The sequence below is a fragment of the Quyinboa sediminis genome (genome assembly GCF_042219855.1).
In the GTDB taxonomy this organism is placed as follows: Bacteria; Bacteroidota; Bacteroidia; order Bacteroidales; family UBA5342; genus JBHJHP01.
This window is the reverse complement of record NZ_JBHJHP010000010.1, coordinates 57672-115342: the sequence shown is the minus strand read 5'-3', so window position 1 is coordinate 115342 and position 57671 is coordinate 57672. Positions and strand designations below refer to the sequence as shown.

The following is a 57671-nucleotide window of genomic DNA, read 5'->3' as shown; positions in this document are numbered from 1 at the left end:
GAAAAACAAAGTTTCCGGGGCATTGAAGATTCTGTGAAGATATTCAGACACCAGGGTGGACTCTTTGAGGGAATGGAATATATTCTTTCAAAACATTTTGGATTCATAAAATTTGTTCCCACTTATGCATATTATAACGGGTATTTTGAGAATCCTCCTCCTGAATTCGAGTTGATCGGCTTTAAAAAAGGAGAACTCTCCAAAGGTTATACACCTGACTTTAGTGACTTCTTTAATCTCCAACCGGGAGATATGCTGTATTACAAAGATTCCGTACCGCATTTTGATTTATATTTTCATATTGATTCTATAATCAATACGTTCAAATCCACTGATTCTGTTCATTATACGGTCCAACGTAAAATTTATAACAGGGAAAGAAATGATTTCAGTTTATCTGAGCGAGATTACTTCTTCACACGTGCTAAAGACGGTAAAATTATTAGTGCATCAACCAGCTCGTTTTGTATAGTCCCAAAGTACTATGAGAATTCTTCTGAAATCATTAGAACTTATTCTTACGCGTTAAGTATAACAAATGATGATACAGCTACTTTTACCAAGTTTTATTTCCCCGGCAGAATAATTGATAATACAAATTGTTTACTTTCTGAAATGTCAGATTACAGCGATTTACAAATTGTATCTTCTGCCACAGGCGTTGTATATGAAGAAGAATTTACCTATTCAACTGTTACGTTTTCGTATTTAATTGGCTCCATAATTAAAGGCAACAAAAGTGGGATAACACAAATTCCATTAACCACCGAAGTAATACCGGTAAAAAGTTATGTAAAGCTTTATCCTAACCCGACATCAGACGTCATTACCATCGTAAGTAACAATGTAACTGAGGATATATTCTTTGAATTAACGGATTTAAACGGAATACAAATAATTGAAAAAGAACTAAAATCAGATTCTGAAAGAATTGAACTAAACGATCTTAAACCGGGTATATATATCTATACCCTTCGCAGTTCAAATGCCATTTATAAAACCGACAAACTGATCAAAAGGTAAATTCAAAATGAAAAGATGTTTACTGTTGGTACATTTTATACTTATAAGCCTGTACACATTTTCTCAGGACTGGCAACCATTTGTTTTGAACCAAAACTCATATTATAAACAGGTTTTTGAAGATACTGTTATTCTGGAAAACTTTTTGATGGATTCTATACTGGATATACCTCACATGGGAATGCAGTTTTACTTCTTTAATGCAAAATCCGAACTGGATGATGCATGCTTCAAACAGGTTAAATCAGATTGGGTTATTCAACATCACAATCATCCAAATAAGTTTGACAGTGCATGGGTAGCAAACGGTGAATTTAATTTCTATAGTTACAACATTGAAACTGATAAATATGGTAGTTTACATTTTGAACCTTACAGTAAAGTCGGAGAAAGCTGGGGAAACGGAGAACATATTATAACCTGCATTAAAAAAGAAAAACAAAGTTTCCGGGGCATTGAAGATTCTGTGAAGGTTTTCAGACACCAGGGTGGACTCTTTGAGGGAATGGAATATATTCTTTCAAAACATTTTGGATTCATTAAATTTGTTCCCACCTATGCATATTATAACGGGTATTTTGAGAATCCTCCTCCTGAATTCGAGTTGATCGGTTTTAAAAAAGGAGAACTCTCCAAAGGTTATACACCTGACTTTAGTGACTTCTTTAATCTCCAACCGGGAGATATGCTGTATTACAAAGATACTATTCCAGGACCTGGCTATCATTCAAGCTATTACATAGATTCGATTATAAGTTCCTACAAAACAACCGATTCAGTTCATTATGAATTCCAGAGGAAAACCTTTTATTTGGATGGCACCGTCAAATATTCAGGAAAGGAAGCTTTTTACATTAAAGCGCGTGAAGGAAAAATTATTAATGCACCAACCAGCTCGTTTTGTTTTGCGAAAAGTTTTGTTGATGCTGGCCTGGAATATTCTGAATTAGTCACAACTTATCCTTTTGCTTTAAGCTTGAACAATAAAGACACAATTTTATATACTAAATTCTCTTTTAATGACAACGTACTAATTGCTTCAGACTGCACCCTTTCAGGGGGAAGTAGTGATTATGGTTACAGACAAATTTATTCATCAGCGACAGGTTTAGTCTATGAAGAGGAGATTACTTTCTGGGGAAGTCATTTTACTTATTTAATTGGCTCCATAATTAAAGGCAACAAAAGTGGGATAACAAAAATTCCGGTTGCTAATGATGTACAACATGTGAAAAGTTCAGTGAAGATCTATCCTAATCCGGCATCAGATATGATAACGATTAAATTACCTGATTATGATAATACCCGTCTGTTTGAATTGTTTGATGTAAATGGGAAAAATGTAATACAAGTTGAACTTAGTAATCAGAATACTGATATAGACCTGAATAATTTAAACCATGGCATTTACTTCTACAGAATTCTGAACAATCGTTCCGTATATAAAACTGATAAATTGATTCTTGTAAAATAATGCACGTTTTATAGCATATGTTATTCTGCTCATAAATTTTCAGCACCTTTTGAAACATTGGATTACCATCTGCAATAAGAGGAAAACTAATAGTTGATATTCAGGTTATTTATATAATAATCCATTAAAATACCTGTATTTTAGTATAAATCACTCATAAAGATACCTGCCATCGTTTTGTTATATGATGAATTTGTCAAACTAATTAGGTTTTCAATCTTAACTTTTTTCTATTTTTGTGACCCTATTTATATAAGAGATAAAAACATCAGAAAATGAGTATTGACAGCAAATACAATCCGTTGAACGTTGAAGACAAGTGGTACAGTTACTGGATGGAACAGGGCTTTTTTAAGTCATTACCGGATGAAAGAGAACCTTACACTATTGTAATACCCCCGCCAAACGTCACCGGAGTGCTGCATATGGGGCACATGCTGAACAATACCATTCAGGATATCCTGATCCGGAGGGCCAGAATGCTGGGTAAAAATGCCTGCTGGGTTCCGGGAACCGACCATGCATCCATTGCCACCGAAGCTAAAGTTGTGGCTAAATTAAAGTCGGAAGGCATAAAAAAAACCGATCTTACACGTGATGCTTTTCTGGATCATGCATGGGAATGGACGCACAAGCACGGTGGGATCATTCTTGAACAGCTTAAAAAACTGGGCGCTTCCTGCGACTGGGACCGCACCTGCTTCACCATGGATGAGACCAGAAGTAAGGCGGTGATCAAAGTCTTTGTGGATCTTTACAACAAAGGCCTGATCTACAGGGGCGTAAGAATGGTCAACTGGGATCCGGCTGCGCAAACGGCTGTTTCTGATGAGGAAGTGATCTATAAAGAAGAAAAATCGAAACTTTATTATGTGCGCTATAAAATTGAAGGAACTGAAGACGAATGGGTAACCGTTGCCACTACACGCCCTGAAACGATTCTGGGCGACACAGCTGTTTGTGTAAACCCGAATGATGAACGATTTACACATCTTAAAGGAAAGCGTGTGCTTGTACCGCTGGTTAATCGTTCTGTTCCCGTAATTATGGACGATTACGTGGATATGGAATTCGGTACAGGATGTTTGAAAATTACACCGGCTCATGACGAAAACGACTATGAAATTGGGATGCGTCATAATCTTGAGGTAGTCGACACCTTTAACGATGATGGTACCTTAAGCGAAGCCGCACAATTATTTATTGGTGAGGACCGCTTCGACGTACGCAAAAAGATTGTTCCTGAACTTGAAAAAGCAGGAAACCTGGTTAAAATTGAAGACTATAATAATAAGGTAGGGTTTTCGGAACGCACCAGTGTAGCCATTGAACCTAAACTGTCAGCGCAGTGGTTCCTGAAAATGGAAGAACTGGCAAAGCCGGCACTTGAAGCTGTAGAAAATGATGAAGTGGAATTTCATCCAAAAAAATTCAAAAACCTGTACAGACACTGGATGAGCAATGTAAAGGACTGGTGTATTTCACGTCAGTTGTGGTGGGGCCATCGTATCCCGGTGTATTACCTGGAAGATGGAAGTTTTGTCGTAGCAGAATCGGATGAAATGGCACTGAACCTGGCCAAAGAAAAAACCGGTAATAAAGAACTGACTATGGATGAGCTTCGTCAGGAGGAAGATGTTCTGGATACCTGGGCATCGAGCTGGTTATGGCCAATCTCTGTTTTCGATGGTTTTGATTCGGAAAATAAAGAAATAGACTACTACTACCCGACCAACGATTTGGTAACCGGCCATGACATCATATTTTTCTGGGTAGCCCGAATGATTATCGCCGGATATGAATTCCGCGGTACCTTCCCGTTTAAGAATGTATACTTTACCGGTATGGTTCGGGATAAACAGGGCCGTAAGATGTCGAAACAACTGGGAAATTCTCCCGATCCTCTGGAACTGATAAAGCAATTCGGAGCCGATGGTGTACGCGTTGGCATGCTCTTATGTTCTCCGGCAGGTGGGGATTTATTGTTTGACGAAAGCCTGACCGAACAGGGCAGAAACTTCGCTAATAAAATATGGAACGCATTTCGCCTGGTTAAAAGCTGGGAAGTTAGTGAAACAGCACAGCAACCGGAAGCACCACGTGCTGCATTATCCTGGTTCAACCAAAAGCTAAACGAGGTTTTGGCACAGGTAGATGACCATTTCAGTAAATTCAGAATTTCCGATGCGCTGATGTCAAGCTATACCCTGTTCAGGGATGATTTTTCCGGTTGGTTGCTTGAAGCTGTTAAACCCGATTATCAGATGCCTGTTGACGCGGTTACCTATAATGAGGTTATAGAATTATTTGAAAAACTGCTGAAGCTGTTGCATCCGTTTATGCCCTTTATTACTGAGGAATTATACCAGGAACTAAAGCCACGGTCAGAAGGTGAAAGCATTATGATCAGCCATTTATCTGGAAAAGAATCCTATGATGGCTCTGTCTTAGATAAATTTGAAGAAGCCAAAGAGATCGTAACTGGAATAAGAAAAGTCAGGAAAGATAAGAATGTAGCCTTTAGAGATGCGCTGCAGCTTCAGATTGTAGCGGATGAGGCAGTTTATTTCTCAGATTACATTCCGGTTATTAAAAAACTGACCAATACTGAATCTGTAACATTTGTTGACAAGGCTGAGAATTCGGCTGTATCATTTATGGTAAAAACCACCGAATATGCAGTTCCGATGGGAGACCGTATTAACATTGAAGAAGAAATTGAAAAGCTTGAAAAAGAACTGGAGTACACACAGGGATTTCTAACCAGTGTGAATAAAAAGCTGAGCAACGAAAGATTCGTGAATAATGCTCCCGAAAACGTCATTGATATGGAACGAAAGAAACAAGCAGATGCAGAAATTAAAATAAAAAGTCTGCAGGAGAGTATTGAAAAACTTAAAAGCTGATCTCTCAATAGCATTATAAGATAAAAACCGGACACAGAGCCGGTTTTTTTTGCTTATTTATAATGATTATTTTTTATGGTTTTTTTTTGTTTACCTCTAAATATTTATGTCAAAAATTGCATATCCCATTAGCGTAGAAAATACGCTATCCCTAAAACCTCCACAACCTGACACAACAGAAATAACATACTTATTTAATGCAATTTAAACGCCAATAATAATCATAATAATACTTCTTTATCTTATATTTTTTTTCCTGACAGTGAAAATAAGCGTAAAAAATACAATTATTTCTCAGTGTCAAAATGTGCAAGTGAAGTGCCAATTTATATATTGCGAATAAACCTGAAATAGTTTAATTTTAGTTAATTTTTGAAAACAAGATTTAATGCCACAACATTAAATTGCAAAGAATCCGCTAATCATAGGCATTAGAGGAAGATTTGCAGCAACAGAATCAATACAGAAAAAGGCGTTTTTCTGCACTGTAAAGTTTGTACTGAAGAATTTTTCTTTCATAAACACATCTAACATTATAGATATGTTTAACCTGAAACTGATATTATTTGGTATTGTGATTAAAATCTCAAAATTGAGCCTTTCAGATAAAACGGAGCTGAATTGGTATTTATTCGTTTAAAATATCATTCTCCCGGTTCTGCCAAAACCATATTCTGAAACACAACACATCAATTTGATATTTCCACTTTACTTCATAGTTTTCATTTCAGTTCATCTTCAGTCAGAAGGATTTTAAGTTTGGGATGAATACAGAATAAAATCAACCACAAATAAGTTAACTAATAGTTATAATATGAAAATACGTTTCAGAACTGATTTATCAGACAGACAATTTCATTGTATCACAACATTAATTATAAACGCTAACAGAGCATTCAAAATAATTTAAATTCATTTTTATGTTACTTAGAAGAAAGTTAAATATTCTATCATGGTTTGGAATAATCATGGTTCTGGTTTTATCCTCCTGTAAGGACAGAATGGCAGAGCATTACGAAGATCCGCCATGGTTAGTGGGAAGTGCTACTGATTACCTAAAGGATCAGGGAAACTACACCATTTTTCTGGATGCACTCGAAAAAACGGATTTTAGTACTGTTGTAAGCGGAAGAGGACTGGTGACTGTTATGGCTCCTGATGATGAAGCCTTCACTGCCTACCTTAACAGCAAAGGCTATGGCTCCATCGATGATATGCCACAAGCTGAACTGAACAAGCTTATAGGCTACCATTTGGTGGATTATAAATACAACAAGGAGTTATTTGCCAATTTTCAACCCGGTGGGCGCGAAAGTTACAATCCTGCAGAAAAAGGATTGTTTTATAAACAACGTACAAAAGCAACCAACCCCATTACCAGGGAACATGGATTTGAACCCAACGGGACACCACGGGAATATTCTGTGTTCCACAGAAACCTTTATTTACCGGTATTCTCAAGTTATATGTTTGATTCCAGGGAAATTGAAGCTAAGTACAATTACGAGTTTTTATACCCTAACAGTACCTGGACAGGCGATAATGGCGGTTTTAATATTGCCGGAGCAACCGTTGACCAGTATGAAATTGCAACTGACAACGGATTTTTATATTTAATTGACCGTGTACTTGATCCTCTCGAAACAGTATATGAGAGTCTTAAATCAGAAGGGAATTACTCCAATTTTCTGACCCTTTATGACCAGTTTTCTTATTATGAATATGATGCCGATATTTCAGATAACTACGGTAACGGGGATTCATTATTTATCCACATGCATACCGAGTTACCTGCCATAGCTTCAGAGTGGCCGGTACAGGATGCCAATGCGTGGTCGGTTTTAACCCGTTTTGCCAACAGTGTTTTTGTACCGGATAACAATGCTCTGGATGCCTTCTTCCAGGAAACATGGGAACCATATTACGACTCCTTTGCAGATGTAAATCCACTGGCTGTTTTATACCTGCTCTATAACCATACGTTTTCTGGAGACCTTGCTTTTCCTGAGAATATTAAAAAAGACGAAATCACAACTTTCTACGGTACTCCTGTAGCTTTTGACCCGGATGCAGATGTATCTAAAAGCCAGATCTGCGCCAATGGTGTATATTACGGTCTGAACACAGTTCTCACGCCACCCATGTTTACGAGTATTACAGGCCCGGCTTTCAGAGATCCGAAATACAGAATGTTCCTGCATATGATTGCTTACAGTGATGTGGCACTGCCATTAACAAGTACGGCAATTAACTATACCATTTTTTTTCCATCGGATGAGAAAATAGTAAACGCAGGAATTGACGGATTAGACATCAGGTATTATGATCCCACTCCGGGAAAATTCGGCGATGAAGCGGTTCAGGTAAATGATCAGACCTGGGGAAATATGTCATCTTCATATATGGCCTATTATGTTGACAGTCATGTAGCAACTGATGTGCTGACGAATGTGGACGGCATTGATGTATACAAAAGCAGAAACAGCTATTCATACTTATTCGTGAAAGGAGATTCAATTGCTTCCAATAAAATGTATAACGAAGGCAGTAAATTTGCTTCCATACAACCGATAGAGGGTGACTGGTCAAACGGATCCTGTTATAACGTGGACTCCGTTTTACTCACAGAAACAGGTGAATTTAAATACCTGATTGGTCTGGCAGATGAAATCCCTTACTTATCGGCCTATAAAGAATTCGCGAATCAACTGACACTGGCAGGGCTGCTGCCAATTAATGCACCGCTACCGGACTTAAGAGACAAGTATATGTTATTTGTTCCATCGGATGAAGCCATACTGAATGCACCGGCAGGAACAATTCCAACGGATCCGGATTCTCTGGCTAACTTCCTGATGTACTACTTTATTCCTGTACCGTACAATGAAATTTCTGATTATGCCTTCCCCGGAGCAGGTATACAAGGTGATTTTGTTACTTACCAGGGACTGATTAAAACAAGTCCTACGGATACAGTTCCTGCATCAAAGGTAACTTTATCTGACTTGGGCAGCAGTTTAAGGCTGACAACTCCCGGCGGGCAAACAGCCAATGTTACCAGTAACATTCCAAAGGTATATGGTGATTGTGCCGTATATACAATCGATGCTTTAATTCAACCCTGATAATTGAATAGACATAAAATTATAAATGGAAAATAAAAAAGCATACCAGGTAAGTATTAATTTTAATCAAAGTCTAAAGCTGAGAACCAGTCTGATTAACAAGGCAGGTCAAGAATATAAAATACTATTCTAATGAAAATAAAGTACAAAATATTGGCTGTTTTACTTTTCAGTGTTTCGCTTATTCACGCGCAGGATAAAGTACTGACGGGAAAAGTAACTGATGCAAAAGGAGAACCACTTATGGGTTGTAATATCCATGTGGAAAACGAATTACACAGATCTTTATCGGGTACCATCGCAGACATGGACGGTAACTACCGGTTATCGGTTCCTGATAAACCAAATCTGTCAGTCGTTTTTTCTTTTATTGGTTTCGAAAGTAAAGTCATTGCTTATACAGGACAGGCAGTTGCCAACGTTGTTCTGGGAGAATCAAATGTGGAACTGGAAGGTGTAACGATAACATCCGAAAGGGTTGAACGCAACTCCCTGGGTCTGAATAACAGGGAACTGGTTACCTCAACACAAACCATAAATATGGAAGAACTGGAATCCACGCCTTCCGCATCCATTGAAGATCAGCTTCAGGGACGCATGGCTAACGTGGATATTGTTACCAGTGGTGATCCGGGAGCAAGAAGTTCAATCCGTATCAGGGGAACATCATCCCTGAATGCATCGTCGGAACCTTTAATTGTAATTGACGGTGTGCCCTACCCTACAACTATTAATGATGATTTTAACTTCGCAACGGCAAACGATGAAGATTTGGGTGCTCTGGTAAATATTTCGCCAGCGGACATTGAATCGATCGAAGTATTGAAAGATGCTGCCGCTACCGCGATTTGGGGTTCCAGAGGAGCCAACGGGGTTTTAATCTTCAAGACAAAAAAAGGGACACGTGGTAAAACCAGATTCTCATTCAACTCCAAATTCGATATTAAAAAGGAACCCAACACCATTCCGATGTTGGATGCTGATGGATTTATAACCCTGCTGAACGAGATGAACTGGAACACCTTCCTTGACGAAGGAGAAAGCAGAAGTGATGTTTTAACCAACTTAAGTGACCGCAAGGAGATCAATTTTGATCCAAACTGGATCTATTATGATGAATATAACCAGGAAACCGACTGGCTTAGTGAAGTAACACGAACCGGTTTTACCACGGATAACAGCTTTTCGATGAGTGGTGGTGGTGATAAGGCAACGTATCGCATTTCGCTAGGTTATTTAAATGAAACCGGTACAACTATCGGAACCGGACTGGAACGTTTCAATTCATTAGTGGGTTTGGATTATCGTTTTTCTGACAAATTCAGATTAACAGCTGACTTTTCCTATTCTCAGGCGGGTATTGATAGTTACTGGGGCGGTTCAAACCCGCGTTCTGAGGCGCTTAAAAAGTTGCCGAATATGAGTCCGTATATCATTGGTGATGATGGTAAACGTACCGATGAATATTTCACTCCTGTTGAAAATGTCCAGGGCTCCTGGGCATCAAACAATATGTACAATCCGGTAGCCATGGTCAATGAAGCAACCAACCATTCCACAAAACGGAACGGACGGGTTGTATTTGGTGCTGTATACAATATTTTAAAAGGGCTGGAATACAGAAGTATTCTGGGTATGGACATGAGAACCACCAAAAACAAACGGTTCCTTCCCAATATTGTAACCGGTGTTAACCTTACCAATTCCAACAGTAACGAAGGTAGTGACTATTTATCTGATAATATGTACATTCAGACAGAGAATAAGCTGATTTACCGTAAAACATTTTCTGAGCAACATAAAATTATTCTTACCGGTATTTTCCAGACCTATGAAGGCCGGTCAGCAGGATATTCCAGTGCAACCAGTGGTTCACCATCCATCTTCCTTGCTGATCCGACGTCAGGTTCTAATGTATCTACAATGGGATCAGGAAATTCTGTGGTCAGAAACCTGGGATTTATTTCAAATGCCCACTATACATTTAAGGATAAGTACATGATTTCTGCCGGTTTCAGAAGAGAAGCCAACTCAAGTATGGGTGCAGAAAACCGATGGGGATCTTTCCCGACAGTCGGTTTGGCATGGCATTTTGGTGATGAAAATTTCATGCGTGCCATAGACTGGTTCAATATTGGTAAACTTCGTCTTAGCTGGGGCCAGAGTGGTAACGCACCAAGTGGATCTTCACCTTATATCGGTACATTCCGTGGTCTTAATGAGCGCTATGTATCTATGACAGCCGTTGAGCCACAAAGGCAACAGCTGGATAATCTGAAATGGGAAACCGTAGCACAGACCAACATCGGTATGGATATTGAACTTATCAGGAACAGATTACGGATTACTACAGATTTCTACGACAAGATGACAACGGACCTGTTGCAACGGGACGTAAATATACCATCCACTACTGGTTACTCGCAGGTTAAATGGTATAATTCCGGTTCTATGTCCAACAGGGGATTTGAATTAATCGTTGGATATGATATTATAAAAAGTCAAAACTGGAGTTTTAATACCGATATTAACTTCTCTAAAAACATTAATAAAGTAATTGATCTTCCGGACAACAAGGAATTCGAGAGTTTTGAGCTGGCGAACGGGAATTATGCCCATAAAATTATTGAAGGCAATCCGCTTGGATCATTTTATGGTTTCCGCTGCCTGGGTGTATACCAGAATGAAGAAGAAACCCTGGCACGCGATCCGGAAGGAAACGTAATTTATGACATCAACGGAGAACCGGTTTATATGCAGAACGGACTAACTGCAAATTACAGGGTATATCCGGGTGATGCCAAATATGAGGATATCAATGGTGATGGTGTGATTGACAAATACGACATTGTATACCTGGGAAATGCCATGCCTCTGTTTACAGGTGGTGCGTCATTCAGATTGAGGTATAAAAACCTGACCTTATCTTCATTCTTCCATGGACGTTTTAACTACAAAATTGTGAACCGGACTCAAATGAATCTGGAAAGTATGATCGGACCCAATAACCAGAGTACGGCAGTAATGAGCAGATGGACAAAAGAAGGTAATGATACAAATATTCCAAGAGCTTTATGGGGTAAAGGAAATAACTACCTTGGATCAGACAGGTTTGTAGAGGACGGAACTTTTGTGCGTTTAAAAACACTATCTCTGAAATACTCTTTCCCGAAAAAACTCATCAGGGACAGAGGTATTGACAGACTGGATTTATGGGTAACAGGATATGACCTGTTTACCTGGACAAATTATACAGGACAGGATCCTGAAGTTGGATTGTCCAGCAATATATATCTTTTAAGTGAAGATAGATCCAATACGCCTAAAGCGCGCAGGTTTGCAGTTGGTATAACAATGAACTTTTAATCGATGATGAAAATGAAGACTAACATAAAAATATTACTGTTAACCGCTTTGATTGGTTTTAGCTCTTGTAACCAATGGCTGGATGTTATTCCGGAGAATGAACAGGTGGCAGATGAATACTGGAAAAATAAAGAGCAGGTAGAAGCAATTATCGCAGCCATCTACATCAAGTACAGAACTACCGTTAAGGATCAGATTGTATGGGGTGAAGACCGGGCCAATTCCATCGCCCCGAATATTGTTGGTGGAGATGAACTGGACATCATGCGATGGAACATCCTGCCTGATAATGAATATTGCAGATGGGGTAAATGGTATCAGATTATCAACCTGTGTAATATGGTGATCCGTTATGCACCGGGAGTTGCAGATCCTTCATTTCCTGAAGAAGCCAAAAATGCAACTGTTGCTGAGGCAACATACCTGCGTGCTTTGGCCTACTTTTTCCTTGTGCGGAATTTCAGAGATGTACCTCTCATTCTTGAACCTTATATGAATGATTCCCAGAATTATGAAATTCCCAAGTCACCGGAATCAGAAATATGGGCGCAGATTAAAGCCGATTTACTGTTTGCTGAACAGAATATCAAGGATTCCTATTCTGCTTCTGAACCATGGATGAACAAAGGAAGAGCTACCAGGCTGGCTGTCAAAGCCACCATGGCTGATGTGTATTTATGGACAGAAGAATACGATAAAGCCATCATAGCCTGTAACGATATTATAGGTTCAGGTAAAGTAGGGCTGATACAGGGTCTGACCGGTGAGAACGAAAATAACTGGTTCACGCTTTTCAATCCGGGCAACTCAAATGAAAGCATCTTCGAGCTGCAGTGGGATAATTCTCAGGGACAATCCAACAGCAGCCTGTATAATATGTTTAACGGGACATCATATGATTACCAGATATCCATGACCTTATACATGAAGTATTTAAGGTCATACAATGACATCAGAGGCTTGAATGCAACTTACACGACGATGCCGGCACTTAAGGTCTGGAAATATATCGGTTCAAATGCAGGTAATCATTTACTGGCTACAGAAGTTGGTGCTGAAAGAACTTCCGGCGAGCAGGACCAGAACTGGATCATGTACCGCTTTGCCGATGTTTTATTAATGAAGACAGAAGCTCTTGTAATGAAAGAACCGGGAAATCAAACCAACTATGCAGAAGCTGTTGATATCGTAAACTCAATCAGAGAAAGAGCACAGGTGACTAATCTGATCACTGATATTCCGCAAACCGAACAGGAAATGCTGGAACTGGTGATGGATGAAAGATCCCTCGAGCTGGCTATTGAAGGTAAACGATGGTATGATTTACTCAGGGTAGGGAAACGCAATAATTATCAGTATCTCAATTATATGATAGATGAGGTATTAAAAAATATTACCCCTGAAAAGGCGTTAATCGTTCAATCAATACTAAGGAACAAGGACAGTCATTATTTACCAATTCATTTCGATGAACTGACAAATAACAAAAATCTGATTCAGAATCCTTATTATGAGAGTCTCAAATAATTAATTAAACGATTTGATTTCATCATGAAAATAGCTATAAAAAAAATGAACATGCAAAAAATATTATCCATATTCTTATTAGGCTTTGTTCTTTTCGCATGTAAAGATCCATACGAAGGGACTACTTATGTTGCCTATGATGAACTGCCCGTTGCCAGTTATTTGAACTCGCGCTCCGAAGATTTCTCATTATGGGTTGAACTGCTCCACTATACAGGTCTGTACAGCACGTTTAATCTGTACACCGATTATACGGCTTTTGTTCCTAATAATGCCGCAATGGAAAAATTTATGAAAGAACAAGGTTACAACTCGGTTACGGATATTGATAAGGAGTATGCTACTTTCCTTGTTAAGTATCACACCTTACATAATAAAGTGCTTAAACAGGAAGAATTTTCAAGTGGTGTAATGAACTGGCCCACAGCAATTGACGAGTATTTATCCATATCGTTTGGCGAAGGTGGATTAACTGCCATTTACATCAACAACACCAGTAAAATTGTTGAACTGAATATTGAAGTGACCAATGGCGTGGTTCATGTATTGGATGAGGTTCTGATTCCGGTTGTTGAGACCATATGGGACCGGATCGACTCCGATCGTTTTTCCATTATGAAAGATGCTGTTACAGCAACCGGTTATGATGCACTGCTGAATAAAGTGCAGGATACAGCGCTTGATCTGAGCAGTGGTAACGAAATTATCAGAAGGTATTATTTCACATTGTTTGCTGTTCCTGACAGTATCTACAGTATAGATGGGATCCGGTCACTTGATGATCTGAAAAGTAAAATTGGTGTTGAGCAGTCAGATTATACAAATGCCGATAATCTGCTCAACCAGTACGTTGCCTATCACATTGTTTCTCAGAGACAATCATATGATGTACTGGCTACATTTCAGGATGGTGTAGATTCAAAAAATATCAATACTCTGGCTAATAAGGAACTCATTAACATCTCAAAATCAGATAACGGAATCTGGATCAACTATGATGAAACGGTTGAGACAGGCACCAGATTTATTCCATTCAGAAACGATATTACCTGCAAAAATGGGGTATTACACGAGGTTGACACATGGATGCCTGTTGCCACCCCTCCTACGACTGTCATAGACTGGGATTTGTCCAATTATGCTGATCTGGCAGCCATCTGCGACTATTTCCAGAGTCCAAACGGTAGAGGCGGTAGCGGAACCTATGAAAAAGTGGTTCCAGAAGATGAAGTTGCTGCGTACTACTGGGAAGCCATTCCACTGACGAAACCAGATGTGATTACGTATGTCAATAACAGAAACAATGATGGTGCGTATTATGACTGTAAGTTTTTCGACCATCTTGAAATCTCGACCGGTGCAGGAGGATGGGTTGAAATTAAAACCCCTGTTATTGTAAAAGGTACATATAAGATGACCTTATATTATGTAAGCTATTTATCTGTTAACAGTGCAGGCGAAATGCAGTGTTACATGGACAATGATACAAAACTGGGCTCGTCTTTCTTCGTGTCCAATGCTACTGCGACCAGATATTCAAACAAAGTCCTGGTGAGTTCAATCACGTTTGATGAAACAGATGAACATACCTTAAGAATTGTAGGAATTGATGGTAAAAAACTGGAACTTGATTATATCAAATTTGAGCCAATAAATTAAAAATTATAGTTATGAAACGTTTAACATATATTTTAGGTCTGGCTATTCTGTTATTTGCGGCCTGCAAAGACAACTGGAAAGAGCATTATGATGAAGGGAATTCCACCGTTTCATCGCAAAGTGTGTTGGAGTATCTGAAATCCAATCATGACTATGACAAATTTGTTGCTGCACTTGAAGCAACAGGAGTAGCAGAAGAACTGCAGAGGGACCAGAACTTAACGGTCTGGGCGGTAAATAACGAAGCGATGGATCAGTTGGCGGAGTTAGAGAAAATGTTTACCGATACTTTTATCATGCAGTATCAGATCAATAACCTGTCATTTGGATATTCCAAGTTATATGATGGATTAAGACTGCGTTCTCTGAACGGTAAATATATTTCTGTCTCCCTTGGCACCGATGATGCCTACGTAGCTGATGCAAAAATCCTTAAAACAGATCAGTTTTGTAAAAATGGTGTCGTACATGAAATCAATCACCTGATGGAACCGGTTATAGGTATTTATGATTACCTGCTGGCACTCGGTGATAATTATTCTACCATTGTCGATACGATATTCAATTCAAATGACACCGTATTTGACGTAGAAAACAGTGTGCCGATTGGTGTGGATATCACAGGGAATACCATTTACGATTCGGTTTTTGTCATTGAAAACCCATTGCTTGCTCAGGCTGATTTTAAATCGGAATTTTCCCAGCTCACCATGTTTTTACCAGACAACTCCGTTATTGACGATTGTCTTGAAAATTATAAGGACCAGCTGCTTTCAATTGGTATGCCATGTACATTAAAAGACACCATCCTTGCTTTCAACTGGATTAAAGGTGCACTTTTCTATGACGGCATAATGAGAAATATTGATCCCAATACCGACCTGGTTTCTGCAGTAACAATGCCGGAACCTGATGGCAGAAACATTGTTTGGAGAACCTCGGTTCAGCAACTGGATATGGATCCGAAAATGATGAGTAACGGTATCATCTATAATGTAACCAAAATGAAGATCCCGAATAACATTTTTATTACCAGGATAAAATCGTTGGTTCAGTATATACAGTATGTACCGGAAGAAGAAAAACCCAATTATATCCAGTATTTTAATGAAACAAGTCATACCATAGTACAAGGTGACAGTTTTGATTTTACATCATATGGCTACCCGAAAGGCTACTATTTTTATCTGAAAGCTCTGGGAGACATTAACGATAGTTTACCATTGGCTGTGGAGTTTTCGCCTTTAAAAATTGAGACCCTTCCCGATAATACTACAGTAGCTTCAGAGATGTTGATACCGGCAGGAGAATATAAGTTTTATTTTGGGTTCAGAAGTAAAAACCATGCTTATGTCAATTTCTATTTCAACGGAGAACTGGTTGGCGAAGAAGTGAAAGTAAATCAGTCCAGTCCATGGAACTATGACCGTGTTACTGAAACAGTGGTATCAAAATATGATGGTCTGGGAGGTCTTGTAAACATTGTAAATGTGGCTGGCGAAGGTCTGCAACATGTTAAAATAAAAGTTGAATTCAGCCGATTGGGAGGTGGAAGTACAGAAGAACTCCAGTTATATCACTGGGCTCTCAAACCAACTGAAAACAACTATTAAAAAGCTGTTTCTAATGAAATTAAATTGTTTTCAAATTAATATAAAGGCAGATCCCGTTTCCGGCAGGAAGCGTAAATCAATACATCTAAAAAATAATATCCTAATGAAACGATTTCAGTTTTTTCAGGACAAGTTCCCCGTCCGAGCCGGTTTAATTCCGTCGGGCATCCAAACATTAAAATATAATTCACGGATGAAAAAATGTATTAATCTCTTCCTTGTGATATGTGCGCTCTTGACAACAGTATCCGCATCAGCACAAGAGCCGTTAAAAATTACAGGAAAAATATTAAGTCCATATAATAATGAACCGGTTAAGGGCGCTGTTATTACGAGTTCAGTTGCAACTGAGTCTGCCACAACCGACAGCCTGGGACAGTTTTCACTGGAAGTAAGTTCCCTTGACGGTACAATTGAAGTATGGGGACAGGGTTATTTTCAGCAAAAGCTTCCCATACTGGGCAAAAGCACTTTCGAAGTAACCATGATTCCGTCTGATAAATTTGACTATAATCAGGATAAGGTATTACCTTTCCACCAGGCAGATTATAATATCGTTACGGGTAATAGTCAGAATATAAATGAAAAAAATATAGATCAGGGTGCAGCAACAATTGATGATGCACTTTTGGGAAATATTTCCGGACTTTATATGATCAACAAAAGTGGTATGCCGGGTGAAGGATCGTATTTAAACCTGAGGGGTATTCAATCGGTTCTTGGCAATAACGCTCCGCTGATTATTTTAAATGGGGTTCCTTATCTGCCCGACATGAATGAATCTCCTATTATCGGTGGATATTCAAAAGGTATTTTCAACGCAATCAGTGTAAACGACATTGAAAATATTACTTTACTCAAAGGCCAGGAGGCTTCACTTTATGGTTCGATAGGTTCAAATGGTGTGCTGCTGATAGAAACAAAAAAAGCAACCGACCTTGAAACAGCAGTTGAATACTCGGGCCAGTACGGCATGGCATTTAACAATTCCACGCTTCCCGTACTTAATGTTTCGGATTTTAAAGCATACATCGGTGATGTCGGTATTACCCAATATGCCGATATGGGAGAATTTCTGACCGATTTTCCGTTTCTGAGAGATGATCCTGATTACTATTATCAGTTTTTGTACAACAATAATACCAACTGGCAGCAGGAGATTTACAGACCTGCATTTGTTACCGATAATAATATAAGGATTAAAGGTGGAGATGCGGTTGCTAAATATGATCTTTCTGTTGGTTATTTCGATCAGCAGGGAACCGTTGATAACTCCAGTCTGGCAAGGTATAATACCCGTTTAAATGCAAACATTAACTTAGGGCAGAATATTGATCTGTTTTCATCTGTTGGTTTTGCTTTTTTAACCAGCTCATTATATGAACAGGGTATGCTGAATGCCACCAACCCATTATTGACTGCGCTGTATAAAGCCCCCATCTTAAATCCCCACAGAAAAGATGCATTTAATAATACTTTGCCCGGATACGATGCTGTACGCCAGTTTGGAGTAAGTAACCCTCTTGCCGTGGTAAACCAGCTGACTATCGGATCAGATGTTTACGATTTCAGTTTTAACACCGGCATAAACTACCGGGTAACACCAAAGCTGACATTTACAGGAACCTTCGGCCTGTATTACAACTACAGCAGGGAAAATGCTTTCATTTCAGGAAAAGATAACCTGGCCATTCTTCCACTCCAGGACGGATTTGCATTGAACACTGCCCGTGCAGGTGTAGGAGAAGCAGTAAATTACTATACCAATGTGAATGGAGTATATAAAACGCTGATCGGTAAAAATCCGTTTAATGTGTCTCTGGGTTTCCAGTCCCTTATAACACGCCATGAATATGATGCAGGAAAAGGAACAAATACAGCTTCGGACTTTTACAGAACACTGGATTATGTAACCCAGGATAAAGACTTCTGGGGGTATATTGAAGAATGGAACTGGATGAACTTTTACGGACATGCCGATTATACTCTTAATAATCTGCTGACTCTGTCGGCCAATGCATCTTACGATGCAGCATCGTCAACAGGTAAAGAGGCCACACGCTGGGGCATTTTCCCATCCGGTGGTGCTACCTTATACCTGAAAAACACATCATTTTTAACAGATGTTGATCCCATTAACAAACTTAATCTTAGAGGTGAATATGGTATCAGTGGAAACAGCCGCTTCTCCACCAGAATCAGTAAATACTATTACCTGAGTACACCTTTCCGTAACCTGTCGGGTATTGTTCGTGGTAATATGCCTAACACCCTGCTGAAATGGGAAACAAGTAAAACATTTGATGCCGGACTGGATATGGGGCTGTTTAAAAACCGTATTCAGGCTGAGTTGAGCTATTACAGTATCATAACCTCTGATGTTATTATGCCAAGTAAAACACAACCGGAATTCGGTATAGAAGAAATCATCTATAATCAGGGTGAGATAAGCAACAAGGGATTTGAGTTATCGCTGATGTTTGATGTGTTCAGCAGCAGAAACTTTGGGTTTACGCTGGGAGGTAATGCATGTCTGAATAAAAATGTGCTGGAAAGCTTAGGAAGTTCAAATGAGATTATTCATGAATTAAGCGATGGATCTGCGGTTATTTCACGCGTTGGTGAATCGGTATACAGTTTTTACGGGTATGAAACAGAAGGCGTTTTTGCCTCACAACAGGATGCCGATAATGCCGGGTTAACTGATTATAAAGGTGATCCGTTCAATGCCGGTGATATTATCTTTAAAGATTCCTACGGAAACGATAACATTATTGATGCACGTGACAGAACAATAATCGGCAATGCCAATCCGGATGTTTTTGGTGCACTGTTTGCCAATTTAAGGTACAAACAATTTGATCTTTCTGCATCATTCAGTTACAGCTATGGTAACGACATGTATAATGCTGTCAGAAGATCTCTGGAAGCTGTTGACAGTTACAACAACCAATCAGCTGCAGTGGTGAGAAGATGGCAAACAGAAGGTCAGGTAACGGATATTCCTAAAGTAGCCTACAATGACCCGATGAAAAACAATCGTTTCTCAGACAGATGGATAGAGGATGCATCTTACATTAAACTCAGAAGCATCACTTTATCTTACACACTTAAACCTGATTCGTATGATTTTATAAAGAGCGGAATTGTATATGTTTCAGCTGAAAACCTTTATACATTTACAAACTATCTGGGCTTGGATCCGGTAACATCTTACTCTTACGATCCAATGATGCAGGGATTTGATTATGCCAAAACACCTGCCCCTGCTTCAGTTAAACTTGGTCTAAAACTACAATTCTAATGGAGGATACAATGATGAAGAAGATTAAATATGCAATAGTTTTAATATCAGGCTTGGTTCTTTTACAAAGCTGTTCAGATTTTTTCAATACAAACCCGGACGATTTACTTTTAGGAGAGGATTACATTTCGAGTAATGATGAACTCTACTCCGGTTATATGGGTGTTGCGGCTAAGGTAGCCGGTGTTGCAGACAAAGCGGTAATCCTTTCTGAACTTCGGGGAGATTTACTGGAACCAACGGAAAATGCCCCCCAGGGTTTATGGGAGATTTATAACTATACCAACGATAACAACAACGAATTTACCAATCCCAGTGATTTTTACGATGTGGTGGTAAACGCCAACGATTTTATCAGGAATGCGATTATTTACAAGAAGAATAATCCCAAAGCTGTTACGGATGATGTGTTTGACGGTTTTATAAGCGCTACAATACGGTATAAGGTCTGGGCTTATCTTATGATCGGAAAACTTTATGGAAAGGCTATTTATTTTGATGATCCTATGGTGGAGTATCAGCCTGACCACAACTATCCTACCCTGGATTTCGATCAGTTAATCGATCAGTTAATCCTGTTAATGAGAGAAGGGATAAGCATAAGTAATGATACCATTGACTATCAGATTAACGGAATGATTCCATTTCAGTTCTCTGATGTAATTTCATCGGAAACAACAGACCAGTCCTGGGATATAATCAACCCTTTCCCGGAGTGTCTGAACATTGAACTTGACCTGTGGGATGAAAATTATGACCAGGTTATTGATGAAGCAATATGGTTTCTCTATGCTGACGGATCGAGAAAAAAATGGAAGATTACATTTGACGAACATGATAACGAATGGATATCTGACATCTTCACAACGATCAACAGCGGACTGTTAACTGATGTAAGAATCAACTGTACCTTGTACAATTACGAAAATGGTCAGGTTAACGACCTGTTACGTTACTTTTCCAACAGGGAACCTAATTATTACTATCTGAGGCCTACAAAGGCTATTATGGACCGGTTTGATAACCAGTATCAAAAAGATGGTATAACAAAAGGTGATAAGTACCGTGGTGACGGGAGATCGTATGATGAAATCGATGGACAACGGGTATACCGTAAATTGACCCACTATTTTGAAGATGATCCAAACCAGGTATATAAAACAGTGGACAACATTTACATGTACAGGGCTCCGGATATTCACTTTTTCCTGATGGAAGCTTTAAATCAAAAGCACATGTTCCGTGAAGCAGAAGCGCTTTTAAACGGTGGTATGTTCAGTGATTACTATTCAAAATTTGAAGAATCAGAATGGCGGTATCCGTTTACCGATCCGTTGATATATGATGCGTTTACAAACGATAAATATCCGAATGCCGGTGTCAGAGACCGTGTAGCGCTTGCTTACGTATTTCCATCTGCAGATTCTATAGCACAGCCGGACACATACTGCTACCAGCTTGATTCCCTGATACTGGATGAAACCTGTATGGAAAGTAATGGTGAAGCCCGCTCCTATTTTGCTATGATTCGTATGGCAAAACGCTGGAACGATCCATCCATTTTAGCATCAAGGGTCAGTGCAAAATATCCCGACGGGAAAAAGGAAGAAGTATATCAATACCTGATGACGCCTGAGAATTGGTTCATTAAGTACGATCTGGCAAATGAATAATCCAAAACAGGAGAGCAGACACAAACTTCTCTCCTGTTTTTTTATACGATATTACAAATGATCAAATGGCAGGAGTGATTCAAACGAAAACAAGCTGACACAACTGCCTGGACAAACCTGAAAATTTATACGGATGAAACAGATACTATTAATTGCAACACTTTTTATAACCATAACAATTAATGCACAGCAGCTGGCTTTTCCGGGTGCAGAAGGTTTTGGGAGATATGCAATAGGAGGAAGAACAGGAACAGTATATCATGTTACAAATCTGAATGACAGCGGTTCAGGATCATTCCGCGATGCAGTAAGTCAACCAAACCGCATCGTTGTATTTGATGTTGGCGGCATTATCAGACTTGAAAGTGTTGTGGTGGTCAGCCGTAACGTTACCGTGGCAGGGCAAACGGCACCGGGTGATGGAATTACACTGTTTGGCAACAGACTGGCATTTAACAGTAATTCCGGGAATAACATCATCAGATACCTCAGGGTACGCCTGGCGCGGGCTGCCGGAAGTGGCGTAGATGCCATGTCTATTTCCGATAATGCGGACAATATGATGTTCGATCATGTGTCCGTTACATGGGGAGCTGATGGAACCTTTGATATTAACAGTGGCGATGCTGAAAACATCACCATTCAGGACTGTATTATAGGACAGGGTGCTGACTGGCATGGCCATTCAACCGGAGGTCTCATTCAATGTGGCCCGATTTCCATTATTCGAACACTCTGGATTGATAACAATACCCGTAATCCGAAAATCAGGTTTGAACACGAAATTATTAACAATGTCCTGTACAACTGGGGTTCACGTGGCTTGATAATGGGTGATACCGAAAATGCAGATTCTCACTGTAATCTTCTTGGAAATTATTTTATTGCCGGCCCTTCCAGCAGTTCCGACAGTTATGTCTCAGGAACAACTTCCTTTTATCATGTTTATCAGTCTGACAACTGGCTCGATACCGATAAGGATGGAACACTTGATGGTACACTTCTGGGGAGCGGAGACTATAAAACAGCAACAGTTGAAACAACTCCGTATAACCATCCAGGAGTTAATACCTTACTCTCAGCGCAGGATGCCGTAGCACACATTATTGAAAATGCCGGTCCCTATATTGCCCGGGATGCGGTAGATGAACTGCTCATTAGCCAGCTTTCTTCCTATGGAACATCCGGAGCTATTGTAATGGATGAAAACAGCAACGGCATTCCCAATGGTGGTCTTGGTTATGTTTTTAACGGGCCTAAACCCCTTGATTCCGATAAAGATGGTATGCCTGATGACTGGGAAGAGGCAAACAGTTTAAATAAAAACAGTAACGATGCCATGACAATTGCGGCAAACGGATATGCCAATATAGAAAACTACATCAATTCCATCAGCGGGCCGGTTATGCCATTTTTGAAATATCCTACAAATGTGTATGTCACAAATACAACCCAGGATGCTGTTTCTCTAAAATGGATCAATAACGATGAAGCTGATCAGATATATATCGAATATGGTACATCAGCCGGTAATTTCAGTAAATCAGTTTATGTTACAGGAGATCAGACTACGGTTACCATACCGAATCTGACAAGCAGCACGACCTATTTCTTCAGGTTAAAAGCGACTACTGCTTCAGCGAGTTCAAGCTATTCAGATGTTATATCGGCAAAAACCGATGATGCACCAATGCCACCGGTTGCCTGCTCCTCTCCTTCACCCGGTAATAGTTCAACGCTTTCTTTAATTAACGATGTATACCTAACCTGGGAGAATACAACCAACAGCCTGGGAGGCACACTTTACTATGACGTTTATTTTGGCACAAGCAGTGAGAATATGAGTCTTGTAGCAGAAAACCTCACAGATAAATCATGGTTTGCCGGTTCGCTCGATGCAGCTAATACATATTACTGGAGAGTGAAAGCTACCAACGATTTAGGAAGCGAAGAAGGTCTGACCTGGTCGTTTACCACAGCAGCCGGAAGTCTGCAAAAGGTTCTGTACATTCCTTTTGATGAAACAAGTGGTACAACAGCAGCAAATGAAGCAGGCACAGAGAATGCAGTGGCAAAAAATATCACACCGGTATGGTTGTCCGGAAAAGTTAATAATTGTGTTTACCTGAACCCTACAACGACGCAAACCGGTATGGTTGTCCCCTATTACCCTGAACTTTATTTGAATAATACCTCCTTTACCATCACATTCTGGATGAAAGCCGATGTGAATGCAAACGGAGAGGATGTATATGTGCTGCACAAGGGAACACACAATACGGATAATGGCGGAACCGGAAAATGGATCGGGATACAATTGAAAAAAGGAGATCGTTTTACCTTCGGAATAGATGATAATTCCACTAAAACGGTGATTGACCTGACCAGTAATCCAAATCAGTATTTTAATAACCAATGGCATTTTATCACCTTTATACGTGATGTGGAGCAGGATCAGTTAAAAGTTTACATTGATGGTAATTTTGTGAAATCCACCACCGATGGCACCGGCAATATTGGCGAGACCGGAGATCTGGCTATCGGAAATAACAATACTGCTTATGATACACCGTATAAAGGCTCACTGGATGAGCTGAACATTTTTAATGCCGCACTTACTTCTGCTGAGATACAGTATGTATATAACTCTTCTGTAAGTGCCATTAATGAACTTGAAACAAAAGGTCTTGAAGTTTACCCGGTACCGTTTAGTACTGAACTCAACATTACAAATCCTGAACAGAATGCACAGCCGTTAAATGTTCAGATTTATAATGTATCAGGTCAACTGGTGCTTTCGGATATAACTTCAGGTTCCGTCCTGAAAATAACCGGTGCAGGCAATTTAAAGGCCGGCATTTATACCTGCAGAATTCAGGGCAGACAAAACAGGTATATTCAGAAGGTAATTAAGTTATAAATTTACAGTAGACAGATGAAAGAACCCCTGAATTCAATTCCGGGGTTCTTTATTTTATAAATGTGATTGACTAAGAAAAGTAAATAAGTTATTTTTGTGAATAGCAGTTGTGATCTGCTGATTTAACTTAAAACTTAACAATATGCCTTTTCTGGTTACCGAAATAAATCCTGTTTTTTCTAACATCGTTTTACTTTCAATGGTCATTATTGCAGCAGGATTTATCTTTAACCTTTTAAAACAACCTTCCATTATTTCATATATCCTGGTTGGTATTCTTGTTGGGCCTCATGTGTTTGGTCTGATCACAAATGAGGCTCTGATTTCTGATTTCGGGTCTTTAGGTCTGGTTCTCCTCCTCTTTTTCCTGGGCATGGAACTTTCGCTGGATTCACTGATAAAGAACTGGAAACTGGCTTTAATAGGTACCTTGTTTCAGATTATATTCAGTATTCTGGCCATAGCCGCTATCAGCTCCATATTTGACTGGAATTTCAATAAGATCATAATTTTTGGATTTCTGATCAGTTTAAGCAGCACGGCTGTCATCATTAAGGTTCTTGAAAGCAGAAAAGAAATTGAAACGAAGGTAGGCCAACAGGTCATAGCCATCCTGCTGGCACAGGATATCTTAATCGTTCCCATGATGTTAAGCATTAACTATATGGGAGGCGACAAACCCGAGATGCAGGAGATTATTCTGCAGGCAGTTGGTTCAGTATTCATTATAGGTATTCTGGCCTGGATATTTTACAAAAAACACATTAAACTCCCCTTTGAAAAACTCATTCTGAGAGATCATGAACTACAGGTTTTTATCGCCTTTTTTATCTGCTTCGGATTTTCAATACTGACTGCCATATTTCATCTCTCTGCCGCTCTGGGCGCTTTTGTGGCAGGAATAATAGTGGCCTCTTCCCGATCCACGCACTGGGTGCATTCAAGTCTGCATGCATTTCACATCATTTTTGTAGCCATGTTTTTTGTATCCATAGGTCTGATGCTGGACATCTCCTTCTTTCTGGATAATTACATGCGGGTGATAATTCTTGTGGTTACTGTACTGGTTATCAACAATATTATTAACGGAGTGGTGTTTAAAATATTTAAAGCACCCTTGTGCAACAGCATTTATGCCGGTTCCCTTCTGGCTCAGATCGGAGAGTTCAGTTTTATTATCGGTGCTACAGCACACCTCAACGGCATTTTAAATAACGAAGAATACCAGATTATTATAAGTGCTATAACGCTTTCCCTTATCGTCAGTCCGTTCTGGATTTCTCTGATTCACCGTTTATTCCGGAAAAGACTAAGTGCCTGCAACTTCTGATGGCGTTGAAGCCGGTATTGAAAAACTTCGTTGTAAACGTTTACATTTTTTTTCACTTTATCCCTTTCAGATTCTGCAAGTCTGCTATTTTTTTTATATTTTAGTGCTGATATTACTATGTTAAACTCATAAAAATTTATAATGGTATGAAGAGAATCTTTACACTTTTAATTGCTTTTACACTTTTAGTAGCCTTTGCAAATGCGCAAAAGAATGTAGTGTATTGTACAACTTTAAGATCTAATCCTGCTGCAAACATGTGGCCTGAGAATAATGATGTAATTATTCAAATGCTGAACGCAGATCCAAATTTCAATGTTACTGTAAAAGTTTTGGAAGCAGGAGGTATTGACCCGGACACACAAAGTCCTGTTGACCTTTCAGGTTATGATGTTATTATTTTACATGATGGTTTAGGTTCAAGTGATGAATTCTGGAAGCCTACTGGTGCTGCGGCTTTAGCAACATTACCAGCTCCTACTTTATATGATAAAATATATGCGTTTCAAGCGGGTAAAGCATTCACAACCAGCGATGGAGCTTCAACAAATGCAGAAAATGTTTATAACCTGACAATTGTTGATGGCACAAGTGATTTATTTAAAGGGATAGATGTATCATCAGGTGTTATTACTGCAATGAAAGGTGGTGTAGCAGATGATGGTAGTACAGGCGTTAGAGGTCTGCAGTATAATACAGGAAATGTAGTACCTGATAATACATTGCTTGCATATCCTGAAGGAGCTTCTGATGTGGCCATATCTTTTTCCGATTTTGCTGCAGGCTCAACAATTGATGATGCAACACTTCAAAACCGTGTAATTATATTGGGATATAATGTTGGTGTAACAAGAAACACTGACTATGCAGATAAATGTGCGATGACAGCAGAAGGATTGACAATTTGGAGAAATGCAATTTATATGTTAGCAGAGTTGGCTGTACCGGAAACGCTGGCTGATTTTAGCTTTTTAGCAACCAGTATTGAAAAAACTCAGATTGAGAGTGCTTCTGCTTATGCTGTAAGCGGTGGTATAAGAGTACCGGCAGAATCAAATGCCAGTATATATTCCATTTCAGGAAAAGTTGTGGCTAAAGGTGTTACCAGTGATTTCGTAGAATGTCCTAAAGGCATCTATATCGTTGAAATTGGTGGAACAACAGCTAAAGTAATGGTAACTAAATAATTTTAGAAGTCATAATTCAGAAAAGCGGTGGATACTCTCTACCGCTTTTTTTATGTCGTTTTTTCATCACCGGGATTAATTAGCCAATCGCCTGTCTTCATTTAATGTCCTTATATTAAACATCATAAGTCTGATCGTTTTCAATGTCCCCCATTTTCAAAAAGGGGGTGTCATGATAGGTACATCATGACAGGGGAGTTTTTTAACTTATAAACTGTTATATTCAAACGATATCTTTACATCGACCTGACCCTTAAGCTATAACTGAATAAGATATTTTAAATCATTATTGTCCGGCTATAAATCTATATGACTTATAGATTCTTCGCTTCATTTTACTACGCTCAGAATGACAGTCTTTTAGGTTCACATCCTCCAGCCCAACAACCAGTAAATGCCTGTAATTCCAGGTGTAACGAGGAATCTCTGAAGCTTTAACCGGAAAACTGATTATAATACTGGCATTAAGAAACACACCTTATAGCCTTGGTGTCGAGCTTTGTGTCCTTTGTGGTGAAGTTAAGGTCCAGGAACTGTTTCCAAACAAGAAACGCCACCTTAAACGGCAGCGTTTCTATACTATTTTGATCTTACTACTAATATTTTAATATCCGAATACATCTTCAAGTGTCAGTGTTTTGACCGGTGCAATGGATTTGAGCTTATCGTTTGTTACAACTTTCTGATCACCAATAATAACATAGGTATATTGTTTATCTTTTATGTGGGTATCAAAGAAATTCTGTACATCATCCAGTGTCATTGTCTGTGCAGCTTCGTAATAATCTTTACGAATATCGTGATCTATGCCTTTTTTCTCATTGGCAAGCCAGGTCCAGAAGATCCTTTGTTTGGTAATCCTGTCAGTCTGGATATTCTTTACAATGTTATTGCAGGCAATATGAAACGGGTTTTCTGAAACAACCATCGTCTCAAGAAGCCCATCCATTGCAGATACAGCATCCAGCATTTTATCAGCCTGGGTATAAATAACACCCTGGATAAAGAAATTTTCATCTTTCTCTTTCGGGGTCATATATCCAGCCCAGGCAGAGTAGGCCAGAGCTTTAGCTTCTCTTATTTCCTGGAAAACAATTGAACTCATATTACCACCATAATATTCATTGAAAATATGGGCATCAATCATCACTTTTTCCTGGTAGGGCACATCTTTTGCGAGGTAAAGTACATCGACCTGTGATTTTGGATAATTGAGAAACAGCACATTCTTTTTGCTGAAATCTTCTGTTGCAAATTTTTTCTCAGCCGGACAATCAGACAAATCACCTTCAACACGGTGGTGCTTTTTAATAATGTTGGCAACTTCGGGTGCCGTTTTGGGACCATAATAGAACACCCTGTGTTTGAAACTGTTGAATCTTGACAGTGCATCCGTTAAATCTTTGGGATTCATTGAATTTAAATCCGATTCAGACAATATATCTGTCATTGGTGAAACGGAACCATACTTGGCATAATTTAACATGGCCGTTCTGATTGCCGCAGGACTCTTTTTCTGATCATTCCTGCTTTTCAGAATTCTGTCCACCAGATTTTCGTAAGCTGCGGAATCAGGTTTGGCACTTGCCAGTAAATGTTCAATCAGCTCAAGGCCCTGCAACATCTTCTCACTTAGACCCGATATTTTAACAATTGATCGGTTATCACCAACACTTGAGTCAAAGGTGATTCCCATTTTATAAAATTCCTTGCTGATATCTTCAGCCGTATAATGATCTGTTCCGAGGTAGGACAGATAACTCATCGCCAGCGCGAGTTTTTGGTCATTCCTGTCACCCATATCCCAGATGAAGTTTAATTCAAACAGATCGTTGGTATTGTTTTTAATGTAATCCAGTTCCAGTCCGGGTTCCAGTTCTTTCTGTTCAATCAGTTCATCAAAATTCACAAAAACAGGTTCAATAGAATCAGATTTCTCACTCAGAAAATGCTTCAGATAGTCGGATTGTATATCCCTGTTGATTTCCACAGAGGTAATTTCCGGCTTTTCCACTTTTACCAGATCACCGGGTTCACCGGTGCGTTTGTATACCACCACATAATTATCTTTGTAGTGCTCATTCGCAAAAGCAACCAGTTCATCCTTTGTGATTTTTGCCACTTCATTGTAAAAGTCAAACAGTTCGGCCAGGTTCATTTGATATATAAAGGCATCAAGCAGCAAACTGACACGTTGATTGCTTTCGGTCCGTTTGATCATATCGACTTTAAAGTTATTGTTGACCGCGTCCATCAGCCAATCCTCAAACTCACCTTTTTTAACTTTTTCAATTTCACCCTGAATCAGATCTTTGACTTCTTCCAGTGTCTGCCCCTGTTTCGGGATTCCATAAAACATGTGCATGCCGTAATCGCTCTGGAAACTCGGGCCACAACCTGCATTCAATACTTTCTGCTTCTGAACCAGATCAAGATCGATCAACCCTGCCACACTGTTGTTCAGGATCATATCAATCATATAAACGTATTTTTTATCTTCCGATTTTTCTCCGTTGAACCGGTAGGCAAACATCACATTCTCAGCTTCCGGTCCATAAACTTCTTTCTCAACCACATGTGTAATCGGTTCTTCTTTGGGATGTTTAATCTCAGGTAACGGTTTTGATTTGAATTTTCCAAAAGTAGAATCCACGAGTTGAATGGTTTTTTCGTAATCAAGGTCCCCGCTAAGAATTACAGCCATGTTATTGGGCACATACCAGGTATGAAAAAATTCCATGATGTTCTTTTGTGATGGATTTTTCAGATCTTTTGGATAACCGATGATGTCTCTTCCCAGCGGATGATTCGGAAACAGGTTTGCCATAAGAACCGATCTCTCCCGCGACATATCCCTGTCCTGGCTCATATTGAACTCTTCATACACTGTTTCCAGCTCAGTATGGAATAAGCGCAGCACGGGATCAGTAAAGCGCTCCTGCTCCATTTCCAGCCAGCGTTTAAGTTCATTCGACGGAATTTCATTAACATAAGTCGTAGTTTCGTACGAGGTGAATGCATTGGTTCCGGTTGCTCCGATGGCCGAGGTCATCCGGTCGTATTCATTTGGTATTGCATATCTGGAGGCAATCTGCGACAAACGGTCTATCTCGCTGTAAATTGCTTTCTTTTCTTCATCTGTCTGTGCTTCCTTATGCTTTTCAAAAAGATCCGAAATACTGTCCAGATAGACTTTTTCTGCTTTCCAGTTTGAGGTACCGAATTTTGCCGTTCCCTTAAATAACAGATGTTCAAAATAATGTGCAAGTCCTGTGGTTTCTTCAGGATCATTTAATGAACCGGATCTGACGGAAATATACGTCATAATACGGGGCTCATCCTTGTTGACTGAGAGATAAACCTTCAGCCCGTTATCCAGCGTATAAACGCGTGTATCAGTAGGATCGTTGGTTACTTTTTCATAGGAATATCCATTTTCGTCAACCATCTCACGAACAACATATTTATTCTCGTTGCACGAATAAAAGATTACGGTGGTTAAAATGGCGGTTAATAGAATTAATCTTTTCATTATATACCTGTTTAAATGTGTAAATACAAAAATACAGAAATGTTTACATTGTTCGATTGACGCACTTCAATAGTACGCGAACAACAGATTTTTATCGGTAAACAGCGAAATTTTGGGGTTAACCGAATTATAAACTATTCAACAGTAAGTTCAAGTTCTGCAGCTTCAATCTCTTCCCTGCTGCCAAAGTCTACTACCCCCAGGGCAGAATAGGACCCGGCGTTAAGTGTATCAGGTAGTGCAAAGAATACTTCACGTTCGGAATCCGGTAACATGGTAAAGGCCTTCACACCAATGCGTTCTACGGTACCGGTACTGTAACTTGTCAACTCAATATATGATGCGCAATTCAGAATGGCTTCACCGGTATTATCCACGGTCATCAGTATACCCTTTTCACCTTTATTATTTGTTTGCTTAGCGAATCCGGTAATCTCGGCACGTTTCAGATTCACGGCAGGAGGCGTCTGAAAAATATATACCACAAGCTGGAAAGTCTCCATGATTCCGAAGCCCATCTGATTTCCTTCTTCGCCCGGCTGCCTTTCTTTTGCCAGACGGACCACAACAGAACCCCATTTTACCTGATTGGCTTCCGGTACATTAGCCAGTGTAACGGCAATGTTTATCTCCTGTGTTTCACCCGGGCCCAGTTCAAAGAAATTAGGCGTGGCTGTAATATTATTGTTTAAGGAATGAACCGACTCTCCGTGCTGCATCATTCGTGTTTTGCCCTTATTCCCTTCCGGTTCGAAATCGGCAAATGTAATGGTGTATGCCTGTTTGGAAGATGTACTGTTGGTTACCCTGAGTACCTGCGTCTCTGATGATCCGGGACTTGCACTGAAAAAAAGTCTTGAAGGTGCAACTGTAGCACCCTGCCCGAAAGCGTTTAACATACTAAGGGTAAAAAATAAAAATGCCGGGGAAATAACGTTCTTAAACTTCATAGTCATCAAAATTTCTTAATGTTCATTCTACGTTCCTGTTCGGAGATTAAAAAGTTTACAAAAACCGATTTATTTATATCATTAATTTCTACTTCAATATCATTTTCCTGCACCGAGAAACCTGCTCCGAAAACAGCACTGTTTATGGACACTGTGAATTTCCCTCCCGGCACTTCAATTTTAAAAAAGCCATTCTGATCTGTAAGAGTGGAATACTCGTTTCCAAACATATCTGTTGCCACGATCCGAATGTTCGACAGCTCCACATCTTTTTCAGAAAAGCGAGTATATTTTGCTTTCTGCACCTGGAGCGTTCCCATTATCTTGCCTCCGGACGTGAATGGTAAATATACAATTTCATCCTTAAAAAGCGCCACGGTTTTCACACTGTTGTTATAAAAGCCATCGCCCTTGGTGAGCTTTTGGACGACTATGGTATAATTTCCCTTTGTAATATTTTCAAGCAATCCTTCCCCTCCTGCACCGGTCAGTATCTTATATCCATCCATTGAACTAAACATACCCTTATCTTCCGCAGGAATCAGCGATACCAGTACATTCGTCAACCCCTTTTCGTTTTTCTCTTTTATACCGTTGCCGTTTTCATCATAAAAGGCGATGCATTGCACATCGAAAAACCGCTTTCCTGACACCGGAATTCCGAGCTCTTTTCGCACGCCAAATCCTAACTCAAGATTTTTAGATGATGTTCTTGAATACGAGTCAGGCTGGTTAATAAATTGCTGCTGGCGACTGAAATAGGATATATTACTGTAAAAGCTGAACCGGAATCCGGTCTTGGAATACCAGAATAACTCCGGCCGGGTATTGAAGATATGTTGCTCTCGTACGAGTCTGTAATTGTAATTACCGCTGAATCTGGCCAGGAGTCTGTTTTTGGCCATCCACAAATCATAATACCCATTCAGAAAGATGGTCTGGGGGTTCTCTCTGGATTGTGCATATTCACTGAATTCATAATAGTAGAACGGGCCGTAATGATAACGCAAGTTCACCAGGAGGTTACTTCTGTACCGGTATGATGTTTTTAAACGAGCGCTGAAAAATGACCCGAAGCCGATGAGCTCCGGAAACTGGTTTACATCTGTATTAAGTGATGCCGAAATACGTGAGTTATCTTCAAACCTGCGGTAATACGAAACACCAACTCCTTCGTTTACCATCTGGAGACTGTTGTAAAAACGCTCCCTGGCATAAAGTGATCCGGAAAATGTATTCATTCGTTGCGAAGCAGAAAGTTTATATTCCGCCTGGTTGGTTCGCGAACGGAGTCCCTGCTGAACAAGATTGCCAAATACATCATATATATCCGGACGGGAAGAAAAATGGCTCACCAGAAGACGGGACTGCAGACCGCTTTGATGATAGAATCCGGTGATACCAGAAAGCTGTGTAATACCAGGTGACGGTTCGTAAGTTGGTGTGCCATATCGTCCTGTTGCAGAAAAGGTAAACCTGTTGAAACGCCCGCCATAACTTAAACGTGTACCATAACCGTTCCGGGTAAATCTTCCCGGGGCATTAAAAAGATAGGTTCTCATATTGTACCCCATCATCAGGCGTACCATGTGGTTATTATTTATCCTCCATGATGACTCCGGAATTACGGTGATATTTTGCTGATTATTGTAGCTGTTTTCTTCGTAGAAGGAATAAACGGCGGCATTCAGGTCGCGTGGTGCATAATTGTATTTGTAGTACAAACTTCCACCCCAGCGTTCGATTTCAAACATATCCGGACTGGCAACAATTCCACCTCCTGCTTCATGTCCCTTTGCCCTGTAACCTCCCCTGACACCTTTACCGGAGACGGAAGCACCTTCATGGTTCAATACCAGGTTACCAAGTTCGGCATAGTACTTTGGCGCATTGTACCCTACAAAAAAGTAATCACCAAGAAATGCATCTGCATTGAGCACGTTGGAATTAAAGTTGGTCTGGTAAAAATAACTTAGTTCATTAACTTCATTTATGGTTTTATTTCCATATGCCTGAAAACTGAGGTATGTGGACTGTTCCAGGATATTATAGGCATCAAGCTGAACAACCAGCGGCAGACTTGCTGAACCATACCTGTTCTCCTGGTAATAGTCTGAAACCTTATTTAAGGTAATATTTTCCTTGTCAACGGCGTATAAATGATCATCACCTTTATTGTGCGCCTCAGCCCTGATATTGTAAATCTCTCTGTTTGGTTTCTTTCGTAAGGTATTGTAGGTGTTTTCACCCTCGAATTTTCTGTTTATGACCGCATGAAAATTCAGCACTGTATCTTTTCCGCTTTTAAGGCTGAAATCCTCCGGCCTGAAAATGTTATAATCATCATCATACAAGGTAAGCTTGTCCCTGAAAGCATTCAGATCGAATAACAAATCTTCAGTTGCATTTCCCTGGTTGATCACATAAAATTTCAGATCCGCGGTATCTCTGCCATGCAGAAAATAAATCTGGTTTGATTCCGGTTGAATATGCCAGTTACTCAGCCGTTCTACTGTCAGAATCCAGTTATCATTATTTACCAGAAAGCCATCGCTGAACAGTTCAGCCCCTAAAACAGCATAGTCACCACCCTGAATATTTTTATCCGGAATCATATAAACCGGTACAAATACAGAATCATTCGGTGCCAGAATAAAAGTCCTGCTTTGCATACCCAGCAATTTCCATTTTGGCGGGACCTTAAAATTAAGCAGAAAAGGGTAAGTGTTTGTCGTATTGTTTACAATCTTAATTCTGTTCCGGGCAATTTCTGAAACCGACTCCGTGGTATTTTTATTGAGAAACTGCATTACAATACCCTGTTGAGCGCTCAACACCTGAAAACCTGTAATCAAGAGTAATATTTGCAGCAGGTATTTTTTCATTTATAGGTCTTCACTGATTGTAAACACAATTTCCATCCGGTATAATCCGGGCCTGACATAATTCACCGGATCCAGACCAGGTGTTATTCTGAAATCTACAAAGAATTCATAACACGATGGCAGTGTCAGGTAATTTCCTGCAGTATTCGTCCCTGAATTAGGACATGGTACATCGATATCCGTTACCGCTGAACCAATTAAATACTGATCATTATCTGTTATTGAAAAAAAATCAGAGATCAAAGGGGTTGATGAGGAATTTCTGACGCGAAGCTCCAGTATATCAAGTGCCGGTATAACGCCGCCGGAACTGTAAGCCTCAACAACCGACCAGTCAGATGTGGTTGATTTTACACTTAAATCCCATCTGCGATCACTGGACACATTCAGCTTTAATGAATTAAACCGGGTAATACCGGTTTTATAATCACCAATTGATGTAAAAATAAAATCCACCTCAGGTGATGTCTTCAATTCAAAAGACACCTGTGCAGACAGTGGTGGCAACCAGTATGTACAGTTTAAAACAACAAGTAATATTAACCTGATACATCTCGTCATAATCCTAAAAAAGGTTGTCAATTGGTGTTTGACAACCTTTTCAATGCTAAAGTAGTATTTTTTTTATAAATCTTCAACCAAAGAATACACCACTTCGATGTAATAGTAACCGGCCTGCGCATAATCAACTGCGTTACCCAAAGTTACATCGTCAAGTGCAATTGTAGAATTCGGGAAAGTAGCCGGTACATTAGGCTTCAGTCTGTACGAAATTCTGAACTTGTGTGTATTGGGATTACCATCAGCTGTACCTGGAGCACCATTCTCATCCACACCTGCAAGCGTGTTGTCACCTCCCATAAGGAACTGCGTATTTGCATCCGGAGTAGCATCGTCCATACCTGAATTGGTCAAACCTTTTAATGAAACCAGGTTGTTATCCAGACCAACGCCACCTGTAATAGCTGAGTTATCATACGAAGAATTGATCTCCAGAATTTCAGCCGGTAAAACAGCAGCACCATTGGTTGAATAAGCCTCTACCTGAGTCCATGTATCAGAAGCGGCATACACATACATATCCCATGCAACGGTTGCATCAACCTCAAGCTGGGTTGCATTGTACTTCACAATACCCTGCTTATATTCTGCTATGCTGCTAAAACTAAAGTCAACCTGTGGATTAGTTGTCATAGTCAGGTTTAGGATTCCCTGTAAATCCATGGTAATATAAGCATACTCTTCGTCAGACAATTGAGCATATCCTGATAACACACCCAGGCCTGCGATAAACATTACTAAAGTAAATAATCTCTTTTTCATCTCATGAATTGTTTTTAGTTATTCTGAGACAAATTTACATTTATTTTACATTTAATACAAATTAACTTATTATTTTTTTAACTCTGAATAAATATAACTAGCATACACTCCTAAAATATTTTACATAAAATACTCTAATACAACTCTTTACGGAATACCAATTTATTTACACATTAAGATTAATTTATAATAAATCTTAAAAAGACAATTAAAAATACGGGGTTTCAGTTTCTGAGATGTAAACAAACAGTTTGATCCGATTTCCCGTTAATCATTTTTATAATTACATATCCTTCAAATACTTATTCAGAGCCATCAGGGCATTGGTGGCAGTCCGTTCTATGTTAACCTGGCGGGTGTAATGCAGTGAGAGTTTCTTTGCAAAGCAATCGCCTTTTATGCACCATCCCAGCCAGATGGTACCAACCGGTTTTTCAGGCGTACCACCATCGGGACCGGCAATACCACTGGTTGCTATCCCTATCTCAGTTTTTAATCGCCTGCTCACACCGAGTGCCATTGCTATGACCACCTCTTCCGATACAGCACCATATTGTTCAAGCAACTCTTCCGGAACATCCAGCAAATCGATTTTCACAGCATTATCATAAGCAACCACCGAACCTTTAAAATACTTTGAACTTCCGGGCACGGATGTTATCTTATGCGCTATAAGACCGCCGGTGCAACTTTCGGCCGTGGCTACAGTCAGGTTCTTATCCGATATCAGTCCGGCCAGAATCCATTCAGGCAATATTTCATCCTCTGATACCAATATACTGCGCACCTCATGCTTCAACCTGTTTAAATAGGTATCATAAGCCGGACCTGCATTTTTTCCGGTCAGTCGCAATTTAATATATCCGGGAGATGGCAAATAAGCCAGACGAATGCTCTCAGGCAGAGCATTTTCAAATTCAGCCAGGTTTTCAGCCAGCTCGGCTTCCGTGATTCCTGAAACCACAATGGTCTTGTATTTATTCAGGTTCTGAAGTTTAAACTTATCAATTAACTGCGGCACAACATCCTGAGTCATGGCATGCTTCATCTCATAGGGAACACCTGGCATGGACACCACCACTTTACCATGTTCTTCAAACCAGAGTATCGGAGCCGTACCAAGGCTGTTCATAATGATCCTGGCTTTTTCAGGCACTTCTGCCTGCGAACGGTTATGCGCATTGATATGTCCGATCCGTGGCAAAATGATGCGTTCAACGTTCTTTAAAACTTCATCGTTAAATATAAATCCGGAATTGAAGTAGGATGCCAGAACTTTTACGGTAATATCATCTTTCGTTGGGCCCAGTCCTCCTGTAATTAATACAATATCGGAATGCAGCAGGGCAAAATCAAGTGCTGTGGTAATTGCATTCCTGTCATCTTTAACACTTTGTTTTCCTGCAACCTCAAACCCTTCTCTTGAAAGGTATTCTCCCATCCATGCAGAATTTGTATCTATCACCTGACCTATCAGTAACTCATCGCCAATGGTAATTATATGTACCTTTATCATGTTCTAATTATAAACCTGTTATGCCAAATTCCAGCTTCAGTAATGACTGAAAATCCTTTATCACTTTAAAAATCTCTTTTAATGTAATCTGCTCCACCTGAGTCAGCCTAGATGGTTCAATAAAGTTGCTTGGTTCCAGATAATCATGAATGATATTTTTTGCCTGAGCTTTCAGGCGCAGGCCCATCAGATAGTAATAAGCCTGGTTAAACTCCTTATAATTATCAGGATTGAGAACACCTTTTTCTTTTAAAGCCAGCAGTCGTTCACCAGTATTGGTTTTATTTATGCCATTTCTCAAACACAACATCCTTGCCAGGTCTACAATTGGTGTCATGGCTTTTTTAAGATCCACCACCCTGCGCTCCTTATCTTCAAATGTTCGTATAGTATTAAAAACCGTTATGGGTGGTTCGTATAGCAAGGCGTTACTGGCCATGCTTAGATAAAACTTTGAGCTGGCTTTTTCGAGTAATGCATCTACATGCGAGAATAAACCGGTCAACAATTCCGGTTCACCATGAATAAAACGGCAGTCGAAAAATGTTGTTACATTGATGGCAGACTGCTTTCCGGCCTGATTAATCCAGGATTCGTAGTTTCTTTTCCAGTGAGACAGCGAATGAGTCCAATCCGGATTCTGTGCCATATATCCTCCCTTACAAAAGCTGAAGCCAATCCGGTCGAGCCTCTCGGACACAAGGGTGGCAAAATGCAGAAAATATTCCCGTACCTCTTCGCGATGTTCATTGGCTTTGTCTTCGTATATAATGGCATTATCCTGATCTGTTAGCAGGGTTTGTTCCTTTCGTCCTTCACTTCCCAGTACAAAGAATGCAAATTTTGCAGGTGGCTCAGGAACAACTTTCAGCACACCTTCGATGACACGGTGCAGTATAGAATCTGAAATGGTGGTTACGATCTGGTTTACTACAGACGCATTTACACCTCTGCCTAAAAGCTGATTCACAATTTCAGGTACCTGATCCCATTTTTCTTTCAGATCCTTAACAGACCACGCAGATTTAACAGACTGAATAAACAATAAAGGTGATTGTGCATGCTCAGAGAGCAGTCTATGACGATCAAGCACCCCGACATGATCGCCGGTTCGCACCAGGATATAGTTAATTTTTTCGCGAAACATGGTAAGTATTGCCTCATATACCAGAGTTTCACCTGACATTTCGACAACAGGTGTTTCCATAATCGCTTCTACAAAACCATCGGGTGAGAAGTTTTCAGCCAGTCCCTTTTCAATGATGCTCCTGTGGGTCACAAAACCAAGGTACTGCCCTTTTTCCTCCACAAAGAGACAGGGGACATTATTTTGCTTCATAATTTTTGCAGCATCCCTTAAAGAGGTATATGGAGCACAAAATACCACATCTCGTGACTCAAAGGCATTTAACCGGCGACTGTAAATCTGATCGGCATCCAGAAAATTTCCCTCCCTCGTATTATGGCGCTTCACAAAATGAGCATACTCATCATTTAGTACTTTCTGTGCAAACAGTGTGGTGAAATAATTGAAAAACCCACTAAAACTCCGGCAAATCTCCTTAAACTCAACCTTATCCAAAAAAAGGATCCGTGTGCCTTTTTTAGCAACAACTGTCCGAATAGAAACCTTCTTATTCAGGAGCACAGAACCGCCTCCAAAAACATATCCGGTTGTATACACCTCATCAAGGCGCTGTACATTATTACTGTCATAAAAAAATGCGTCATACTGGCCTTCAGCAATTACATCTATGCCCTCAAGCCTGGTCTCATCCTGACGGTAGATTAGCGTTTCCCTCGAATAATATTTCTCTTCCATGAGCTCTGCCACGTGTTGCAGAACTTCGACTGGAAGCAAATCGAAAGGTTTGGTATGTTGTAAAAATTTTATTCGTTCTTCGGTTGTCATCTTCGTTACATTACAAATTTTAAAATCAGAACCAGTGCGGCTACAATAATCAGCCACAACAGGATATTCGCTATCCGGATGGCATAAACATTTCTTTGTATACCAATATTTTGTTTCTGATCCGATATTACCTGATCGGTTATAAGGCCTCTTTTTTTCAATTCAAAAAAACATAAGGCGGTGGTTTCTGCATCATTCAGTGCATCATGTGGATTTTGTTGGTTTTTGTGGAATAAAACCCGGTAAAGATCCTTTAAACGCAAATAACCTGTTCCATTGGGATTTAATCCGGCATCACGCGTCAGCTGCATCGTACAAAAAGTTGGCAGGCGATCCGCATCGTATTTAATGCCAGATCTGTAAAAACCCACATTCAGCATTTTCTTATCGAATTCCAGAAAGTGACCTACAATCAAGGGCTTATAAAACTCAAAATCCGCCGCGAGCAGTTCAACAACTTCTCTGCGGTCCTCTCCTATTTTATCCAGCTTTTTTAAGGTGATCCCGTGTATTTTCCGGGATGACTTTGTTATCCTTATCCGGCCGGGTTTAATGTAGTGATTTTCGCTTTTAACTTTATTACCATCTTCATCATAAATCACCCAGCTGATCTGAAGAATATACGGCCACTTTTTTTCAAAAAGAACCGGGTTATCCCAGTGCTTGGGAATACCCGATGTCTCTGTATCTAAAAAAAGGATGTATTTCATAAATGGCAGCCCTCAATTCCGGATCAATACAAATTTGGGAAAATAAATTGACTATTGTCCTGATTACTAAAAATCATTCGTAATTTTAATTATGTACATAAAATTTCATATATTTACTTTTAAATATCATGTATTTTAAAACTATATATTTTAATTATCATGTATTTAAGAAAACAAATATTTGAAGGATCTGAAAATGAGAGTTTATTTCTATGGGGTGCCAGACAAACTGGTAAAAGCACATTGTTAAAATCTTTGTTTAACGATTCATTATGGTTTGACCTTTTAAAAACCGATATATTTGAACAATTAAACCGAAAACCTTCACAACTTAGAGAAATTATATTGGCAACCCAACCACAAAAACCAATAATTATTGATGAGATACAAAAAATCCCTGCACTACTTAACGAAATCCATTGGCTTATAGAAAATAACCATAATAATTTTATTTTAAGTGGCTCCAGTCCAAGGAAAATTATTCGTAGCGAATCCAATCTACTCGGAGGAAGAGCTTTGCGTTACGAATTATTCCCGCTAACAAGTGCAGAAATACCAGATTTCGATTTAAAAAGGGCATTAAATAATGGTCTGCTCCCAAGACATTATCTATCTAACAATCCTAAGAAATTGATATCTGCATATATTGGGAATTATCTAAAGGAGGAAATAATAGCGGAAGCACGAATAAGAAACGCCTCACTTTTTTCATTGTTTCTGGAAATGGCGGCCTTCTCAAACGGAGAAATAATTAACTATTCAAATATTGCTTCAGAATGTGGTGTAAGTGCTCCAACCGTCAGGGAATATTTTCAGATACTCATCGATACATTAACCGGAAGATTTCTTCCTCCCTTTCAAAAAAAACCAAAAAGAAGAGTAATACAAGCTCCAAAATTTTATTTTTTCGATATCGGGATTGTTAACTACTTATTGAAACGCGGTGAAATTGAAATAGGAAGCGAAGCATTCGGGCATGCGTTTGAACACTTTATTTATCAGGAAATTACTGCCCACAGTCATTATAGTGGACTAAATTATCCTGTTCATTATTGGCGTACAGCATCACAAATTGAGGTAGACTTTATTTTAGGAGACCACGAAACAGCCATTGAAGTGAAATCAACCCGCAACGCCATTCCACGCCATGCAAAAGGGTTACAGCATTTTGCAGAAGAATATACTGTAAAAAATCAAATATTAATTACTAATGATACATATCCTCGTCAGATGGGGGACTGCCTGGTTTTACCATGGCAAATTTTTCTACAAAAATTATGGGCAGGAGAATTAATATCCTAAACTTTAGCATAGCATACTTACCCTAATGCAAAAACTTATACAAGCTACCGATATGGAAGTTATCAATTTTCGTATAGATTGCTTCTTTCAGACCTTTTGCAAAAATAAAGGAATCTCTGTCTTTAACCAGAACAAAACAGCCACTGCCGGAAGATTACCAACAGTGGCTGAATTGTTTGTTAAAGCAAGAATTACACAGATGTCAGAACATCCAAGAAATATTTTTTATTGTCGTTGACTTTTCCAAAGTTTAAAACTTTGGAAAAGCTCATATCGTAACACGATAATTTACTTCGCTTTGCTCATAATCGAACAATGCGGTTGATAAGTAGCGTTCTCCTGTATCGGGTAGCAAAATAACAATCGTTTTTCCTTTACTCTCAGGTCTGGATGCAATTTCAAGGCCTGCGGCAAGGGCTCCTCCTGATGAAATACCGACCAGAATCCCTTCATTCACACCAAGTTTTCGGGCGGCTTCTATTGCAGACTCTTCCTTAATTCGGACAATTTCATCGTAAATCTCTGTATTTAAGATGTCGGGTATAAATCCGGCACCGATGCCCTGTATCTTATGGGGCCCTGGTTCTCCACCTGATAGTACCGGTGATTTTTCAGGCTCAACAGCCACGATTTTCACACTGTTCCTTTTATTTTTCAGAACTTCTCCAACACCGGTTATGGTTCCACCGGTACCAATTCCGGCTACAAAGACATCCACTTCTCCTTTTGTGTCTTCCCAAATCTCACGGGCCGTTGACAGACGGTGTATTTCAGGATTTGCTTTATTTTTAAACTGCTGCGGAATAAAGGTTTTATCATATTTTTCTGCCAGTTCAAAAGCACGTGATATGGCACCTTTCATACCTCCCTCTTTTGGCGTCAGTTCAAGTTCTGCACCTAAGGCTTTTAGAATTTTTCTGCGTTCAATACTCATGCTTTCCGGCATGGTAAGGATCAAACGATAGCCTTTTGCCGCACTGACCAAAGCCAGTCCGATACCGGTATTCCCGCTTGTCGGTTCAATAATGACCGTATCTTTATCCAGCTGACCGTCCTTTTCTGCCTTTTCAATCATGCTTAGGGCAATTCGATCTTTGACCGAACTCCCCGGATTAAAAGACTCCAGTTTCACAAGTACATTGACGTCTTCCGGAACTATTTTATTCAGTTTTATCAAAGGTGTATTTCCTATTGTTTCTGTGATATTATTATAAATCATGATCCAGTTTTTTTAATTTGAATATGCTACTTTTCGATTAAGATTGAGTTTTAAAGGGGTTGGATTGCTAAGATTATCATATATAGGACAGCGTTGTTTAATTACTTTTACCCAGTGCTCCAATTCTTCTTCGGATGCAACAGTCACCGGTTCAAAATCCACTACAATGTTTTTAAAGCCTGCTCTGTCTTCGGTTTCATTACCGAATAATTTATCAGGATTCAGATTCCCGCTTACACTGATTTTTAAGCCCTGAAGTACAATACCAAGCTCCTGTGCCGTAAGATGAGCCACCACGTTTAAACATCCTGCATAGCTTGCCAGCAGGTATTCCACCGGATTTGCGCCTTTATCCTCACCACCCAGCGCAGGTGGCTCATCCACTACAATACTAAAATCCCTTGCAACTGCATTCAGGCGTGTTGCTGTTTCCGAACTCCCGTCAACTTTAAAAATTAAATCTGCCATTTTATTGAAATTAAAAACTTAAAAACAAAAAAAGCCCCCCGCTACTTGCGGAGGGCTTTCATATCTAACACTATTTATTTCTACTTCATATCAGACAATGAGATTTCCTTCCGCAAGGTTCTGCAGAACATCATACAACAACACATCATATTGGTATGGAAATATCTCATTTATCCTACTAATTTTATAGGGTACAAATTAAACTGATTTCAATTCAATTTACAAAATAAAACTATGCCTTTTTAGAAATTAATTCTCAGAGCTTACCTGAAATATTTGACAACCAGCTATCTATACGTTGATTGGTCAACTCGGGTTCTGAGTCCTCATCCAATGCCAAACCGACAAATTTGTCATCTACTATGGCTTTTGATTCATTAAAAGCATACCCATCTGTTGACGTTTCCCCAATAATCTGCAATCCGGCAGCTTCCAGCTTTTTCTTCATATACATCATGTCATCCACAAAGTTATCGGGATAAAGCACCTGATTACCGAGTCCTAAAAGCGCACCTTTTTTACCATCTAAACGGGTATTCTTTTGCTCCATTTCTGCAAAAAATGGTCGCCATGCCATTTCGGTTTCTTTATTACTCCAGTAATCAGCCCCAACTGTTGAACCACCAAAAATAAACACGTCGAAATCGCTTAACTGATCTGCACTTATATCTTCCACACACAAAAATGAGACGGAAAAATCAGTTAATTTCTCTTTAATGATCTTTGCAGCATGTTCAACACTGCCACCTTTAGGCCAATAAATTAATGCAAGTTTTTTCATTTGTACTTTTTTAGATACAAGACACAAGAATCAAGACACAAGACTTATCAAATAACGTCTGATAGAATATTCCTGATGTCATATAATAGTTTTAATAATTCAGTAAATATCGGTTTTTATGATTAAAAAACAATAGGATAAGTGGAGTTGTTCAACAGTATCCGGGTGCTATATAAAAGTTCATGCCTGTTCGAACTCAAAATGATAATTTTTATTTAAATTTTAATATGGTAACCCAAATACCTGGCGCAAAAGAATATGGTATTTTTTCCCAATTTCCCAAGCTTGTTTTTCTTCTGTATCCTTTAGTTAAAAGTGTTCCGGAAATATTAATTCTATCCCAAAATCTTCTGTCATTATCAGTATTCGCAGAATAGAGTGCAATATTCTCAATTGAAACCAAAACCGCATTTGAAGCAAAGATATTATAGTTACTTAAATCAACTTTGTAGTTTCCTGTATCCATTTTTGTTATACTAAAGTAAATATTTTCTTTTAGCAAACATTCTTTTATTTCGTTCTTGCTGTAAGTATATATTTTTAACCGGAATTTTGCAGAATCCAGATAATTACTGGCTATATTGAAATTAACATCCTTGATTTTAACAGGAGATTTATTGGGCAAATTAATAACTGTACCATTTTCGATACCAAGACTTGAGGTATCTCCGGTAACAGCCAGAATAATTTTTTTAGTATCGGTTTTGGCTCCCCTGATTTTTACTTTATACGGTTTAGCAATTACCTTAATTTCTTTAATACGCTCTATTTTTGGTATTAAACATACCATTGCACTATCATTGTTTACGAGTTGTTTAATTGAAATTCGCATTGTATAAAACCCAATGCTGGAGAAAGTGATACTATCCTCAAGAAATTCAGCTGGTACAAATAGTTGAAAATTGCCATTTACATCTGATACGGTTCCGATATTCTGATCAAATATACCAATGTTGGCATATTCTATCGGATTATTTAACGTATCTGTTAATACACCCTGAATAAGGTAATTGTGTTGAGCTTTTACCTTAAAAGTAGCTCCAATTAATATAAAAGTTAGCAGGTAAAAATAACAGGTTCTCATCTGAATCATTTTTTACAGATCGAAGTACTAAAATTCTTTCTGTACAACGAAGAATAATACTAAAAAGTAACATGATCATTCAACAACTGATGAAAAAAGAATATGTGGTCGCAAATTGCGACCACCTTAAAAATACCAGTTATCTTTTTTGCAAACGGGACATCACGTATAAAAAAATGGCGTAGCCAAAGACTACGCCAAACTCTATTTTTAGTGATCGGATGACTTGAAGTCATCCGATCACTTTTATCATTTATATTCCGCAACAATATCGGCTACCATTTCGGGAGCTACGCGGCCATAGGTTTTTTCTCCTACCATAACCACCGGTGCCAGACCACAGGCACCCACACAACGCAGGCAGCTCAGCGAAAATTCGCCATCGGTTGTCACCTCACCCACTTCAATGCCCAGCTGCTTTTTAAATTCATCCAGTACATTTTCTGCACCACGGACATAGCACGCTGTTCCGGTACAGATTGAGATTGGATTTTTACCCTTAGGTACCATGGTGAAGAAGGAGTAAAAGGTCACCACACCATAGACCTTGGCCACTGACATTTTCAGTTCTGCAGCGATCAATTCCTGAACCTCTGCAGGTAAATAGCCGAAGTGTTCCTGGGTTTTGTGCAACACATTGATCAGTTCACCTTTATCGTTTCTGAATTCCGCACAAATCTTTTTGATGAATTCAGTATCCTGTTTCTTAAGTTTTATTGTGATGTTATCTGCCATGATTCATACTTTATTCGTTAACTTCCTCCTGGAATTTCACCTGTCTGTCAAAATAATTGGTATGCAACAGATGATGCGCTTTTTCACTCATAGGCTCACCCAGAAATTCTTCATACAGTTTAATGATGTACGGATTCTGGTGTGATTTACGGATTGGTTTTCCGGCATCCTCACGGTAAATAGCTTCCACCCGCTTTTTGAGAATAGAACTCTTTCCATGATGCAAGGGCTGACCGCCACCACCGATACAACCGCCGGGACACGACATAATTTCTATGGCATGATACACACATTTCCCGGTCTGAATACATTCAAGCAATTTTCGGGCATTTCCCAGTCCGTGAGCGATACCGATATGAATGGGCGTGCCATCAAAATCGATGGTTGCCTGACGGAAACCTTCCATACCGCGCAGTTGTTTGAAGTCCACTTTTTCAAGTTCCTTGCCTGTATAAAGTTCGTAAGCTGTACGTACGGCCGCTTCAATAACTCCACCAGTTGCACCAAAGATAACAGCGGCACCGGATGAGTCACCCATTGGGCGGTCGAAATCTTTTTTCGGCAGTGATTTGAATTCCACATTCGCCCGTTTTACCAGATTGGCCAGCTCGCGGGTCGATAAAACGTAGTTTACGTCAGGATCATTTTTCACCTTAAATTCATCGCGTTGACGCTCATATTTTTTAGCCAGACAAGGCATGATGGAAACCACAATCAGTTTTTCTCTTTGTATACCCAGTTTATCAGCAAAATAAGTTTTAGCGATGGATCCAAACATCTGTTGCGGAGAACGTGCCGTGGATGGAATATCCAGCAAATCGGGGAACTGCTTTTCGAAAAAATTCACCCAGGCAGGACAACAGGATGTCAGGATCGGCAATTTAACCGATTCATCGCCTTTCAGATGTCTTTCCAGACGGGATAACAACTCCGTTCCTTCTTCCATAATCGTCAGGTCGGCAGCGAAGTCGGTGTCAAATACATAATCGAATCCCAGCTCTTTTAACGCTGAAACCATCTGGCCGGTCACCAGTGTTCCGGCTTCATAGCCGAATTCTTCTCCCAGGGCTGCCCTAACGGCTGGCGCTGTCTGAACAATGACTGTTTTATCCGGATCAGCCAGTGCCCGGATGACTTCGTTGGTATGGTTAACCTCGGTCAATGCTCCGGTTGGACACACAGCCACACACTGCCCGCAATAGGTACAAACGGAATCCTTAAGGTCCATTTCGAACGCCGGTGAAACTACCGCATTAAACCCGCGGTTAATACCGGACAAAGCGCCTACAGTCTGAACCTCATTACACATGGTTTCGCACCGGCGACACATGATACATTTATCCATGTCGCGGATGATGGACGGAGAAAAGTCCTCACGGTACGTGGATTGTTCGCCCTGGTACCTGATCTCACGCACATCGAAACGGTGTGCCATGGATTGCAGGTCGCAGTTACCGGATTTAGGACAAATAAGACAGTCAGCAGGGTGATCGGACAACAACAGTTCCATCACGGTCCGGCGTGCATTTAAAACACGCATGCTGTTGGTTCTTACGATCATACCTTCTGCCACATCCGTTGCACACGACGGTGCCAGGTTACGGCGTCCGTCCACCTCTACCACACAAATACGGCAACCGGCAGGTTTGTTTTCAATGCCCATATCATCCAGCTTCATATGACAAAGCGTGGGAATATCTATTCCAACAGAACGGGCTGCTTCCAGAATAGTGGTTCCTTTTTCGACCACTACTTTATGTTTATCGATGGTTAACGATACTATTTTTTTAGATTCCACAGTTCTTCTATTTTAATATTACGGCATTAAACTTACACTTATCCATACACGCACCACATTTTATACATGTTTCCTGGTTTATGGTGTGCAGCATCTTCTTTTCTCCGGTTATGGCACCAACCGGACAGGCTCTTGCACAAGCCGTACAGCCCACACACTCCTCTTCGGTGATGTAATACTTCATTAATGCCTTACACGTTCCGGCGGCACATTTATGCTCTTCCACATGTTGTATATATTCATCCCAGAAATTCTCCATGGTTGACAAAACCGGATTCGGTGACGTCTGCCCCAAACCGCACAGTGATGTATCTTTGATGACACTGCAAAGGTTTTTAAGGATATCAAGATCTTTCCGTGTGGCTTTTCCTTCTGTAATTTTTGTCAGGATCTCATGTAAACGCTTGTTTCCGACACGACAAGGTGCACATTTTCCACACGATTCTTCCACGGTAAATTCAAGGAAGAACTTTGCCATGGACACCATACAGTCGGTTTCATCCATTACAATCATTCCACCTGATCCCATCATGGAACCAGCAGCAACCAGGTTATCAAAGTCGATGGCCGTCTCCAGGTGATTTTCCGTTAAACAACCTCCCGAGGGACCACCGGTCTGAACCGCTTTAAATTTCTTACCACCTTTGATTCCGCCTCCAATATCGTAAATAACTTCGCGTAAGGTGATCCCCATCGGAACCTCGATCAACCCGACATTGTTGATTTTTCCGGCCAGGGCAAACACCTTGGTTCCCTTGCTTTTATCGGTTCCAATCTTATTGAACCAATCCGCTCCCTTTAAGAATATTACCGGAATATTAGCCAGTGTTTCCACATTGTTCACATTGGTCGGTTTATTCATATAACCGCTTTCTGCCGGAAACGGAGGCTTCAGTGTTGGTTCACCACGCTTCCCTTCCATGGAATGGATCAATGCTGTTTCCTCACCGCAAACAAATGCGCCGGCACCATAACGCAGTTCAATGTCGAACGTAAAACCGGTTCCGAAAATATCGTTGCCCAACAAGCCATATTCTCTTGCCTGATCCAGTGCTATTTTAAGTCGTTTGATCGCTAACGGATATTCCGCACGAATGTAAACCAGACCTTTACTGGCACCGATACAGTAACCACAAATAGCCATAGCCTCAATCACGGAATGCGGATCACCTTCCAGGATGGACCGGTCCATAAATGCGCCCGGGTCACCTTCATCGGCATTACACACCACATATTTCTGATCCGCCTTGTTTTTACGGGCAATATCCCATTTTATTCCTGTGGGAAAACCACCTCCTCCACGTCCGCGGATTCCACTCTCAATAACTTCCAGAATAGCCTGCTCCGGAGACAGTTCTGTGAGCACTTTTCCCAGTGCCACATAAGCATCTCTGGCAATGGACTCATCTATGTTTTCTGGATTTACAAAACCACAGTTTCTAAGCGCAATACGCAACTGCTTTTTGTAGAAATCCATTTTCTGTGTATCACTTACGGACTCTTTTTTCTTTGGGTCATTATAAAGCAGACGTTTTACTTTACGTCCTTTCACCAGGTGTTCCTTTACAATCTCGTCCACATCCTCCGGCGTTACCTGCACGTAGAAGGTATTATCCGGCATGATCTTAACAATGGGGCCTTTTTCACAAAAGCCGAAACAACCCGTACCTACAACCTGTGCCTCTTCAGCCAGGCCGTTTTCCTGTATAGCGGTTTTGAGGTTCTGAATGATCTCATCACTTCGTGATGCCTTACACCCGGTACCTGCACAAACCAGTATGTCAAATTTTGTATCTGTCATTCCGGGTCCTCCTATTCCTGAATATTTTTATACGATACCGGAATAACGCCATCCACCAGCTGACCACCTTTAATATAGGTTTCAATGATATCGTCTGCTTTCGACATATCCACATGTCCGAATACAACCGGTTCCTTCCCCGGGATAGTTACCTCAACGGTAGGCTCCGCATAGCAATAGCCCATACAACCGGTCTGGGTTACTACAGCATCAATCTGGCGCTTTTTCAGAGCTGAGATGAAAAAGTTCATCGTTTCACGTGCTCCTGAAGCAATGCCACAGGTTGCCATAGCGACTTTTACCTGCACTACCTTTTCAGGATTCAGCCCTTTTTCCCTCATATCCATCTTGTTCTGAAGGTTTTCCCTGAGCTTTTTTAAATCATCGAGAGTTTTAACTTTTGTCATAGCTAACTGACAGTTTTTTAAGATTGTTAGATAATTATTTTAGTTCTTTTATGTTATTCTTCACTATTTCTTTTAAGCCCATTACCACGTCAAGGTCGTTTATCGGCAATCCTTCAAAAAGCTGCTTTACTTCCCTTGTATCCAGCATAAAAACACCTTTTTCAGACGTGTACGTCATGATAAAGTCTACCTCAGGATACCCCGTCGCAATATTGACAAACACATCATCTATCTCACCTTCGGGCGGACGGTCGATGTGTGACAGGCCAAACGTTGCTTTTAGTTCGGTTCCCTTGCCCGGTACACTTTTTATGTCTACAGAGCCTCCACTCATCTCACAGTTCTGAACCAAAAGCGGTATGCCTAACCCAACTTTCCTGGTTTTACGTGTTGTGTAAAACGGATTCGTCAGATTTTTCACCATGTCAGCATCCATTCCAATGCCGTCATCCTTAATCTCCAGTACAAGTGTATCCCTGGTTATATCTTTTTCCAGCGAAATATAAACCAGTGTAGCTTTTGCCCGCACTGAGTTTTCTGTTATATCAAGTATATGTGATGCAATGTCTTTCACACCTGAAATCCTACCTGTTCATCTTCATATTCAAACCCAATCACATGGCGTCCCTTCTCATTTCTCAGGGCCTTTTTCAGCTCCCTGAATGTTGGCTTTTTGGCTTTTATCAGAGTCACCGCCCGGCCAATATCGTTCACCCGGTGTGCATCGGAAAAGGTCAGTAAAACATGATCCGCACTTTCCGGATATTTCCTTTTCAGTACGTTATCTTTCATATTGTAGGAGAACTCCAGTGCATCCACTTTCAATCCCTGTGGCATTATCCCCAGCTGAGCATACAGTCCGTATGCCTGACGATCCACGTGTGCCGGGATAAACAATCCTCCCAGACTGTGAACCTTCGTTTCCACATCCTCAATACTTTGATCAATGGCCGATAAAAGCAGCCGTTTCTCATTGTGAATAATGTGTTCTTCTGCATCTACTGCCACCTGAAACCCAAACAGATGTTCCTTATTTTTTATATCCGGCAAATGCTTATCCAGGTAAACCTGAAACTCACCTGCCTGTTCCCTGTTTTGAAACAGACACAGCACATGAACATCTTCACGTGTTGTCACCTCTGCACCGTACAGGACTTTAATGCCAATCTGCTTTCCCATTTCCCTGATCACGCCCGCCTGTCTGGTGGAGTTATGATCAGTAATCGCAATGATATCAAGTCCTCTGACCTGCGCTTCTGATATTATATTGGCAGGACTCATCTCCAGTTCACCACATGGTGAAAGTACCGAATGAATATGGAGATCAATCCTTAGTGTTTTCATTTTATAGTATCAGGTATCAAGTATCAAGTATCAGGAATCAAGATTATCGCATGTCTTGCGTCTTGATACTTGTGTCTTGTTTCTTTATTTAATCAGCTTGTATAATTTTCCACTCAGCGGAAATACTTCTTCGGTTGATCCCAGAACCGGCAAACCTTCCTCTTTAGCAAAATGCAGCATTTCTTCATCCGGTTCTATTCCCTTTGCCAGAATAACCGCAGCCACTTCCCTTAACGTAGCAATAGCCACCACGTTTTTATGATTTTGTATGGTGATCCAAACAGAATCTTCTTCTACATTTCCCATGACGTCCGATAACAAATCGGATACATATCCGCTGTTAACCGGATTATCAAGATTTTCTTCTCCTGCATAAACAGAGAGATTCAAAGCTTCTTTAAGTTCAGATATTTTCATTTTTGGCTCCTTTTTTCGTACAGTCTTTGTCCAGTCTCGATTTTCCCCAGACTTTTTCAATGATCTTAATGGCATGATCCGGGCTCAGTTTTTTATGCTTTTCCATTTGGCGTTGCATGAAAATACAATGTGAAAGATTGGCTGTCCTGTTTACAATATCTTCTGCCAGGGCACGACAGGTAGGTGCACCACAGGCTCCACAATCAATTCCGGGCAGATAACACATCAGATCCCTGGCCCTTTGCATTTTTTTCAGAGCTTTTACCATGTCTGAATCAAGCACAATGCTTCGGGGCTCTATGGGCTGATTCAGAAAGATTCGCTCAGTGAGATAATCCGCCTTGTCATCAAAATTCCTTACCGTTGGACCATTTTTTTCCTGAAAACGGTCACGGTGTTCCTTCACCCTGTTATTGAGCCTTTCCACAATTAAAAACCTGTTATCACAGTTCAGAATACCTCCGGCACACGATTCGTCGCACATGCGTAACTCCAGAAAATTGACACTGTTCATCTCATCATTTTCCACTTTTTCAAGAAAGGCGTTCGTATTCCTTATACCGTCTATGGATAGTGATCGTCCCTTAATATGTTTGGCTTCGCCATTTGTTAAAGGCCAGCGTATGGATATATCATCCAGTATATTTTCCTCTATCTCATCAGGGATGGGCGGATTCTCGGTTTTAAGTATTTTAAGCAGTTTATTGTAAACCGTGTTAATGTTGATAACACCATCAATCTGTGATTTTTCTTCTCCAACGGGACTTTTAATAGCTGCTATCTTAGCGGCGCATGGCGTAAGATAAAAGATGCCAATCCTGTTTTTATCAAATCCTTCCTCATACAGTTTTTCACGGTAATACTCTGCCGCAACATCCGCCGGTGCTTTCAGATGAATGATATTATCGACGAGCGAGGGGAACTTTACCTGAATTGTCCGAACCACTGCGGGACAAAATGAAGAAATTAAAGGCTTAATCTCGGCCTTATCCACCTGTTTATTAATCTGATCACGAAGGAGGTTCACCCCGGCTTCTATCCCATAGATGTGGGTAAAACCAATGTCCTTCATTAGTTTTCGGACTAGTTTTGGAGGAACTGCCGATGGAAATTGTCCGTAAAAAACAGAAGGGATCAATGCGACACGGCAATCATACTGCATCATGGTTTCCATATCATCATGAACCACGGAGTAGGCATCAACCGGACAAACCCTGAAGCATTCACCGCAATCCACACAGCGTTCTGCACTAAGATGAGCCTTTCCGTTAACAATACGAATAGCTTCTGTAGGACAGGCTTTCATACAATGTGCACAGCCAATACATTTGTTGTAATCTATTTCTATGGCATGAAAAAATCCTTTCACCTGATATAATTTGTTAATTCCAATGTTGTCCCTACGCCTACTTCAGAATCTATTTTCAGTTCATCCACATTTTCCTGAATGTTCGGCAAGCCCATTCCGGCACCGAAACCCATCTCCCGTACTGCCTTTGATGCCGTGGAAAAACCTTTGGTCATAGCCAGGGGAATATCCGGAATACCCGGTCCCTCATCCTGCAAAACAAGCTTTATCACATCCGGATCGATATCCACTTTAATTGCCCCTTTTTGGGCATGCGCTGCAATATTTACTTCGGCTTCGTATAAGGCAATAACAGTACGTTTAATTATTTTATGATCCACACCAAGCTGCTTGAGGATTTTCTTCACCTCACTCGAAGCTTTCCCTGCCTGTGTAAAATCACCTCCTGTTACCTTAAACTCAAAATGCATCCTTCTAATATATTGGTTCCAATCCTGCCTTATATAACATTCCCACTGCCCTGAACATTGATTTGGTAGAGGACAACAGTACCATGTTGTTTTCTTTGGCCAGCTCGCACATTTCGGGTGTAACGGCTTTGTTTCGAACAAATATTATCTGTGATATATCCGCCATTTCTGCGGTTCTAATGGTTTGCAGATTCGCCAGACCGGTAATCAGAATCATATTGTCTGTATCCAGCGTCAATACGTCGCTCATCATGTCCGAAGCAAACCCGTATCGTACCTCCCTGTCCAACATATCATCACCGCACACCACTCTGGCATCCAGCTCCATTATGACCTCAGATAATTTCATCAAATTTCAATCCTTTTACACAACATCAACATACACCCGATGTGAATTTTCCGCAAAGATATGTGAAAAAATCATGACGATAACACACTAAAAGTCAGGTATTAGCAATTCATAATGCTTCTAAATTACAGAAATAATTCTTTAATACAGAACTTCAATTATTTGAACCGGCCCGGCAGTGATATCAGCTTAATAAATATGCATAAAAGGGATTATAAAACGGAGTCAAAAATGCTTAGAAAGCAATCAATAAATACAGGGCCCGATCACCCTAATCAATTACAATATCGTACTTGTCGAGCAGACCTGTAATGCTGTCTGCAGAGAATTTGGCATTTCTGATATTGTTTTCTTCAGGATCAATGATAAAATTGAATGATTTTTTCAGATCCGCCTTCTGAAGGTTCGTCCGGTCGAACAGTGCATTCGACAGGTTGCAGTCGCGAATAATAATACCTGACAAATCCGCTTCGGAGAAATCTGTTTCAATCAGGTTACAGGTATAAAACGAGCAGTTTTTAAGGTTCATGCCATGAAACGAAGTCAGATTTAAAATACACCTTTGGAAAGTCATTGCCAAAGCAAATGCGTTGCAGACTTCAAACCGCACACCCAACAACTTACATCCTGTAAATTTTATGCTTTTTAAACCCGTATTGTCAAGCTTCACTGCGGTCATATCACAGTTAAGAAACTCACACTCCATAAAGTTATAATCTGTCAGATCGAGTTTTGAAAAAATACAATTCTGAAACGTGCAGTTTTCATATTCACCAGGTTCCAGGATTTCATCGTTAAAGTTAACACCACTGTAATCTGTATCTTCAATCAAAGGTTTACTCATTCCCTAAATTTTAATTCAAATTTAAGAATCTTAGTTTAAAAAAGAATGCACAATGAAAAAATTCCATAAACATACGTATTCTAATTTGTGAATCCAGAACAAAAATCCAGATAGTTCCTGAGGATAACTTTAATCAAAGTATAACAACCGTACCGGATGAGCAATAAATAAAATACAATAAATTAATCATTTAAGCTTGCAAAAAACATTACAGAAAAGGGTAACAACATTGTTAATCTTCCGGCTTTCTTATTATGTAATATTATTAATTTTTTCTTTAGTATTTTCTGATAATTTTTCACTAAAAGAAATTAAGTTCCAAAGATACTTACGCCTTAACTTTATAATAAACAAACGATTACACAATATTAAAAACTATATTATTATGAAAAGAAACAAACTTTTACTCGGATTAATAAACGTATCTGTTCTCATCGCCTTATCAATGAGCTGTACAAAAGAAAAACCAATGTTCTTCGTCTCAGAGGCCGAAATTATAACCGATACTGAGGGAAATATTTACAAAACCATCACTATTGGAGATCAGACGTGGATGGCTGAAAACCTTAGAACTTCAAAATACCAAAACGGAGATCTGATCAATTCAATATATTTGGGAGACACAATGCTCTTTGTTGGAGCAAATGAAGCAATCTGGATAAGTTATTTTAATAATACAGTTCAGGTAACTGATTTTAGTGCGAGTCAATCCAGTATAAAAGATGCGTCCAAATCGATTGATACAATATTCTATTCGGTTGACTCCATCTATATTGAAATGGATAATCAAGTCACTTTAAGATTAAAAAGAACAAGCGTAACATTGGATATAAGTTCTGATAACTGGCCAAAGCTATTACTGGGAGCGCAATGTACGTATAACCATACAAATAATGACAACGACATTCTTAAATATGGACGACTATATAACTATTATGCCATACAGGATGAGCGCAAATTAGGGATTGAAGGTTGGCATGTGCCTACCAAAAAAGATTGGGAAACCTTGGTTGACTACTTATATTCAAATGAAGAATCTATAGGAAGTGCAGTTAAAGCACTTTCTGCTAATGATGCAGCATGGACTGAGTCTGATTTTTCAAATTCTGCGGGATATGATATCTCGACGAACAATAAATCGAGGTTTTCAGCACTGCCAAATGGGGTTATAGACAAGACAGGGGAATTTAAGAATTTTGGATTGGAAGGTAGCTGGTGGAGTTGTTCTAACGCTCCAGCCAATGGAATGATATGGTATACAGGAATATTAAACTACCATAATAGCATAACGTTAACTGCTGCCAATAAATCAACAGGGTTATCTATAAGGTTAGTAAAGGATAGGAAGTAACTTGACAAATATCCTTAAAGGACTCATATTTGAGACTGTTTTAATCTCAGTTGTTATACATAAATAAATGATAGATTGTTTTATTATGCAGCAGGCTTTAATAAAAAATTATAAAATGGTTTTTATCAGGAATAAAATCAAAACCAGAGGACTTTATACGAAATAAGCTTTAATTGAATCAAATAATATTGACGTAACTTTATTACTTCCAAATAATTACAGCAACAATTAACTCATGCTGCCATGAAAAAGAAACTTTCATTTATCAGTTTCATACTACTGGTTTATTTCAGTTTTCAAGGTCAAATTCAAAACAGTTTAATTGTTCTATCACCAGAGGAAAGGGAAGAGTTACTGGAATTAACCAAAGAATTGTATTTGGTAAAGTGCAATATTTCAATGAACTTATCAAGATATGATTTAATGAGTTCATTTGAAGATATGCCTGATGTCATAAATTATGATAAAAAGTACTTAGAAAGTCAATTAAGTATACATAAAAATGATACTACAAATCCTTTCACACTCATTAATATAGCTGAGTATTATAAACACATATACAATTACAAAATGGCTATGTTCTACTATGAAAAAACCTATAATATTTTAAACATAAGTTATTTTAATAATGATAGTGCATCATTTTATGCATTCCGTGGAGTATTGAAATCTGAACTGGGAGATTCAACTGCTTCTAAGGATTTCGATAGTTCGGCTGAAATTAATCCAAATGACTCGATTTTACTATGTTTTTACCCAAGAATACTAATTTCAAATGGAGAATTTGACAAAGCGAGAGAAATAATATTACTTTCTCTAAATACCAATTCAAGTCATATCTCTCTATCTTATCTCTGTTTATCCATAATAGAGGTTTTTGAAAATTTATCTAAGTTGTCAGACAACGAAGAATCAGATATATATCGACAAAAAAATCGTACAAAGAATTTTGATAAAATTGTTGATTATAAATTACTTGACAGATATGCATCTGTATACCGTGATAACCAGGAAATTAAAAATTGTAGAATGATTGCTGACATATACGGTCTTATGTGTAAAATGTTCCTTTTTGAAATATCGGATGATAAATTTTTATTCAGTTTTAAAAGGTATGAAATCCATAAGATGCAGAAAATATTGGATAAATTGGCAACAGAAACCCCTCATCACTCCCTAAACCAATATACACTAAACAAATGCAAAGGATATTTATATTTAATGCAGCAAGAATGGGATAAATCAATAGATTACTTTCACAAAGCAATTGATATTTTTCCGATTGAAAAGAAGAATGAATATTTTAATACTGACGAGTGTTATGAAGCCATAAAAACAATATATATTCAACTCTCTGATACCTCGAATTACATAAAAACAATCAACCAAAAACTGGCAAATGAAAACGTAGAAGAAAGAAAAACCGATGATTTGACATCATTAGCATTTATATATTTTCAAAGTGGTAAAATAAAAGAAGCAGAAAAATATTGCCAAAAAGCACTTTCTATAAATTCAAATAATTGTGATGCGTTAAGGTTAATTTCTCATATCAACTTTCTGAGGAATTCATATCTACTATCACAATTTTATGGAGAGTGTGCTGGTAATTCTGTCAGAAATGATGACGATTGTTATAATGTATATATGCAATTTGCTATCTATTGCATATATACGGGTAATTTTAAAGATGCTGAAGCCCTTATAGGGAATGCTCAGCAGATAAAAGGAAAAAATAATTGTCCGTTATGTGATAAATTATTAAGTAAATATGGTATAACTAAATAATGCTAGAAGCGGTAAATAATACTTATGTGGTCAATTATATCTAAATTATCAATAATATAAATCCCATCAGAAGATAGTTTGTAAGTATTAACTCCTTCAGTACATGTTTTTCTGCAACTTTATTTAATGGATTTAATAATCTATACAAAATGAAAATTCCCAAAGATATTAAAGCAAGATCTATCTAATTAGTGCGTTTCGAACATAAAATCAAAATCTTAAGATTTTAATACTTGCTCGGCATTAATTGAATCATATTTTCCTTTTAG

General features: G+C 39.5%; 39 protein-coding genes (1 of these 39 only partly in view). 16 read left to right on the top strand and 23 right to left on the bottom strand.

Translation table 11 applies throughout. The features are described from left to right. The 13 genes from ACE1EF_RS19125 to ACE1EF_RS19065 all read left to right on the top strand — a co-directional run. A protein-coding gene (locus ACE1EF_RS19125; RefSeq protein WP_375722311.1) for a T9SS type A sorting domain-containing protein crosses the window boundary here: on the top strand, positions 1–1023 show its 3' portion. Its footprint begins 426 nt before the window's first position; the window shows 1023 of its 1449 coding nt (coding positions 427–1449); the start codon falls outside the window, past its left edge; the stop codon is at positions 1021–1023. Between the two features lie 7 nt (positions 1024–1030). Continuing rightward, a complete protein-coding gene (locus tag ACE1EF_RS19120) occupies positions 1031–2497 on the top strand; it encodes a T9SS type A sorting domain-containing protein (RefSeq protein ID WP_375722310.1) in 1467 nt (488 codons plus the stop codon). A gap of 275 nt (positions 2498–2772) precedes the next feature. Continuing rightward, positions 2773–5403, top strand: coding sequence for a valine--tRNA ligase (locus tag ACE1EF_RS19115; RefSeq protein ID WP_375722309.1), 2631 nt, complete (start codon positions 2773–2775; stop codon positions 5401–5403). 920 nt (positions 5404–6323) lie between these two features. Continuing rightward, positions 6324–8528, top strand: coding sequence for a fasciclin domain-containing protein (locus ACE1EF_RS19110; RefSeq protein WP_375722308.1), 2205 nt, complete (start codon positions 6324–6326; stop codon positions 8526–8528). Positions 8529–8660: 132 nt separating this feature from the next. Beyond that, positions 8661–11894: a SusC/RagA family TonB-linked outer membrane protein gene (locus ACE1EF_RS19105; protein ID WP_375722307.1), complete on the top strand. Its 3234-nt coding sequence runs from the start codon at positions 8661–8663 to the stop codon at positions 11892–11894. Positions 11895–11906: 12 nt separating this feature from the next. Beyond that, on the top strand, positions 11907–13421 hold the full coding sequence (locus ACE1EF_RS19100; RefSeq protein ID WP_375722306.1) for a RagB/SusD family nutrient uptake outer membrane protein: 1515 nt from the start codon (positions 11907–11909) through the stop codon (positions 13419–13421). 51 nt (positions 13422–13472) lie between these two features. Next, a complete protein-coding gene (locus tag ACE1EF_RS19095; RefSeq protein ID WP_375722305.1) occupies positions 13473–15080 on the top strand; it encodes a fasciclin domain-containing protein in 1608 nt (535 codons plus the stop codon). An 11-nt stretch (positions 15081–15091) separates the two neighbouring features. Continuing rightward, entirely contained in the window at positions 15092–16693 is a 1602-nt protein-coding gene (locus ACE1EF_RS19090) for a fasciclin domain-containing protein (protein ID WP_375722304.1), read from the top strand. Between the two features lie 193 nt (positions 16694–16886). After that, a complete protein-coding gene (locus ACE1EF_RS19085; protein ID WP_375722303.1) occupies positions 16887–19997 on the top strand; it encodes a SusC/RagA family TonB-linked outer membrane protein in 3111 nt (1036 codons plus the stop codon). An 11-nt stretch (positions 19998–20008) separates the two neighbouring features. Next, a complete protein-coding gene (locus tag ACE1EF_RS19080; RefSeq protein WP_375722302.1) occupies positions 20009–21670 on the top strand; it encodes a hypothetical protein in 1662 nt (553 codons plus the stop codon). 133 nt (positions 21671–21803) lie between these two features. Continuing rightward, positions 21804–24590: a LamG-like jellyroll fold domain-containing protein gene (locus tag ACE1EF_RS19075; RefSeq protein WP_375722301.1), complete on the top strand. Its 2787-nt coding sequence runs from the start codon at positions 21804–21806 to the stop codon at positions 24588–24590. Between the two features lie 142 nt (positions 24591–24732). Next, the gene (locus ACE1EF_RS19070; RefSeq protein WP_375722300.1) at positions 24733–25920 is read left to right on the top strand and encodes a cation:proton antiporter domain-containing protein; all 1188 of its coding nucleotides are present in this window, start codon (positions 24733–24735) and stop codon (positions 25918–25920) included. A gap of 146 nt (positions 25921–26066) precedes the next feature. Next, entirely contained in the window at positions 26067–27107 is a 1041-nt protein-coding gene (locus tag ACE1EF_RS19065; RefSeq protein ID WP_375722299.1) for a hypothetical protein, read from the top strand. A 604-nt stretch (positions 27108–27711) separates the two neighbouring features. Here the strand turns inward: ACE1EF_RS19065 and ACE1EF_RS19060 are convergent. The 8 genes from ACE1EF_RS19060 to ACE1EF_RS19025 form a co-directional block, all read right to left on the bottom strand. After that, entirely contained in the window at positions 27712–30639 is a 2928-nt protein-coding gene (locus ACE1EF_RS19060) for a M16 family metallopeptidase (RefSeq protein ID WP_375722298.1), read from the bottom strand. A gap of 134 nt (positions 30640–30773) precedes the next feature. Beyond that, the gene (locus ACE1EF_RS19055) at positions 30774–31589 is read right to left on the bottom strand and encodes a fimbrial biogenesis chaperone (protein WP_375722297.1); all 816 of its coding nucleotides are present in this window, start codon (positions 31587–31589) and stop codon (positions 30774–30776) included. A 5-nt stretch (positions 31590–31594) separates the two neighbouring features. Next, a complete protein-coding gene (locus ACE1EF_RS19050; protein ID WP_375722296.1) occupies positions 31595–34474 on the bottom strand; it encodes a hypothetical protein in 2880 nt (959 codons plus the stop codon). Continuing rightward, positions 34475–35035, bottom strand: a complete 561-nt coding sequence (locus tag ACE1EF_RS19045; protein ID WP_375722295.1) for a hypothetical protein — start codon at positions 35033–35035, stop codon at positions 34475–34477. 63 nt (positions 35036–35098) lie between these two features. After that, complete coding sequence (locus tag ACE1EF_RS19040; protein ID WP_375722294.1) at positions 35099–35797, bottom strand: hypothetical protein; 699 nt, start codon at positions 35795–35797, stop codon at positions 35099–35101. A 283-nt stretch (positions 35798–36080) separates the two neighbouring features. Further along, a complete protein-coding gene (locus ACE1EF_RS19035) occupies positions 36081–37313 on the bottom strand; it encodes a CinA family nicotinamide mononucleotide deamidase-related protein (RefSeq protein ID WP_375722293.1) in 1233 nt (410 codons plus the stop codon). A 7-nt stretch (positions 37314–37320) separates the two neighbouring features. After that, complete coding sequence (locus ACE1EF_RS19030) at positions 37321–39225, bottom strand: DUF294 nucleotidyltransferase-like domain-containing protein (protein ID WP_375722292.1); 1905 nt, start codon at positions 39223–39225, stop codon at positions 37321–37323. 5 nt (positions 39226–39230) lie between these two features. Further along, a complete protein-coding gene (locus tag ACE1EF_RS19025; protein ID WP_375722291.1) occupies positions 39231–39935 on the bottom strand; it encodes a 3'-5' exonuclease in 705 nt (234 codons plus the stop codon). Positions 39936–40094: 159 nt separating this feature from the next. On the opposite strand from ACE1EF_RS19025, the gene ACE1EF_RS19020 reads away from it, so the two are divergent. Continuing rightward, a complete protein-coding gene (locus ACE1EF_RS19020; RefSeq protein WP_375722290.1) occupies positions 40095–41237 on the top strand; it encodes an ATP-binding protein in 1143 nt (380 codons plus the stop codon). 268 nt (positions 41238–41505) lie between these two features. Here ACE1EF_RS19020 and cysK read toward each other — a convergent pair whose 3' ends face one another. From cysK to ACE1EF_RS18945, 15 genes are all read right to left on the bottom strand, one after another. Then, the gene (gene cysK, locus ACE1EF_RS19015) at positions 41506–42456 is read right to left on the bottom strand and encodes a cysteine synthase A (RefSeq protein WP_375722289.1); all 951 of its coding nucleotides are present in this window, start codon (positions 42454–42456) and stop codon (positions 41506–41508) included. A 12-nt stretch (positions 42457–42468) separates the two neighbouring features. After that, positions 42469–42924, bottom strand: coding sequence for an OsmC family protein (locus ACE1EF_RS19010; protein WP_375722288.1), 456 nt, complete (start codon positions 42922–42924; stop codon positions 42469–42471). Between the two features lie 256 nt (positions 42925–43180). Further along, a complete protein-coding gene (locus ACE1EF_RS19005) occupies positions 43181–43705 on the bottom strand; it encodes a flavodoxin domain-containing protein (protein ID WP_375722287.1) in 525 nt (174 codons plus the stop codon). 211 nt (positions 43706–43916) lie between these two features. Next, positions 43917–44789, bottom strand: a complete 873-nt coding sequence (locus ACE1EF_RS19000; protein WP_375722286.1) for a carboxypeptidase-like regulatory domain-containing protein — start codon at positions 44787–44789, stop codon at positions 43917–43919. A gap of 249 nt (positions 44790–45038) precedes the next feature. Then, the gene (gene nuoE / locus ACE1EF_RS18995; RefSeq protein WP_375722285.1) at positions 45039–45524 is read right to left on the bottom strand and encodes an NADH-quinone oxidoreductase subunit NuoE; all 486 of its coding nucleotides are present in this window, start codon (positions 45522–45524) and stop codon (positions 45039–45041) included. 10 nt (positions 45525–45534) lie between these two features. Beyond that, positions 45535–47322 (bottom strand): NADH-dependent [FeFe] hydrogenase, group A6, encoded by a 1788-nt coding sequence (locus tag ACE1EF_RS18990; RefSeq protein ID WP_375722284.1) that lies wholly within the window; start codon positions 47320–47322, stop codon positions 45535–45537. A 7-nt stretch (positions 47323–47329) separates the two neighbouring features. Further along, positions 47330–49123 (bottom strand): NADH-ubiquinone oxidoreductase-F iron-sulfur binding region domain-containing protein, encoded by a 1794-nt coding sequence (locus ACE1EF_RS18985; RefSeq protein ID WP_375722283.1) that lies wholly within the window; start codon positions 49121–49123, stop codon positions 47330–47332. A gap of 11 nt (positions 49124–49134) precedes the next feature. After that, positions 49135–49530, bottom strand: a complete 396-nt coding sequence (locus ACE1EF_RS18980) for a (2Fe-2S) ferredoxin domain-containing protein (RefSeq protein WP_375722282.1) — start codon at positions 49528–49530, stop codon at positions 49135–49137. Between the two features lie 34 nt (positions 49531–49564). Further along, on the bottom strand, positions 49565–50104 hold the full coding sequence (locus ACE1EF_RS18975) for an ATP-binding protein (protein ID WP_375722281.1): 540 nt from the start codon (positions 50102–50104) through the stop codon (positions 49565–49567). Continuing rightward, on the bottom strand, positions 50101–50874 hold the full coding sequence (locus ACE1EF_RS18970; protein WP_375722280.1) for a PHP domain-containing protein: 774 nt from the start codon (positions 50872–50874) through the stop codon (positions 50101–50103). The genes ACE1EF_RS18975 and ACE1EF_RS18970 overlap by 4 nt, the downstream gene beginning before the upstream one ends. 84 nt (positions 50875–50958) lie before the next feature. After that, the gene (locus ACE1EF_RS18965) at positions 50959–51291 is read right to left on the bottom strand and encodes a DRTGG domain-containing protein (protein ID WP_375722279.1); all 333 of its coding nucleotides are present in this window, start codon (positions 51289–51291) and stop codon (positions 50959–50961) included. After that, a complete protein-coding gene (locus ACE1EF_RS18960) occupies positions 51278–52660 on the bottom strand; it encodes a [Fe-Fe] hydrogenase large subunit C-terminal domain-containing protein (protein WP_375722278.1) in 1383 nt (460 codons plus the stop codon). The genes ACE1EF_RS18965 and ACE1EF_RS18960 overlap by 14 nt, the downstream gene beginning before the upstream one ends. After that, positions 52657–53070 (bottom strand): ATP-binding protein, encoded by a 414-nt coding sequence (locus ACE1EF_RS18955; protein ID WP_375722277.1) that lies wholly within the window; start codon positions 53068–53070, stop codon positions 52657–52659. Before ACE1EF_RS18955 ends, ACE1EF_RS18960 begins: the two co-directional genes overlap by 4 nt. Positions 53071–53074: 4 nt before the next feature. Continuing rightward, a complete protein-coding gene (locus ACE1EF_RS18950; protein WP_375722332.1) occupies positions 53075–53419 on the bottom strand; it encodes a DRTGG domain-containing protein in 345 nt (114 codons plus the stop codon). A 271-nt stretch (positions 53420–53690) separates the two neighbouring features. Beyond that, positions 53691–54263, bottom strand: coding sequence for a pentapeptide repeat-containing protein (locus tag ACE1EF_RS18945; protein ID WP_375722276.1), 573 nt, complete (start codon positions 54261–54263; stop codon positions 53691–53693). A gap of 385 nt (positions 54264–54648) precedes the next feature. Between ACE1EF_RS18945 and ACE1EF_RS18940 the strand changes: the two genes are divergently transcribed. Both ACE1EF_RS18940 and ACE1EF_RS18935 read left to right on the top strand, forming a co-directional pair. Further along, positions 54649–55614, top strand: coding sequence for a fibrobacter succinogenes major paralogous domain-containing protein (locus ACE1EF_RS18940; RefSeq protein ID WP_375722275.1), 966 nt, complete (start codon positions 54649–54651; stop codon positions 55612–55614). A gap of 243 nt (positions 55615–55857) precedes the next feature. Continuing rightward, positions 55858–57402 carry a tetratricopeptide repeat protein gene (locus ACE1EF_RS18935; protein ID WP_375722274.1) on the top strand — a complete coding sequence of 515 codons (1545 nt, stop codon included), beginning with the start codon at positions 55858–55860 and terminating at the stop codon, positions 57400–57402. Positions 57403–57671 lie beyond the last annotated feature (269 nt).

Excerpts from the sequence above, each read along its gene's own strand:
- ACE1EF_RS19025 (WP_375722291.1), bottom strand. The coding sequence starts at position 39,935 with ATGAAATACATCCTTTTTTTAGATACAGAGACATCGGGTATTCCCAAG.
- ACE1EF_RS19070 (WP_375722300.1), top strand. The coding sequence starts at position 24,733 with ATGCCTTTTCTGGTTACCGAAATAAATCCTGTTTTTTCTAACATCGTT.
- ACE1EF_RS18985 (WP_375722283.1), bottom strand. The coding sequence starts at position 49,123 with ATGACAGATACAAAATTTGACATACTGGTTTGTGCAGGTACCGGGTGT.
- ACE1EF_RS19075 (WP_375722301.1), top strand. The coding sequence starts at position 21,804 with ATGAAACAGATACTATTAATTGCAACACTTTTTATAACCATAACAATT.
- ACE1EF_RS19000 (WP_375722286.1), bottom strand. The coding sequence starts at position 44,789 with ATGAGAACCTGTTATTTTTACCTGCTAACTTTTATATTAATTGGAGCT.
- ACE1EF_RS19105 (WP_375722307.1), top strand. The coding sequence starts at position 8,661 with ATGAAAATAAAGTACAAAATATTGGCTGTTTTACTTTTCAGTGTTTCG.
- ACE1EF_RS19095 (WP_375722305.1), top strand. The coding sequence starts at position 13,473 with ATGCAAAAAATATTATCCATATTCTTATTAGGCTTTGTTCTTTTCGCA.
- ACE1EF_RS19005 (WP_375722287.1), bottom strand. The coding sequence starts at position 43,705 with ATGAAAAAACTTGCATTAATTTATTGGCCTAAAGGTGGCAGTGTTGAA.
- ACE1EF_RS19060 (WP_375722298.1), bottom strand. The coding sequence starts at position 30,639 with ATGAAAAGATTAATTCTATTAACCGCCATTTTAACCACCGTAATCTTT.
- ACE1EF_RS18955 (WP_375722277.1), bottom strand. The coding sequence starts at position 53,070 with ATGCATTTTGAGTTTAAGGTAACAGGAGGTGATTTTACACAGGCAGGG.
- ACE1EF_RS19080 (WP_375722302.1), top strand. The coding sequence starts at position 20,009 with ATGATGAAGAAGATTAAATATGCAATAGTTTTAATATCAGGCTTGGTT.
- ACE1EF_RS19040 (WP_375722294.1), bottom strand. The coding sequence starts at position 35,797 with ATGAAAAAGAGATTATTTACTTTAGTAATGTTTATCGCAGGCCTGGGT.
- ACE1EF_RS19035 (WP_375722293.1), bottom strand. The coding sequence starts at position 37,313 with ATGATAAAGGTACATATAATTACCATTGGCGATGAGTTACTGATAGGT.
- ACE1EF_RS18935 (WP_375722274.1), top strand. The coding sequence starts at position 55,858 with ATGAAAAAGAAACTTTCATTTATCAGTTTCATACTACTGGTTTATTTC.
- ACE1EF_RS19110 (WP_375722308.1), top strand. The coding sequence starts at position 6,324 with ATGTTACTTAGAAGAAAGTTAAATATTCTATCATGGTTTGGAATAATC.
- ACE1EF_RS18970 (WP_375722280.1), bottom strand. The coding sequence starts at position 50,874 with ATGAAAACACTAAGGATTGATCTCCATATTCATTCGGTACTTTCACCA.
- ACE1EF_RS18950 (WP_375722332.1), bottom strand. The coding sequence starts at position 53,419 with ATGAAATTATCTGAGGTCATAATGGAGCTGGATGCCAGAGTGGTGTGC.
- ACE1EF_RS18980 (WP_375722282.1), bottom strand. The coding sequence starts at position 49,530 with ATGACAAAAGTTAAAACTCTCGATGATTTAAAAAAGCTCAGGGAAAAC.
- ACE1EF_RS19065 (WP_375722299.1), top strand. The coding sequence starts at position 26,067 with ATGAAGAGAATCTTTACACTTTTAATTGCTTTTACACTTTTAGTAGCC.
- ACE1EF_RS18965 (WP_375722279.1), bottom strand. The coding sequence starts at position 51,291 with ATGAAAATATCTGAACTTAAAGAAGCTTTGAATCTCTCTGTTTATGCA.
- ACE1EF_RS19045 (WP_375722295.1), bottom strand. The coding sequence starts at position 35,035 with ATGACGAGATGTATCAGGTTAATATTACTTGTTGTTTTAAACTGTACA.
- ACE1EF_RS18945 (WP_375722276.1), bottom strand. The coding sequence starts at position 54,263 with ATGAGTAAACCTTTGATTGAAGATACAGATTACAGTGGTGTTAACTTT.
- ACE1EF_RS19050 (WP_375722296.1), bottom strand. The coding sequence starts at position 34,474 with ATGAAAAAATACCTGCTGCAAATATTACTCTTGATTACAGGTTTTCAG.
- ACE1EF_RS19030 (WP_375722292.1), bottom strand. The coding sequence starts at position 39,225 with ATGACAACCGAAGAACGAATAAAATTTTTACAACATACCAAACCTTTC.
- ACE1EF_RS19055 (WP_375722297.1), bottom strand. The coding sequence starts at position 31,589 with ATGAAGTTTAAGAACGTTATTTCCCCGGCATTTTTATTTTTTACCCTT.
- ACE1EF_RS19100 (WP_375722306.1), top strand. The coding sequence starts at position 11,907 with ATGAAGACTAACATAAAAATATTACTGTTAACCGCTTTGATTGGTTTT.
- ACE1EF_RS19120 (WP_375722310.1), top strand. The coding sequence starts at position 1,031 with ATGAAAAGATGTTTACTGTTGGTACATTTTATACTTATAAGCCTGTAC.
- ACE1EF_RS19085 (WP_375722303.1), top strand. The coding sequence starts at position 16,887 with ATGAAAAAATGTATTAATCTCTTCCTTGTGATATGTGCGCTCTTGACA.
- ACE1EF_RS19115 (WP_375722309.1), top strand. The coding sequence starts at position 2,773 with ATGAGTATTGACAGCAAATACAATCCGTTGAACGTTGAAGACAAGTGG.
- ACE1EF_RS19010 (WP_375722288.1), bottom strand. The coding sequence starts at position 42,924 with ATGGCAGATTTAATTTTTAAAGTTGACGGGAGTTCGGAAACAGCAACA.
- nuoE (WP_375722285.1), bottom strand. The coding sequence starts at position 45,524 with ATGGCAGATAACATCACAATAAAACTTAAGAAACAGGATACTGAATTC.
- ACE1EF_RS19020 (WP_375722290.1), top strand. The coding sequence starts at position 40,095 with ATGTATTTAAGAAAACAAATATTTGAAGGATCTGAAAATGAGAGTTTA.
- ACE1EF_RS19090 (WP_375722304.1), top strand. The coding sequence starts at position 15,092 with ATGAAACGTTTAACATATATTTTAGGTCTGGCTATTCTGTTATTTGCG.
- cysK (WP_375722289.1), bottom strand. The coding sequence starts at position 42,456 with ATGATTTATAATAATATCACAGAAACAATAGGAAATACACCTTTGATA.
- ACE1EF_RS18940 (WP_375722275.1), top strand. The coding sequence starts at position 54,649 with ATGAAAAGAAACAAACTTTTACTCGGATTAATAAACGTATCTGTTCTC.